Annotated in this window: 56 protein-coding genes and 3 tRNA genes (2 of these 59 only partly in view); 40 read left to right on the top strand and 19 right to left on the bottom strand. The window is 73.0% G+C overall.

The window, feature by feature from the left end:
* From ACWCXH_RS18095 to era, 11 genes are all read left to right on the top strand, one after another.
* Positions 1 to 422, top strand: the 3' portion of a protein-coding gene (locus tag ACWCXH_RS18095) for an RDD family protein (protein ID WP_449802398.1). The gene continues 364 nt to the left of window position 1, outside the view; the window shows 422 of its 786 coding nt (coding positions 365-786); its start codon lies off the left edge, out of view; it ends in the stop codon at positions 420 to 422.
* Between the two features lie 57 nt (positions 423 to 479).
* Complete coding sequence (locus tag ACWCXH_RS18090) at positions 480 to 833, top strand: histidine triad nucleotide-binding protein (RefSeq protein WP_449802397.1); 354 nt, start codon at positions 480 to 482, stop codon at positions 831 to 833.
* A 4-nt stretch (positions 834 to 837) separates the two neighbouring features.
* Positions 838 to 1,761, top strand: a complete 924-nt coding sequence (locus tag ACWCXH_RS18085; protein ID WP_449802396.1) for a ribonuclease Z — start codon at positions 838 to 840, stop codon at positions 1,759 to 1,761.
* A gap of 308 nt (positions 1,762 to 2,069) precedes the next feature.
* Positions 2,070 to 3,110, top strand: coding sequence for a PhoH family protein (locus ACWCXH_RS18080; RefSeq protein ID WP_449802421.1), 1,041 nt, complete (start codon positions 2,070 to 2,072; stop codon positions 3,108 to 3,110).
* Positions 3,111 to 3,124: 14 nt separating this feature from the next.
* Positions 3,125 to 3,619, top strand: a complete 495-nt coding sequence (ybeY, locus tag ACWCXH_RS18075) for an rRNA maturation RNase YbeY (protein WP_363649003.1) — start codon at positions 3,125 to 3,127, stop codon at positions 3,617 to 3,619.
* Positions 3,620 to 3,638: 19 nt separating this feature from the next.
* On the top strand, positions 3,639 to 4,964 hold the full coding sequence (locus ACWCXH_RS18070) for a hemolysin family protein (protein WP_449802395.1): 1,326 nt from the start codon (positions 3,639 to 3,641) through the stop codon (positions 4,962 to 4,964).
* Between the two features lie 41 nt (positions 4,965 to 5,005).
* Positions 5,006 to 5,242, top strand: a complete 237-nt coding sequence (locus ACWCXH_RS18065; protein WP_449802394.1) for a hypothetical protein — start codon at positions 5,006 to 5,008, stop codon at positions 5,240 to 5,242.
* A gap of 38 nt (positions 5,243 to 5,280) precedes the next feature.
* Entirely contained in the window at positions 5,281 to 5,826 is a 546-nt protein-coding gene (locus tag ACWCXH_RS18060) for a DUF4383 domain-containing protein (protein ID WP_449802393.1), read from the top strand.
* 31 nt (positions 5,827 to 5,857) lie between these two features.
* Positions 5,858 to 6,211 (top strand): cytidine deaminase, encoded by a 354-nt coding sequence (locus ACWCXH_RS18055; protein WP_329931100.1) that lies wholly within the window; start codon positions 5,858 to 5,860, stop codon positions 6,209 to 6,211.
* A gap of 101 nt (positions 6,212 to 6,312) precedes the next feature.
* Positions 6,313 to 6,474: a hypothetical protein gene (locus ACWCXH_RS18050; protein WP_449802392.1), complete on the top strand. Its 162-nt coding sequence runs from the start codon at positions 6,313 to 6,315 to the stop codon at positions 6,472 to 6,474.
* Between the two features lie 49 nt (positions 6,475 to 6,523).
* On the top strand, positions 6,524 to 7,453 hold the full coding sequence (gene era / locus ACWCXH_RS18045) for a GTPase Era (protein ID WP_449802391.1): 930 nt from the start codon (positions 6,524 to 6,526) through the stop codon (positions 7,451 to 7,453).
* Between the two features lie 37 nt (positions 7,454 to 7,490).
* Here the strand turns inward: era and ACWCXH_RS18040 are convergent, their stop codons facing one another.
* Both ACWCXH_RS18040 and ACWCXH_RS18035 read right to left on the bottom strand, forming a co-directional pair.
* The gene (locus tag ACWCXH_RS18040) at positions 7,491 to 7,757 is read right to left on the bottom strand and encodes a protealysin inhibitor emfourin (protein WP_218197854.1); all 267 of its coding nucleotides are present in this window, start codon (positions 7,755 to 7,757) and stop codon (positions 7,491 to 7,493) included.
* Positions 7,758 to 7,929: 172 nt separating this feature from the next.
* Complete coding sequence (locus tag ACWCXH_RS18035) at positions 7,930 to 8,952, bottom strand: M4 family metallopeptidase (RefSeq protein ID WP_449802390.1); 1,023 nt, start codon at positions 8,950 to 8,952, stop codon at positions 7,930 to 7,932.
* 350 nt (positions 8,953 to 9,302) lie between these two features.
* Between ACWCXH_RS18035 and leuA the strand changes: the two genes are divergently transcribed.
* The 4 genes from leuA (at position 9,303) to ACWCXH_RS18015 (ending at position 13,825) form a co-directional block, all read left to right on the top strand.
* A complete protein-coding gene (leuA, locus tag ACWCXH_RS18030; RefSeq protein ID WP_449802389.1) occupies positions 9,303 to 11,099 on the top strand; it encodes a 2-isopropylmalate synthase in 1,797 nt (598 codons plus the stop codon).
* A 240-nt stretch (positions 11,100 to 11,339) separates the two neighbouring features.
* Positions 11,340 to 12,032, top strand: coding sequence for a TerB family tellurite resistance protein (locus ACWCXH_RS18025; RefSeq protein ID WP_449802388.1), 693 nt, complete (start codon positions 11,340 to 11,342; stop codon positions 12,030 to 12,032).
* 205 nt (positions 12,033 to 12,237) lie between these two features.
* Entirely contained in the window at positions 12,238 to 12,984 is a 747-nt protein-coding gene (recO, locus tag ACWCXH_RS18020; RefSeq protein ID WP_449802387.1) for a DNA repair protein RecO, read from the top strand.
* Between the two features lie 4 nt (positions 12,985 to 12,988).
* The gene (locus tag ACWCXH_RS18015; protein WP_449802386.1) at positions 12,989 to 13,825 is read left to right on the top strand and encodes an isoprenyl transferase; all 837 of its coding nucleotides are present in this window, start codon (positions 12,989 to 12,991) and stop codon (positions 13,823 to 13,825) included.
* 69 nt (positions 13,826 to 13,894) lie between these two features.
* Here the strand turns inward: ACWCXH_RS18015 and ACWCXH_RS18010 are convergent, their stop codons facing one another.
* The 4 genes from ACWCXH_RS18010 to ACWCXH_RS17995 are packed head-to-tail and all read right to left on the bottom strand — an operon-like array spanning position 13,895 to position 17,034.
* Complete coding sequence (locus ACWCXH_RS18010) at positions 13,895 to 14,305, bottom strand: Fur family transcriptional regulator (RefSeq protein ID WP_329487566.1); 411 nt, start codon at positions 14,303 to 14,305, stop codon at positions 13,895 to 13,897.
* A 35-nt stretch (positions 14,306 to 14,340) separates the two neighbouring features.
* A complete protein-coding gene (locus tag ACWCXH_RS18005) occupies positions 14,341 to 15,270 on the bottom strand; it encodes a metal ABC transporter permease (RefSeq protein WP_449802385.1) in 930 nt (309 codons plus the stop codon).
* Positions 15,267 to 16,031, bottom strand: coding sequence for a metal ABC transporter ATP-binding protein (locus ACWCXH_RS18000; RefSeq protein WP_449802384.1), 765 nt, complete (start codon positions 16,029 to 16,031; stop codon positions 15,267 to 15,269). Before ACWCXH_RS18000 ends, ACWCXH_RS18005 begins: the two co-directional genes overlap by 4 nt.
* Before the next feature lie 10 nt (positions 16,032 to 16,041).
* On the bottom strand, positions 16,042 to 17,034 hold the full coding sequence (locus ACWCXH_RS17995) for a metal ABC transporter substrate-binding protein (RefSeq protein WP_449802383.1): 993 nt from the start codon (positions 17,032 to 17,034) through the stop codon (positions 16,042 to 16,044).
* 212 nt (positions 17,035 to 17,246) lie between these two features.
* Between ACWCXH_RS17995 and ACWCXH_RS17990 the strand changes: the two genes are divergently transcribed.
* Complete coding sequence (locus ACWCXH_RS17990; RefSeq protein WP_449802382.1) at positions 17,247 to 18,629, top strand: glycine--tRNA ligase; 1,383 nt, start codon at positions 17,247 to 17,249, stop codon at positions 18,627 to 18,629.
* A gap of 73 nt (positions 18,630 to 18,702) precedes the next feature.
* Here the strand turns inward: ACWCXH_RS17990 and ACWCXH_RS17985 are convergent, their stop codons facing one another.
* The gene (locus tag ACWCXH_RS17985; RefSeq protein ID WP_449802381.1) at positions 18,703 to 19,758 is read right to left on the bottom strand and encodes a hypothetical protein; all 1,056 of its coding nucleotides are present in this window, start codon (positions 19,756 to 19,758) and stop codon (positions 18,703 to 18,705) included.
* A 215-nt stretch (positions 19,759 to 19,973) separates the two neighbouring features.
* Complete coding sequence (locus tag ACWCXH_RS17980) at positions 19,974 to 20,552, bottom strand: NADAR family protein (RefSeq protein ID WP_449802380.1); 579 nt, start codon at positions 20,550 to 20,552, stop codon at positions 19,974 to 19,976.
* 143 nt (positions 20,553 to 20,695) lie between these two features.
* Between ACWCXH_RS17980 and ACWCXH_RS17975 the strand changes: the two genes are divergently transcribed.
* Positions 20,696 to 21,205, top strand: a complete 510-nt coding sequence (locus ACWCXH_RS17975; RefSeq protein WP_449802379.1) for a F0F1 ATP synthase subunit B family protein — start codon at positions 20,696 to 20,698, stop codon at positions 21,203 to 21,205.
* Positions 21,206 to 21,352: 147 nt separating this feature from the next.
* On the opposite strand, the gene ACWCXH_RS17970 is transcribed toward ACWCXH_RS17975, so the two are convergent.
* A complete protein-coding gene (locus ACWCXH_RS17970; protein WP_449802378.1) occupies positions 21,353 to 22,813 on the bottom strand; it encodes an MFS transporter in 1,461 nt (486 codons plus the stop codon).
* Between the two features lie 102 nt (positions 22,814 to 22,915).
* Between ACWCXH_RS17970 and ACWCXH_RS17965 the strand changes: the two genes are divergently transcribed.
* Positions 22,916 to 23,860 (top strand): helix-turn-helix transcriptional regulator, encoded by a 945-nt coding sequence (locus ACWCXH_RS17965; RefSeq protein ID WP_449802377.1) that lies wholly within the window; start codon positions 22,916 to 22,918, stop codon positions 23,858 to 23,860.
* Here the strand turns inward: ACWCXH_RS17965 and ACWCXH_RS17960 are convergent.
* Positions 23,857 to 24,270, bottom strand: a complete 414-nt coding sequence (locus ACWCXH_RS17960) for a hypothetical protein (RefSeq protein ID WP_449802376.1) — start codon at positions 24,268 to 24,270, stop codon at positions 23,857 to 23,859. The two genes, ACWCXH_RS17965 and ACWCXH_RS17960, sit on opposite strands and share 4 nt — an antisense overlap.
* Positions 24,267 to 24,830, bottom strand: coding sequence for a hypothetical protein (locus ACWCXH_RS17955; RefSeq protein WP_449802375.1), 564 nt, complete (start codon positions 24,828 to 24,830; stop codon positions 24,267 to 24,269). The genes ACWCXH_RS17960 and ACWCXH_RS17955 overlap by 4 nt, the downstream gene beginning before the upstream one ends.
* A gap of 135 nt (positions 24,831 to 24,965) precedes the next feature.
* Here ACWCXH_RS17955 and ACWCXH_RS17950 point away from each other — a divergent pair, with 135 nt between their 5' ends.
* The 8 genes from ACWCXH_RS17950 (at position 24,966) to ACWCXH_RS17915 (ending at position 33,799) form a co-directional block, all read left to right on the top strand.
* Positions 24,966 to 26,195, top strand: a complete 1,230-nt coding sequence (locus ACWCXH_RS17950) for a sensor histidine kinase (protein ID WP_449802374.1) — start codon at positions 24,966 to 24,968, stop codon at positions 26,193 to 26,195.
* Positions 26,183 to 26,827, top strand: a complete 645-nt coding sequence (locus ACWCXH_RS17945; protein WP_449802373.1) for a response regulator — start codon at positions 26,183 to 26,185, stop codon at positions 26,825 to 26,827. The genes ACWCXH_RS17950 and ACWCXH_RS17945 overlap by 13 nt, the downstream gene beginning before the upstream one ends.
* A gap of 2 nt (positions 26,828 to 26,829) precedes the next feature.
* Positions 26,830 to 27,657 carry a DUF4097 family beta strand repeat-containing protein gene (locus ACWCXH_RS17940; RefSeq protein WP_449802372.1) on the top strand — a complete coding sequence of 276 codons (828 nt, stop codon included), beginning with the start codon at positions 26,830 to 26,832 and terminating at the stop codon, positions 27,655 to 27,657.
* Positions 27,658 to 27,725: 68 nt separating this feature from the next.
* Positions 27,726 to 28,895, top strand: a complete 1,170-nt coding sequence (gene dusB, locus ACWCXH_RS17935; protein ID WP_449802371.1) for a tRNA dihydrouridine synthase DusB — start codon at positions 27,726 to 27,728, stop codon at positions 28,893 to 28,895.
* A 564-nt stretch (positions 28,896 to 29,459) separates the two neighbouring features.
* Complete coding sequence (gene ppdK, locus ACWCXH_RS17930; RefSeq protein WP_449802370.1) at positions 29,460 to 32,168, top strand: pyruvate, phosphate dikinase; 2,709 nt, start codon at positions 29,460 to 29,462, stop codon at positions 32,166 to 32,168.
* Between the two features lie 237 nt (positions 32,169 to 32,405).
* On the top strand, positions 32,406 to 32,921 hold the full coding sequence (locus ACWCXH_RS17925; RefSeq protein ID WP_449802369.1) for a ribonuclease: 516 nt from the start codon (positions 32,406 to 32,408) through the stop codon (positions 32,919 to 32,921).
* A 66-nt stretch (positions 32,922 to 32,987) separates the two neighbouring features.
* On the top strand, positions 32,988 to 33,467 hold the full coding sequence (locus ACWCXH_RS17920) for a hypothetical protein (protein WP_449802368.1): 480 nt from the start codon (positions 32,988 to 32,990) through the stop codon (positions 33,465 to 33,467).
* Positions 33,467 to 33,799 carry a transcriptional regulator gene (locus ACWCXH_RS17915; protein ID WP_449802367.1) on the top strand — a complete coding sequence of 111 codons (333 nt, stop codon included), beginning with the start codon at positions 33,467 to 33,469 and terminating at the stop codon, positions 33,797 to 33,799. The genes ACWCXH_RS17920 and ACWCXH_RS17915 overlap by 1 nt, the downstream gene beginning before the upstream one ends.
* Positions 33,800 to 33,804: 5 nt before the next feature.
* Here ACWCXH_RS17915 and ACWCXH_RS17910 read toward each other — a convergent pair whose 3' ends face one another.
* Positions 33,805 to 34,800, bottom strand: coding sequence for a hypothetical protein (locus tag ACWCXH_RS17910; protein ID WP_449802366.1), 996 nt, complete (start codon positions 34,798 to 34,800; stop codon positions 33,805 to 33,807).
* A gap of 109 nt (positions 34,801 to 34,909) precedes the next feature.
* Between ACWCXH_RS17910 and ACWCXH_RS17905 the strand changes: the two genes are divergently transcribed.
* Positions 34,910 to 36,136, top strand: a complete 1,227-nt coding sequence (locus ACWCXH_RS17905) for an ADP-ribosylglycohydrolase family protein (protein WP_449802365.1) — start codon at positions 34,910 to 34,912, stop codon at positions 36,134 to 36,136.
* Here ACWCXH_RS17905 and ACWCXH_RS17900 read toward each other — a convergent pair.
* Complete coding sequence (locus ACWCXH_RS17900) at positions 36,126 to 36,857, bottom strand: GNAT family N-acetyltransferase (protein ID WP_449802364.1); 732 nt, start codon at positions 36,855 to 36,857, stop codon at positions 36,126 to 36,128. The genes ACWCXH_RS17905 and ACWCXH_RS17900 overlap by 11 nt on opposite strands.
* A gap of 672 nt (positions 36,858 to 37,529) precedes the next feature.
* Between ACWCXH_RS17900 and ACWCXH_RS17895 the strand changes: the two genes are divergently transcribed.
* From ACWCXH_RS17895 to ACWCXH_RS17875, 5 genes are all read left to right on the top strand, one after another.
* Positions 37,530 to 38,474 (top strand): PAC2 family protein, encoded by a 945-nt coding sequence (locus ACWCXH_RS17895; RefSeq protein ID WP_449802363.1) that lies wholly within the window; start codon positions 37,530 to 37,532, stop codon positions 38,472 to 38,474.
* A gap of 117 nt (positions 38,475 to 38,591) precedes the next feature.
* A complete protein-coding gene (locus tag ACWCXH_RS17890) occupies positions 38,592 to 39,596 on the top strand; it encodes an SGNH/GDSL hydrolase family protein (protein ID WP_449802362.1) in 1,005 nt (334 codons plus the stop codon).
* Positions 39,597 to 39,700: 104 nt separating this feature from the next.
* Positions 39,701 to 41,014: a deoxyguanosinetriphosphate triphosphohydrolase gene (locus ACWCXH_RS17885; protein ID WP_449802361.1), complete on the top strand. Its 1,314-nt coding sequence runs from the start codon at positions 39,701 to 39,703 to the stop codon at positions 41,012 to 41,014.
* 61 nt (positions 41,015 to 41,075) lie between these two features.
* Positions 41,076 to 42,977 (top strand): DNA primase, encoded by a 1,902-nt coding sequence (gene dnaG, locus ACWCXH_RS17880; RefSeq protein WP_449802360.1) that lies wholly within the window; start codon positions 41,076 to 41,078, stop codon positions 42,975 to 42,977.
* 131 nt (positions 42,978 to 43,108) lie between these two features.
* Positions 43,109 to 44,308: an RNA polymerase sigma factor gene (locus ACWCXH_RS17875; RefSeq protein WP_449802359.1), complete on the top strand. Its 1,200-nt coding sequence runs from the start codon at positions 43,109 to 43,111 to the stop codon at positions 44,306 to 44,308.
* A 9-nt stretch (positions 44,309 to 44,317) separates the two neighbouring features.
* Here ACWCXH_RS17875 and ACWCXH_RS17870 read toward each other — a convergent pair whose 3' ends face one another.
* The 4 genes from ACWCXH_RS17870 to ACWCXH_RS17855 all read right to left on the bottom strand — a co-directional run bounded on the left by ACWCXH_RS17870 (position 44,318) and on the right by ACWCXH_RS17855 (position 49,161).
* Positions 44,318 to 45,400, bottom strand: coding sequence for a helix-turn-helix domain-containing protein (locus ACWCXH_RS17870; RefSeq protein WP_449802358.1), 1,083 nt, complete (start codon positions 45,398 to 45,400; stop codon positions 44,318 to 44,320).
* 409 nt (positions 45,401 to 45,809) lie between these two features.
* On the bottom strand, positions 45,810 to 47,213 hold the full coding sequence (locus ACWCXH_RS17865) for a glutamate decarboxylase (protein ID WP_449802357.1): 1,404 nt from the start codon (positions 47,211 to 47,213) through the stop codon (positions 45,810 to 45,812).
* Between the two features lie 120 nt (positions 47,214 to 47,333).
* Complete coding sequence (locus tag ACWCXH_RS17860; RefSeq protein WP_449802356.1) at positions 47,334 to 48,767, bottom strand: FGGY family carbohydrate kinase; 1,434 nt, start codon at positions 48,765 to 48,767, stop codon at positions 47,334 to 47,336.
* Positions 48,768 to 48,867: 100 nt separating this feature from the next.
* Positions 48,868 to 49,161, bottom strand: a complete 294-nt coding sequence (locus ACWCXH_RS17855) for a hypothetical protein (RefSeq protein WP_449802355.1) — start codon at positions 49,159 to 49,161, stop codon at positions 48,868 to 48,870.
* 243 nt (positions 49,162 to 49,404) lie between these two features.
* On the opposite strand from ACWCXH_RS17855, the gene ACWCXH_RS17850 reads away from it, so the two are divergent.
* Positions 49,405 to 49,477: transfer RNA gene (locus tag ACWCXH_RS17850), tRNA-Asn, on the top strand.
* A gap of 61 nt (positions 49,478 to 49,538) precedes the next feature.
* Positions 49,539 to 49,611, top strand: a tRNA-Asn gene (locus tag ACWCXH_RS17845).
* Between the two features lie 92 nt (positions 49,612 to 49,703).
* Here the strand turns inward: ACWCXH_RS17845 and ACWCXH_RS17840 are convergent.
* A complete protein-coding gene (locus ACWCXH_RS17840) occupies positions 49,704 to 50,450 on the bottom strand; it encodes a trypsin-like serine peptidase (RefSeq protein WP_449802354.1) in 747 nt (248 codons plus the stop codon).
* Positions 50,451 to 50,623: 173 nt separating this feature from the next.
* Positions 50,624 to 51,475 (bottom strand): trypsin-like serine peptidase, encoded by an 852-nt coding sequence (locus ACWCXH_RS17835; RefSeq protein WP_449802353.1) that lies wholly within the window; start codon positions 51,473 to 51,475, stop codon positions 50,624 to 50,626.
* A gap of 190 nt (positions 51,476 to 51,665) precedes the next feature.
* Here ACWCXH_RS17835 and ACWCXH_RS17830 point away from each other — a divergent pair.
* The 6 genes from ACWCXH_RS17830 to ACWCXH_RS17805 all read left to right on the top strand — a co-directional run.
* A tRNA-Ile gene (locus ACWCXH_RS17830) sits at positions 51,666 to 51,739 on the top strand.
* Between the two features lie 312 nt (positions 51,740 to 52,051).
* Positions 52,052 to 53,005, top strand: coding sequence for an SPFH domain-containing protein (locus tag ACWCXH_RS17825; RefSeq protein ID WP_449802352.1), 954 nt, complete (start codon positions 52,052 to 52,054; stop codon positions 53,003 to 53,005).
* A gap of 14 nt (positions 53,006 to 53,019) precedes the next feature.
* Complete coding sequence (locus ACWCXH_RS17820; RefSeq protein ID WP_449802351.1) at positions 53,020 to 53,247, top strand: hypothetical protein; 228 nt, start codon at positions 53,020 to 53,022, stop codon at positions 53,245 to 53,247.
* Between the two features lie 43 nt (positions 53,248 to 53,290).
* A complete protein-coding gene (locus tag ACWCXH_RS17815; protein WP_449802350.1) occupies positions 53,291 to 53,938 on the top strand; it encodes a GOLPH3/VPS74 family protein in 648 nt (215 codons plus the stop codon).
* 214 nt (positions 53,939 to 54,152) lie between these two features.
* Positions 54,153 to 55,055 carry an ABC transporter ATP-binding protein gene (locus tag ACWCXH_RS17810; RefSeq protein ID WP_449802349.1) on the top strand — a complete coding sequence of 301 codons (903 nt, stop codon included), beginning with the start codon at positions 54,153 to 54,155 and terminating at the stop codon, positions 55,053 to 55,055.
* Positions 55,056 to 55,085: 30 nt separating this feature from the next.
* A protein-coding gene (locus tag ACWCXH_RS17805; RefSeq protein ID WP_449802348.1) for an ABC transporter permease crosses the window boundary here: on the top strand, positions 55,086 to 55,120 show its beginning. Its footprint extends 715 nt past the window's final position; 35 of the gene's 750 nt are visible here — the first part of the coding sequence; its start codon is at positions 55,086 to 55,088; its stop codon lies beyond the right edge, outside the window.

Here is a 55,120-nt window from a genome sequence, read left to right as displayed (position 1 = left end):
CCAGCAACTACCGGCGCTTCCCCGCCATCCTGATCGACTTCCTGGTCGCCGTCGGTCCGGCCCTCGCCGTCGCCGACAAGGCCGGCAACCCGGGCAAGCACGGCGCACCGGCCGCCGTGCCGTGGATCGTGGCACTGGTGGCCACCGGTCTCGTCCTCTCCTTCGTCAACCAGGTGCTGCTCGCCCGCCTCACCGGCTTCAGCGTCGGCAAGGGCGTCATGGCGCTGCGGGTGATCCGCCGCAAGCGCGTCATGCACCCCAACACCTGGCGGCTCACCCGGCGTTGGCTGCTCGGCTTCGTCGTCCTGCTGGTCAGCTGGCTCAGCGAGGAGTTCGAGGGCGAAGGGGACATCGTCGGCGTGCGGATCGTCCGCTGGAAGCACCTGCGGGAGTACGAGCAGGCCACCGGGCGGCTCGGCTAGGCTGCCGCCGTACGAGCCCCCGCACGAGAACCCGCACGAGAACCCGAGGAGAACCCGATGGCCGGCGAGCCGCAGCCCGACTGCCTGTTCTGCAAGATCGCGGCGGGCGAGATCCCGGCGACGGTGGTGCGCAAGACCGAGCGCGTCCTCGCCTTCCGCGACATCGCCCCGAAGGCGCCGGTGCACGTCCTCGTCATCCCGCACGTCCACTACCCGAACGCCGCCGCGCTGGCCGCCGCCGAGCCGGAGATCGCGGGTGAACTCCTCGCCGAGGCGGGCCTGGTGGCCGAGGACGAGGGCATCCGGGACTACCGTCTGATCTTCAACACCGGTGCCGGTGCGGGACAGACCATCTTCCACGCGCACGTGCACGTGCTCGGCGGCATGCCGATGACCGAGCGCATGGTCTGACCACGTGTCGCAGCGCGAACTCGTCGTCCTCGGCACCGCCAGCCAGGTGCCCACCCGGCACCGCAACCACAACGGCTACCTCCTGCGCTGGGACGGCGAGGGCCTGCTGTTCGACCCCGGCGAGGGCACCCAGCGGCAGATGCTGCACGCCGGGGTCTCGGCCACCCAGATCACCCGGATCGCCGTGACCCACTTCCACGGCGACCACTGCCTGGGCCTCGCCGGGGTGATCCAGCGGATCAACCTGGACCGCGTCCCGCACCCGGTCGACGTCTACTTCCCGGCCTCCGGCGAGGTCTACTTCGAGCGACTGCGGCACGCCACCGCCTACCACGAGACGGCGGTGCTGCGCCCGCGCCCGATCGACGAGCCCGGCCCGCTGCCCGCGCCCGGCGCGCGCTTCGCGCTGGACGCCGTCCGCCTCTCGCACCCGGTGGAGTCCTTCGGCTACCGGCTGTCCGAGCCGGACGGCCGCCGGCTGGTGCCCGAACGGCTCGCCGCCCTCGGCGTCTTCGGCCCGGCGGTCGGCCGGCTGCAGCACGAGGGCGCGATCGAGGCGGCCGGCCGGCGGGTCACCCTGGACGAGGTCAGCGAGCCCCGGCCGGGGCAGCGGTTCGCGTTCGTGATGGACACCCGGCTCTGCGACGGCGTCCACGAACTGGCCGAGGGCGCCGACCTGCTGGTCGTCGAGTCCACCTTCACCGACGCCGACGCCCACCTCGCCGAGGACCACGGCCACCTCACCGCCGGGCAGGCCGCCAAGGCCGCCGCCGAGGCCGGTGTGCGCACCCTGGTGCTGACCCACTTCTCCCAGCGCTACCCCGACCTCGGCCAGCACCTGGCCGACGCCCGCAAGCACTTCGACGGCGAGCTGGTGCTCGCCGCCGACCTCGCCCGGGTGCCGGTCCCGCCGCGGCGGCAGCCCTGAGCGCGCCCCGAGCGCACCCGAGCGCACCCGGGCGCGCCAGGGCGCGCCGAAAAGGGCTCGCGCCGTCCGCCGATCTGCCGCAGCATCGTCGGGTGCGGCCCCGCCGCCCGCCGCGGCGATCACGCTCGCGGCGTACGCTGGTGCCCCGGAGACACCGAGCGGCACACGACACCACGGATGGGATGAGGCAGGCCCAGCGCCGACCTATGAGTGACACATCGCAGACCCGTACCAACGGACAGTCGCGCCCCGAAACGGCCGACGACGGCCGCGTCAGCGCCCGGATCGTCATCCCCGAGAAGCATCCGATGGTCACCCTGCTCGGCACGGCGGACTCGCTGCTGCGTGTGATCGAGAAGGGCTTCCCCGCCGCCGACATCCACGTCCGCGGCAACGAGGTGACCGCCACCGGGGCGCGCGCCGAGGTCGCCCTCGTGCAGAAGCTCTTCAACGAGATGATGCTGGTGCTGCGCACCGGCCAGCCCCTCACGGAGGACGCCGTGGAGCGTTCCATCGCCATGCTCCGCAGCCAGGAGGAGAACCCGGACAGCCCGGCGCCGTCCCAGGTGTTCACCGCGAACATCCTGTCCAACCGGGGCCGCACGATCCGCCCCAAGACCCTCAACCAGCAGCGCTACGTCGACGCGATCGACAAGCACACGATCGTCTTCGGCCTCGGCCCGGCCGGCACCGGCAAGACCTACCTCGCGATGGCCAAGGCCGTCCAGGCCCTCCAGGCCAAGGAGGTCAACCGGATCATCCTGACCCGCCCGGCCGTCGAGGCGGGGGAGCGGCTGGGCTTCCTGCCCGGCACCCTCTACGAGAAGATCGACCCGTACCTGCGCCCGCTGTACGACGCCCTGCACGACATGATGGACCCGGACTCCATCCCGCGCCTGATGGCGGCCGGCACCATCGAGGTCGCCCCGCTCGCCTACATGCGCGGCCGCACCCTCAACGACGCCTTCATCATCCTGGACGAGGCCCAGAACACCTCGCCCGAGCAGATGAAGATGTTCCTCACCCGCCTCGGTTTCAACTCCCGCGTGGTGGTCACCGGCGACACCAGCCAGATCGACCTCCCGGGCGGCACCCGCAGCGGCCTCAAGGTCGTCCAGGAGATCCTGGCCGACGTTCCCGACATCCACTTCTCCGTCCTCACCAGCACCGACGTGGTCCGCCACAAGCTGGTCGGCCGGATCGTGGACGCGTACGAACGCTGGGACGCCCGGCAGGAGGCCGAGGAGAACGGCCCGGCCGCCCGCAAGCCCGCCCAGCGGCGCCCCGGCAAGACCACGGCGCCCCGCGCACCCCGCGCACCCCGCCAGTCCCATCGCACCGAAAGCTGAGTAAGCAGCCCGTCATGTCGATCGACATCGCCAATGAGTCCGGCTGGGACGCCGACGAGGAAGCAATCCTCGACGTCGCCCGCTTCGCCCTGGAGAAGATGCGGATCCACCCGCAGTCCGAACTGTCCGTGATCCTGGTGGACGGTGCGGCGATGGAGGAGCTGCACATCCAGTGGATGGACCTCCCCGGACCCACCGACGTGATGTCCTTCCCGATGGACGAGCTGCGCCCCGGCAAGGAGGGCGAGGAGCTGCCGCAGGGCCTGCTCGGCGACATCGTGCTCTGCCCCGAGGTCGCCGAGCAGCAGGGCAAGGCGGCCCCGTCCAAGCACTCGATGGACGAGGAGCTCCAGCTGCTCACCGTCCACGGCGTGCTGCACGTGCTCGGCTACGACCACGAGGAGCCCGAGGAGGAGGAAGAGATGTTCGCCCTCCAGAAGCGGATCCTCGACGACTGGCGGGCCGGTCGCGGGCTCGGCGGCATCTCGCCGGCCCCCACCACCCACTGAGCGCGGAGCCCGAACCCCTGTGAGTGGTGAGAGTACGAGCTTCATCCTCGGCGTCGTGCTGCTCGTCGTCCTCGGCTGGCTGGCCGCGTGCGCCGAGGCGGGCATCTCCCGGGTCTCCCGGTTCCGGGCCGAGGAGGCCGTCCGCTCCGGGCGGCGCGGCGCGGCGCGGCTGCTGACCGTCGCCTCCGACCCGATCCGCTACCTCAACCTGGCCACCCTGATCCGGGTGGCCAGCGAGATGGCGGCGGCCGTCCTGGTCACCGTGGTGTGCGTGCGCAACGTGGCCCCGACCTGGCAGGCCGTGCTGCTGGCGTTCGGTGTGATGGTGCTGGTGTCGTTCGTCGCGGTGGGCGTCTCACCGCGCACGATCGGGCGCCAGCACCCGCTGACCACGGCGACCGCGGCCTCCTTCGTGCTGCTGCCGCTGGCCGCCGTGCTCGGCCCGATCCCGCGGCTGCTGATCCTGCTCGGCAACGCGCTGACCCCGGGCAAGGGCTACCGCGAGGGGCCGTTCGCCTCCGAGGCGGAACTGCGCGCCCTGGTCGACCTGGCCGAGAAGGACGACCTGATCGAGGACGAGGAGCGCCGCATGGTGCACTCGGTGTTCGAGCTGGGCGACACCATCGTCCGCGAGGTGATGGTGCCGCGCACCGATCTGGTGATGATCGAGCGGCACAAGACCGTCCGGCAGGCGCTGACGCTGGCGCTGCGCTCGGGCTTCTCGCGCATCCCGGTGGTCGGCGACAACGAGGACGACGTGGTCGGCATCGTCTACCTCAAGGACCTCGTCCGGCGCACCCACATCAACCGGGAGGCCGAGTCGGAGGAGGTCGGCGCGGTGATGCGCCCGGCCGTCTTCGTCCCGGACTCCAAGCCGGCCGGCGACCTGCTGCGCGAGATGCAGCAGCGCCGCTCGCACGTGGCGATCGTGATCGACGAGTACGGCGGCACGGCCGGCCTGGTCACCATCGAGGACATCCTGGAGGAGATCGTCGGCGAGATCACCGACGAGTACGACCGGGAGATCGCGCCGGTGGAGGACCTCGGCGACGGCTCGTACCGGATCACCGCCCGTCTCCTGGTCGAGGACCTGGGCGACCTGTTCGGCATCGAGCTGGAGGACGAGGACGTCGAGACCGTCGGCGGCCTGCTCGCCAAGCACCTCGGCCGCGTGCCGATCCCCGGCTCGGCCTGCGAGATCCCGCTGCCCGAGCCCACCGACACCGGCCTGACCGGCATCCTGCTGACCGCCGAGTCCTCCGCCGGCCGCCGCAACCGCATCGGCTCGATGGTGGCCACCCCGGTCCGCAAGACCGGGGGGCCGGATTCCGAGCACGGCGAGTAGCGCGAGTAGCGGGCGGGCGGCCGCGGAGCGACCATGTTGGCATGACGCATCAACTTCGCGCCGAGTACGGCCCGCAGGGAGCGGCCGGTGGGGTCAAGGTCTGGCACGTGGTGCGGGACGGCGACCTCGCGGTGGCGCTCTGCGGCCGCACGATGGCCGACGACGCCGAGACGCGGCCCGAGCAGGAGTGGGGCACCGGACTGCGCTGCTGCCAGCAGTGCGGCTCGCTCTACATGCACGAGGTCCCGCACATGCAGGGGAGCCATCCCTACAGCTAGGCCGGGTTTCACCCGGCCGACCCATGGTGGAGGTCGCCATGAAGCTGCATGACGAACTGCCCGTCGACTCGAAGCTCGCCACGGTGTGGCGGATCGGGGCGGGGCTCGGGGGGATCTTCCTGATCGTGTTCGGGGGCTTCGGGCTGGCCGACCACCCGGGCTTCCTCGCGACGCACGGTGACCGGATCAGCGGGCTGTCGACCAACGGGGCGCTGAGCATCCTGTCCGTCGTGGTGGGCGCGATCCTGGTGCTGGGGGCGGTGATCGGCGGGAACTTCGCGTCCAACCTGAACATGGTGGTCGGCGTGCTGTTCGTCCTGTCCGGCTTCTACGGGCTGGCGGTGCTCGGCCGGCCGGAGGCGAACATCCTCAACTTCCGGATGACGAACGTGCTGTTCGCGTTCGTCTTCGGGATCGTCGTGACGACGTTCGGGATGTACGGACGGGTCAGCAGTCACCTGCCGCACGACAACCCGTTCTGGCGCAGGCGCATCTCGCGCGAGGCGGGGCTGCCGTCCGGTCCGAAGACCTTCGTCAAGATCCTCAACCCGAACCCGGGGCCGACCCACCCGGTCGGCCACTGAGTCCCGGCGAGGGGAGGCCTATGCTCGGCGCATGAGTGACATCGTCGAGCTCGACCCCGAAGACAAGAAGATCATCACCCTGGCCCGCTCGGCCCGCGCCCGCAACGGCGTTCCCGAGGGGGCCGCGGTGCGTGACGAGACCGGGCGGACGTACGTGGCGGGGACGGTCGCGCTGGAGTCGCTGCGGCTGAGCGCGCTGCAGACGGCGGTCGCGATGGCGGTGGCCAGCGGTGCGAAGTCGCTGGAGGCCGCAGCCGTGGTGAGCGAGGCGGAGCAGCCGGCCGAGGCCGATCTGGCGGCCGTCCGGGACCTCGGCGGGGCCGGGACGCCGCTGCTGCTGGCCGGTCCGGACGGGGCGCTGCGGGTGGCGGTCAAGGCCTCCTGAGGGCCGTTTCGCGCGCTCTCCACGCGTCGGTGGCCCGGCGGAAGGTCCCCGTGTTAAGCGGATAATCTCACCGGAGGGGTTTCGGTGAGGGGGCTGGGGACATGGGGGCGATGGCGTTCTTCGCCGGGCTGCTGCTGTTCGTGATGGGGATGGGCAAGTGGCAGGAGACCGGCTCGCCCTGGTGGCTCGGGGGCTCGCTCGCCTTCCTCCTGCTGCTGATCGTCGCCGCGCTGACCTCGCGCGGCGGCGGCTCGAAGGGCTGACCGCGCGGCCGGGTCGGCCCGCTCCCGGTGATCAGGGAGAATGGACCGCATGAATGCCCCTTCCTCCCCGTACCGATCCGGATTCGCGTGCTTCGTCGGCCGGCCCAACGCGGGCAAGTCGACCCTGACCAACGCCCTGGTGGGGACGAAGGTCGCGATCACCTCCGACCGCCCGCAGACCACCCGGCACACCGTGCGCGGCATCGTCCACCGCCCGGACGCCCAGCTCGTCCTGGTGGACACCCCCGGTCTGCACAAGCCCCGCACCCTGCTCGGCGAGCGCCTCAACGACCTGGTCCGCACCACCTGGGCCGAGGTCGACGTGATCGGCTTCTGCCTGCCCGCCGACCAGAAGCTCGGCCCCGGCGACCGGTTCATCGCCAAGGAGCTCGCCGAGATCAAGAAGACCCCCAAGGTCGCCATCGTCACCAAGACCGACCTGGTGGACTCCAAGCGGCTGGCCGAGCAGCTGATCGCCGTCCATCAGCTCGGCGTCGAGCTGGGCATCGAGTGGGCCGAGATCATCCCGGTCTCGGCGGTCGGTGACAAGCAGGTGGATCTCGTCGCCGACCTGATCACCAAGCTGCTGCCGGAGGGCATGCCGCTGTACCCGGACGGCGACCTCACCGACGAGCCCGAGCAGATCATGGTCGCCGAGCTGATCCGCGAGGCCGCCCTGGAGGGCGTCCGGGACGAGCTGCCGCACTCGCTGGCCGTCGTGGTCGAGGAGATGCTGCCGCGCGAGGGCCGCCCGGCGGACCGTCCGCTGCTGGACATCCACGCGAACGTCTACATCGAGCGGCAGAGCCAGAAGGCGATCGTGATCGGCGCCAAGGGCGCGCGGCTCAAGCACGTCGGCACGACGGCGCGCAAGCACATCGAGGCGCTGCTCGGCACGCCGGTCTTCCTCGACCTGCACGTCAAGGTGGCCAAGGACTGGCAGCGCGACCCGAAGCAGCTGCGCAAGCTGGGCTTCTGACGGACCCCAGGGCCGAGTGCCGCGCGAGGGCGGGTGGTTACGCGCCCTCGCGCAGCACCAGCGACACCAGCTCGCGCTGCGAGTCGGTGAGCTTCGGGTCGGCGCAGTGGACCGTCCGGCCGTCGACGGTGATCTCGTAGTGGAAGCCGTCCGGCACCCCGTACGACGGGGCGCGCAGCCCGCCCGCGACGGCCTCGCGGGCGAGCGCGTGGACGTGCGGGGCGTCCGTACGTTCGGTGGTGTCGAGCTCCGCGCGGCGGACGATTCCCGCGAGGCCGCCGGTCCGGGTCACCTGGATGCGCATGGTGTCCATGGTGCTACGTAGGGATGGGTTTTGCCGGGCTTTTCCCGGACCGTGACCTCAAGCCCGGCTCAACCGGGCCTCAACCGAGCCTCAGCCGGTGCCGGAAGCCCGGCCCCCGGGCCCCGGGCCCGGGTTGGCGTCAGCCGGGGCTTGCGCCCGATGGGAGCCGACCTCACCCGGGGCTCACCCCGACCCGCGCCCAGGAGGTCGTCACGGTGTCCGCGATCGATCCCTGGTCGGGGTAGCGGGCCTTGGCGGCGGCCACGGTGGCCCGGGCGAAGGCGGTGAAGTCGGCGTCGGGGGGCAGCCGCCGGCCGGTCAGCGCGTCGTACCAGATCCGCCCCGCGCACGCCCAGGCCGAGCCGCCGAGCGCGGTGGCCAGCAGGTAGAACGCGTGGTTGGGGATGCCGGAGTTGATGTGCACGCCGCCGTTGTCCTCGGAGGTCTGCACGTAGTCCCGCATGTGCGCGGGCTGCGGGTCCTTGCCGAGGCGCGGGTCGTCGTACGCCGTGCCGGGCGCCTTCATCGAGCGCAGCGCGACGCCCTGCACGCCGGGGGCGAGCAGCCCGGCGCCGATCAGCCAGTCGGCGTCGGCCGCGCCCTGGCGCAGCGCGTACTGCTTGACCAGTGAGCCGAAGACGTCGGAGACCGACTCGTTGAGCGCCCCGGGCTGGTCCTGGTACTCCAGGCCGGCCGTGAACTGGGTGACGCCGTGGGTGAGTTCGTGGCCGATGACGTCGACGCAGGCGGTGAAGTCGCCGAAGATCTCGCCGTCGCCGTCGCCGAAGACCATCCGCCGGCCGTTCCAGAACGCGTTGTCGTAGTCCTGGCCGTAGTGCACCGTCGCGTCCAGCCGCAGCCCCTGGTCGTCGATGGAGTGGCGGCCGAAGGCGTCGGCGTACAGCGCGAAGGTGGCGCCGAGGCCGTCGTAAGCGTGGTTGACGGACCGGTCGGCGACCGGGCCCTGGCCCTCGGTGCGGACGGTCCGGCCGGGCAGTCGCTCGCTGTGGCCGGTGTCGGCGATCACCCGGTTGACCCCGGTGGCGCTCGGGGCCGGCGGGGAAGCGGTGAGGCGGGTCGAGCGGTGGGCGGCGTCGAGGAGGAGGGAGCGGACGGCGGGCTCGTGACCGGCCTCGGCGAGGCGGTCCAGGATGTGCGGCGGGACGATGGCGCAGAACGGCGGCGCAGCAGTCATGTAGCCCAGAGTGAGGCTTCGATGACCAATTGTCACCGGCGCGGACGCAAGCGCGGGCGCCGGTGCTGCCGTCTCAAGGAGTGGGAAGGTTGCCCGGATCACTTCGGGGGCGCGCGACCCTCGGTTACGCTGGGCGTCATCATGCGCAACGGGCTGCTTCTTCTTAGCTGCCGCGTCGAGGGCCTGTAGTCCACTGGGGCCGGCTCCCTCGCCGCGGGGATCGAGCTGTGCGCGTCATCCGGCGGTCCAACGGCGGATCGTGAGCGGCAGCAGGCCGGCCAGTCGGTGTGTACCTCGTTTTCACGGGAACCGACCAGCCCCGCATCCACAGGAAGCCGAGAGTCACTTCCATGACCGAGCAGACCTCCGCCGCGTCCATCCCCGCCGGCCAGGCGTTCGTCGACCGCCCCACCCCGATCACCGCCGCGAGCGTGCGCCAGCGGCCGTCCGGCATGCGGTACGGGCGCTACCTGCCGTTCGGCACGGTCGACCTGCCCGACCGCACCTGGCCGAGCAAGGTGATCACCAAGGCGCCGCGCTGGCTCTCCACCGACCTGCGGGACGGCAACCAGGCGCTGATCGACCCGATGTCGCCGGCCCGCAAGCGCAAGATGTTCGACCTGCTGGTCGCGATGGGCTACAAGGAGATCGAGGTCGGATTCCCGTCCTCCGGGGCCACCGACCACGCCTTCGTGCGGTCGCTGATCGAGGAGGGGGCGATCCCCGAGGACGTCACCATCTCGGTGCTGACGCAGGCCCGCGAGGAGCTGATCGAGAAGACGGTGGAGTCGCTGGTCGGTGCCCCGCGCGCGACCGTCCACCTGTACAACGCGACGGCGCCGCTGTTCCGCCGGGTGGTGTTCCGCAACGACAGGGCGGCCACCAGGGCGATCGCCACCGAGGGCACCCGGCTGGTGATGGAGTACGCGGAGAAGCTGCTGGGCGAGGACACCGTCTTCGGCTACCAGTACTCGCCGGAGATCTTCGTCGACACCGAGCTGGACTTCGCGCTGGAGGTCTGCGAGGCGGTCATGGACGTCTGGCAGCCCGGCGAGGGCCGCGAGATCATCCTGAACCTGCCGGCCACCATCGAGCGGGCCACGCCGAACGTCCAGGCCGACCAGTTCGAGTGGATGTCGCGCAACCTGTCGCGCCGTGAGTTCGTCTGCCTGTCGGTGCACCCGCACAACGACCGCGGCACCGCCGTCGCCTCCGCCGAACTGGCCTACATGGCCGGTGCGGACCGCATCGAGGGCTGCCTGTTCGGCCAGGGCGAGCGGACCGGCAACGTCGACCTGGTGACCCTGGGCATGAACCTGTTCTCGCAGGGCATCGACCCCCAGATCGACTTCTCCGACATCGACGAGGTGCGCCGCACCGCCGAGTACTGCAACCAGATGGAGGTGCACCCGCGCCATCCGTACGCCGGCGACCTGGTCTACACCTCCTTCTCGGGCTCCCACCAGGACGCCATCAAGAAGGGCTTCGACGTCCTGGAGGCTGACGCGAAGGCGGCGGGCGTACCGGTGGAGGAGTACACCTGGGGCGTGCCGTACCTGCCGATCGACCCGAAGGACGTCGGCCGCACCTACGAGGCGGTCATCCGGGTCAACAGCCAGTCCGGCAAGGGCGGCGTGGCGTACGTCCTGAAGAACGACCACAAGCTGGACCTGCCGCGCCGCATGCAGATCGAGTTCTCCCGGATCATCCAGGCCAAGACCGACGCCGAGGGCGGCGAGGTCACCCCGGCCGAGATCTGGCGGGTCTTCGAGGACGAGTACCTGCCGACGGCGGACAACCCGTGGGGTCGGATCTCGCTGAGCGGTTCGCGGACCCTGACCACCGAGGACGGCCGGGACGCGCTGATCGCGGGCGCGCTGGTGGACGGCGTGCCGGTCACCCTGACCGGTGTGGGCAACGGCCCGGTCTCCGCGTTCGCCGACGCGCTGGGCCGGATCGACGTGGACGTGCGCGTCCTGGACTACTCCGAGCACGCGCTGAGCGAGGGCGGCGACGCCCAGGCCGCCGCGTACGTGGAGTGCGCGGTGGACGGCAAGGTGCTGTGGGGCGTGGGCGTCGACGGCAACACCGTGCTGGCGTCGCTGAAGGCGATGACCAGCGCCGTCAACCGGGCGCGGCGCGGGTAGTTCGTACGAGTGGTATGCGTCGGGGGCCGTCCTGCGGGGCGGCCCTCGCCGTTGCCCGCCCCGACTGTGTCCTGGGCCACATTTTTTCGCCCCGGAAGCCGTTCGAGGTACTGACACGTGCCTTCAACCATGGCAACATCGATCCACCGGAAAGCCGGGTCGGTGGGACGGCCTCGGTGTCCGGTCGCGTGACCTGCCCATAGTTGTGCAGGCCGCCTGCCATGTCTGGGGAGTGGCGCCGTGACCAGGTTGTGGGGTGTTCGCCCGAGGTGGCGCACTGACGTTCTCGGTGACTTCTTCTGTCCGGGCTGCGGCGGGGACCGCAACTACCGTCGGCAGCACGGCCGGCGGTGGCTGCGGCTGCTGGGCACCCCGGTGCTCCCGCTGGGGCCGGTGATCGGCAGCGTGCAGTGCACCAGCTGCGACGGCCGGTACGGGGTGGAGAGCCTCGAACAGCCCACCTGCGTCCGGCTCGGCGGGATGCTGCGGGACGCCCAGTACACGATCGCGCTGGCCCTGCTCGCGGCCGGCGGCACCGCTCACCGCGCGGCTCGCGAGGCCGCCTGCGCGGCGGTGCGCGAGGCCGGGTTCGAGGACTGCGGCGAGGCCCAGGTGCTGGCCGCGCTCGCCGCCCTGTCCGGGCTCGGCGGCGAACTCTACGACGCGCACGAACTGGGGACACCTCCCAGCCGGAGGCTGGGGGAGGTCGGCGGCCTCGCGGTGGAACTGCACGCGGTGCTCGAACCGCTCGCCCCCCACCTGGCCCACCAGGGCCGTGAGCGGCTGCTGCTCCAGGGCGCGGCGATCGCGCTCGCCGACGGGCGCTACCTGCCGCAGGAGCGGGAGGCACTGGCCGCGGTCGGGCGCTGCCTGGACCTGCCCCAGACCCGGGTCTCGGCGCTGCTGGAGGCGGCCACCAGGGCGCCGTACTAGACCGTGCCGCGACTCCGTCGAGTTCCCGGAGCCACCACCATCCCCCACAAACGGGCCCGTCTCGCCCTCAGCCCGGCGGCTGGGAGGTGCCCCCTCCGGGCCCGCCGTGACCCGCACCGCACAGGTCCTCCCCCACGGCCTGGGTGCGGGCACACGGCTTGGGCACGGGCACGCGGCCGCACCCGAGTGGGCGACAATGGTGGGCATGAGTTTGTTCCGGGACGACGGCGTGGTGCTGCGCGCGCAGAAGCTCGGCGAGGCCGACCGGATCATCACCCTGCTGACCCGCCAGCACGGCAAGGTGCGCGCGGTGGCGCGCGGGGTGCGCAAGACCAAGTCCAAGTTCGGCGCCCGCCTGGAGCCGTTCTCGCACGTGGACGTGCAGTTCTTCAGCCGGGGGAGCGAGCTGGTCGGCCGCGGGTTGCCGCTGTGCACCCAGGTCGAGACGATCGCGCCGTACGGCGGTCCGATCGTCACCGACTACGGCCGGTACACCGCCGGGACGGCGATGCTGGAGACGGCCGAGCGCTTCGCCGAGAACGAGGGCGAGCCTGCCGTCCAGCAGTACCTGCTGCTCGTGGGTGGTCTGCGCACCCTCGCGGCCGGGCTGCACGAGTCGCACCTGGTGCTGGACGCCTTCCTGCTCCGCTCGCTCGCGGTGAACGGGTACGGCGCGAGCTTCACCGACTGCGCCAAGTGCGGGCTGGAGGGGCCGAACCGTTTCTTCTCGCTCCCGGCGGGCGGCGTCCTCTGCGCGGACTGCCGAGTGCCCGGATGTGCCGTACCCTCCCCTGAGACACTGGTACTGCTCGGGGCGCTGCTGTCAGGGGACTGGCAGACGGCCGATTCCTGCGAGCCGCGGTACTGGCGGGAGGGCAGCGGCCTGGTCGCGGCCTATCTGCAGTGGCACCTGGAGCGGGGCATCCGCTCGATGAGATACGTGGAGAAGTGAGCACATGGCAGCGCGACGGCTCTTCGGCGGCGGCAAGCACAGGGAGTACCTCCCTCCGACCCCGCACCCCAGCGGCGCCCGGCCCCCGAAGATCCCCGGCGAGCTGGTGCCCAACCACGTCGCGATCGTGATGGACGGCAACGGCCGCTGGGCCAAGGAGCGCGGGCTGCCGCGCACCGAGGGCCACAAGGTCGGCGAGGCGGTCGTGCTGGACGTGCTCAGGGGTGCGATCGAGCTCGGCGTGAAGAACATCTCGCTGTACGCGTTCTCCACCGAGAACTGGAAGCGCTCGCCCGACGAGGTGAAGTTCCTGATGAACTTCAACCGGGACGTCATCCACCGCCGCCGGGACGAGATGGACGCGATGGGCGTGCGGGTGCGCTGGGCCGGCCGGATGCCCAAGCTGTGGAAGAGCGTCGTCCAGGAGCTCAAGGTCGCCGAGGAGCAGACCAAGGGCAACGACGCCGTCACGCTCTACATGTGCGTCAACTACGGTGGCCGGGCCGAACTGGCGGACGCGGCGCAGGCGATCGCGGCCGACGTGGCGGCCGGCAGGCTCGACCCGAAGAAGGTCAACGAGAAGACCATCGCCAAGTACCTCTACCACCCGGACATGCCGGACGTGGACCTGTTCCTGCGCCCCAGCGGCGAGCAGCGCACCTCCAACTTCCTGCTCTGGCAGTCCGCTTACGCCGAGTTCGTGTTCCAGGACGTGCTCTGGCCGGACTTCGACCGCCGCGACCTGTGGCGCGCCTGCGAGCAGTACGCGATGCGCGACCGCCGCTTCGGCGGGGCGATCCCGAACGAGGTGGCCGCGCCGGGGGTCCCCGCGCAGCGCTGAGGCGTCCCGGCTGACGGCGAAGGGCCCGTGGGATCGATCCCACGGGCCCTTCGCCGTCATGTCGTCACGTCAGGCCTTCTTGGCACACTCCGCGCAGGTGCCGAAGATCTCCAGGGTGTGCGCGATGTCGCTGAACCCGTGCTCCGCGGCGACGGAGTTGGCCCACCGCTCCACCGCCGGGCCCTCGACCTCGACGGTCGCGCCGCAGTGCCGGCAGACCAGGTGGTGGTGGTGCCCGCTGCTGCACCGCCGGTACACCGCCTCGCCGTCGGCGGTGCGCAGGACGTCGACCTCGCCCGCGTCGGCGAGGGACTGGAGGGTGCGGTACACCGTGGTCAGTCCGACGGAGTCTCCGCGGTGCTTGAGCATGTCGTGGAGCTCCTGCGCGCTGCGGAAGTCCTCGATCTCGTCCAGGGCCGCCGAGACGGCGGCACGCTGCCGGGTCGATCGGGCGCGCGGCGACGGGCCTGCGGTGGTCACCGTGGGTCCTCCTGGGGTGGTGGGCGTCTCGCACCTCATTGTGCCAGCCCCGCCCGCCGCTCCGGCGTGCCCGCGTCAGAGGTGTTCGAAGAACCCCGGTCGGGCAGTTGGACGTCGCACTCGCGCGGCCCGGGGTCGGCGCCCGCCCGGTGGCGCCGTCGGGCCAGCGGCGCGGCGATCACGCTGAACACCGCGAAGACCGCGATGGCGAGCAGCACGATGGCCGGGCCGGAGGGCACGTTGAGGTGGTACGAGCCGGTGACGCCGGCCAGCGAGACGACCACGCCGAGCGCGATCGAGGCCGCCTGGGTGGCGGCGAACGAGCGGGTGAGCTGCTGGGCGGCCACCACGGGAACCACCATCAGGGCGCTGACGAGCAGCAGGCCGACCACCCGCATGGCGACGGTGACGGTGACCGCGGCCATGACCGCGAGCAGCAGGTTGAGCGTGCGCACCGGCAGGCCGGTGACGCGGGCGAAGTCCTCGTCCTGGCAGATCGCGAAGAGCTGGCGGCGCAGGCCGACGGTGACGGCGATGACCACCGCGCCGAGCACCGCGATGGCGGTGAGGTCCGCGGGGGCGACGGTGAGGATCGAGCCCCACAGGTAGCTCTCCAGCGAGCCGGCCCCGGCCTGGGCGGAGAGCGAGACGAGCAGCTTGCCGCAGGCCATGCCGCCGTAGAAGAGCATCGCGAGGGCGATGTCGCCGCGCTGGTTGCCGCGCGAGCGGACGAGCTCCATGGTGACGGCGCCGAGCACGCAGACCAGGACGGCCATCCAGACCGGGCTGGTCTGGAAGATGAAGCCGAGGCCGACGCCGGTCATCGCGACGTGGCCCATGCCGTCGCCCATCAGGGCCTGGCGGCGCTGTACCAGGTAGATGCCGACGGCGGGGGCGGTGATCCCGACCAGGACGGCGGCGAGCAGGGCGCGCTGCATGAAGTCGTAGGAGAGCATCTCGGTCATGCCAGCAGCCTCGGCGGGGTGTGGTCGGCGTGCGGGTGGACGTGGTCGTGGCCGGGCAGCGCGTGCAGGCCGGTGCCCGGGACGGGCGGGCCGTCGTGCGCGACGCAGCCGTCGCGCAGCACCACGGCGCGGTCGATCAGCGGCTCCAGCGGCCCGAGTTCGTGCAGCACGAGGAGCACGGACGCGCCGCGGTGGACCTCGGCGCGGAGGGTGTCGGCGAGCACCTGCTGGCTGGCGGCGTCGACGCCGGCCATCGGCTCGTCCATGATCAGCAGGTCGGGGGTGCCGACCAGGGCGCGGGCGATGAGCACGCGCTGCTGCTGGCCGCCGGACAGGTCGGCGACGCCGTCCTTGGCCCGGTCGAGCATGCCGACGGCGGCGAGCGTGCGGTCCACCGCCTGCCGGTCCCTGCGGCGCAGCGGCAGCAGGCGGTGCTGCGGGAGCCGTCCGGTGGAGACGACCTCGCGCACCGTCGCCGGGACGCCGGAGGCGGCGGTGGTGCGCTGCGGGACGTACCCGATCCGGTGCCAGGCGCGGAACTTGGCGAACGGGATGCCGAACAGCTCCAGCGCGCCCTGCTCCAGGGGCACGGAGCCGATCACGGTCTTGACGGTGGTCGACTTGCCGGAGCCGTTCGCGCCGAGCAGGGCGACGACCTCGCCGGGCTCGACCGTGAGGTCGATCCCGCGCAGCACCGGCCGGCCGCCGCGCGAGGCGACGGCGCCGCTGAGGCGGACGGCCGGGGGTATCGGGTGGTTCATCGGGCTCCCGTCAGCTGGCGGTGGGCACGGGGGTCGGGGTGGCGGCGGCCGGGGCGCCCAGGGCGGCCTGGAGGTTGGCCAGGTTCTGCCGCATGACGCTCAGGTAGTCGTCCTTGGAAGGGTCCTTGACGCCCTCCAGCGGGTCCAGGACGGCGGTCCTGAGGCCGAGGTCCTTGGCGACGGTGTCGGCGAGCTTGGGGCTGACCAGGGTCTCGAAGAAGATCGTGGTGACGCCGTTGTCCCTGGCGGCCTTCTGCACCTCGGCGAGGCGGGCCGGGGTGGGCTCGGACTCCGGGTCGACGCCGTTGATGGCGACCTGGGTGAGGCCGTAGTGGTCGGCGAGGTAGCCGAAGGCGGCGTGGCTGGTGACGAAGGTCTTGGTCTTCGCGCCCTGCAGCCCGGTCTGGAACTCCTTGTCCAGGGCGCCGAGGCGGTTCACGAGGTCGTCGGTGTTCTTCCGGTAGTCGTCCGCGTGGGCCGGGTCGGCCTTGGCGAACGAGTCGCCGACGCTCTTGGCGATCGCCGCGTAGCGGGCCGGGTCGAGCCAGATGTGCGGGTCGCCGGCCGGGCCGTCGTGCTGGTGGCCGTCGCCCGCGGAGGCGTCCTCGTCGAGGTGGTGGTCGACCAGCGGGCTGGCTGCGGTGGCGTCGATCCTGGCCTTGGCGGAGGACTGGCCGACGGCCTGGTCGACGGTGGGCTGCAGGCCCTTGAGGTAGAGGATCGCGTCGGCCTTCTGGACGCTCGCGACCTGCTTGGCGGTGAGCTCCAGGTCGTGCGGCTCGACGCCGGGGGCGGTGAGGTCGGTGACCGCGACGTGCTCCTTGCCGATCTGCTGGGCGAGGAACTCCATCGGGTAGAAGGACGCGACGACGTTCAGCTTGCCGGCCGCGTCCTTGGCGCTGCTGCTGCCGCCGCACGCGGTGAGCGTGAGCGAGGCGGCGATCGCGGTGGCGGCCAGGGCTATGGAGGTGCGAGTGCGTCGTCCGAGCGGTCCGATCATCATGACAATCATTCTCATCTTTAGTGGAAACGATTGTCAAACCACCCGGCCGGGTGAACGGCGGGTGGCGGGCTCGGGTGGCGCGATGGGGATCAGTGGGGTCGGCCCGACGGGACCGATGTGAACCCCGTACCCATGGGGCCGGTAACCTGAGGTATTCGGGTACGAGCAACCAGCCGTGCCCTGACCGTGCCGTACGTACTGAAGAGAGCACTGTGGCCGCCGACAAGATCGACACGATCGTCAGCCTGAGCAAGCGCCGTGGCTTCGTCTACCCCTGCAGCGAGATCTACGGCGGCACGCGTGCCGCCTGGGATTACGGACCGCTGGGTGTGGAGCTCAAGGAGAACATCAAGCGCCAGTGGTGGCGCGCGATGGTCCAGGCCCGTGAGGACGTCGTCGGACTCGACTCGTCGGTGATCCTCGCCCGCGAGGTGTGGGAGGCCTCCGGCCACGTCGCCACCTTCAACGACCCGCTGACCGAGTGCCTCTCCTGCCACAAGCGCCACCGGGCCGACCACCTGGAGGAGAAGTACGAGGCCAAGCACGGCTTCCCGCCGCCGAACGGCCTCAAGGACGTCAACTGCCCCGACTGCGGCACCAAGGGCCAGTTCACCGAGCCCAAGGACTTCTCGGGCATGCTGAAGACCCACCTCGGTGTCACCGAGGAGGCCGGCGGCCTGGCGTACCTGCGCCCCGAGACCGCCCAGGGCATCTTCACCAACTTCAAGGCCGTCCAGACCACCTCGCGCAAGAAGCCGCCGTTCGGCATCGCCCAGGTCGGCAAGAGCTTCCGCAACGAGATCACCCCCGGCAACTTCATCTTCCGCACCCGCGAGTTCGAGCAGATGGAGATGGAGTTCTTCGTCAAGCCGGGCGAGGACGACCAGTGGCACGAGTACTGGCTCCAGCAGCGCTGGGACTGGTACGTCGGCCTCGGCCTGCGCACCGAGAACATGCGTCTCTTCGAGCACCCGAAGGAGAAGCTGTCCCACTACGCCAAGCGCACGGTGGACATCGAGTACCGCTTCAACTTCGGCGGCAGCGAGTTCTCCGAGCTGGAGGGCATCGCCAACCGCACCGACTACGACCTGACGGTGCACAGCAACGCCTCCGGCCAGGACCTCAAGTACTTCGACCAGGAGTCCGGCGAGCGCTACTTCCCGTACGTCATCGAGCCGGCGGCCGGCCTCAACCGTGCCATGCTGGCCTTCCTGATCGACGCCTACTTCGAGGACGAGGCGCCGAACGCCAAGGGCGTCATGGAGAAGCGCGTCGGCATGCGGCTCGACCCGCGCCTGGCCCCGGTCAAGGTCGCCGTCCTGCCGCTGTCGCGCAACGCCGAGCTGTCCCCGAAGGCCCGCGGCCTCGCCGCCGACCTGCGCACCGCGTGGAACGTCGAGTTCGACGACGCCGGCGCCATCGGCAAGCGCTACCGCCGCCAGGACGAGATCGGCACGCCGTTCTGCGTCACCGTCGACTTCGACACTCTCGAGGACAACGCGGTGACCGTGCGCGAGCGCGACACCATGGCGCAGGAGCGCGTCTCGCTCGACCAGGTCAAGTCGTACCTGGCGGCGCGGCTGATCGGCTGCTGAGGCCGCTCGTCGTTTCGGGGAGCCCTCGTTCGCCCTTCGGGGCGGGCGGGGGCTCCCTCGTCTTCCGGCGTCGTCAGCGTCGTCCCCAGCGGGGGCGGGTGGGCGCGGCGGGTTCGGTCGGCAGGCCGGCCGCGCGGAGGGCGGCCAGGGTCGCGCGATGCCTGGCCGCGTCGCTGTGCAGGGCGGCGAGGAGCAGGTCGTACAGCCCGCGGTGGTGGTCCAAGGAGGCCGCCAGCCGGACGAGTTCGACGGGCGGGCGGAGGGCCGCGAGCTCGTGCAGCAGCACGGCGGGCAGGGGCGTCGGGAGGTCCGTCGCGAGGGCCGCGAGGTCGGCCGTCGGGCGGCCGGCGGCCTGGCGCAGCAGCGTCCGCACGTCGGTGTGGCGGCCCGCCTGCTGGAGGCCGTCGGCGAGGGCGGTCAGCTCGGGGGTGGGGGCCGAGCCCCATTCCCAGAGAAGCGTTGCCCCGTCGGCGAGTTGGCCGGCGCGCTCCAGGGCGGCGAGGAGGGCGGGGAGGGCGGTGGCCGGGTAGCTCCAGAAGGCGTGGAACAGTTCCGCGGCCTCGTCGGCGAGCCCCGCCTCGCGCAGTTCGGCGAGCACGGCGACGGCGTGCTCGGGGGCCGTGTGCGCTGCGCTGCGGGCCAGTTGCCGGGACGCACCGCCCGGGCCTCTTCGCGCCAGGATGCCGGCCAGCTGCGCGGTGTCGTCCGGGGTGAGCCGGGCGGCGGCCTGCGCCAGCAGATCGGCCGCCTCGGCGAGGGCGCCGCTGCGGTGGAGCGCGGTCACCCGTCCCGCGAGCGCCCCGGTGTCGGGGCGCAGCGGCGGGGGTTCGTGGGTGGCGAACCGCGGTGCCTCCGGCGGCCGTTGGCGCATGTCGTGCTCCAACTCCTGCAGCTGTTCGCTCAGTTGTATGCATCTGGCGCCGAGCCCCTCGCGCAGCGTCCGCGCCTGGGCCAGCTGCCGCAGGAGGTCCCCGTCCGGCCGCTGCCGGTTCGGCGAGGCCTGTATCGCCTCGGTGAGCCGCCGCTCGCGCTGTCCGGCGTACCGGCTCGCGCGGAGTAACTCGTCCAGCTCCGCACGAAGTTCGTGAGCCTGCTGCTCGCTCGCTCGCGCGCTCGACCGCATGCGCATGATCGCCCCACCCTGTCCATCTCGACCCTGACTGCGGGACATCCTGGTGTCGGAATGTGGCGGGGTGGTTAAGGGCGCACGTCCAGTCGTGCCCGACTGGTGTCAAGGAGCGCGCAGACGGCGGTCGCGGCGAGAAGTGCGCCGGTCGCGCTCCGGAGGCGGTCCGCCGATGGAGCCCGCCGGCGCGACTGCCGTCGGGGCGGGTGTCGGGAGCCTCATGCGGCGAGGCGGGCGCGGGCTTCCATGAGGGCGAAGCCGAGGAGATTGTCCCCGCGCCACCGGTGCGGGTCCTCCGCCCGCTCGTCGTCGGCGGCGAGGCCGATGCCCCAGACGCGGTCGACCGGGCTGGCCTCGACGAGGACACGGTTCGCCGTGCCGAGCAGGTACGTGCGCAGGGCCGGGTCCTGCCCGAACTTCGCGACGTTGCCCGCCACGACGAGCTCGAAGCGCCCGGCGGTCCAGGCGGCCTCGTCGAAGCCGGAGACCAGCCGCCCCAGCTTCTTGGCCTCGGCGGGCGTACGGGCCGTCAGCACCCGCTGCTCGATCGCGGCGTCCCCGAACATGCGGGCCTTGCCGGCCATCATCCAGTGCTCGGCGCTCGCGTAGTCGACACCGTCCACGGTGAACCGGCACGGCCACCACTGGCTCAGCGCGCCCTGCCCGGTCGTCCCGTCCTTCCGTGCCCGATGCCCCCAGAACATCAGCCACTTCGGCCGGGCGCCGGCGTCGACGAGCGCCGCCAGTTCCTCCCGGGTCCGGGCGTCGACAGGGTCCCCCACGTGCTCGTTGCTCATATCGTCAGTCTGACATGAAGTCCGGGTGGTGATGCAACGGCATTTTCGACCGAGCCCGGAACGGCGAGGCGGGAGGGAGCTGACGGGAGATCACCACGGGGGCGCCGCTCCGGCTGTGGAAAGCTCCACTACCATGCCCTCGCATGGGACCTTTGCAGCCAGACCCTGCTGAACTCGTCGTCGGCCTCATCTGTTTCTTCCTGATATTCGGCGTTCTCGGTGCGGTGCTGCTGCCGCGCATCGAGAAGAACCTCGCCGTCCGTGCGGACGCCATCGAGGGCGGCGCCGAGCGTGCGGAGGCGGCTCGCGCCGAGGCGCAGGCCGTCTACGAGCAGCTCCAGGCCGAGCTCGGCGCCGCCCGGCACGAGGCCGCGCAGATCCGGCAGGACGCCGCCGAGGAGGGCGCCGCCCTGATCGCGGCCGTGCGCGCCGAGGGGCAGGCGCAGCGGGACAGCCTGGTCGCGGCGGCCAAGGTGCAGCTTGAGGCCGACCGGGTCGTCGCCGAGGCGGAGCTGAAGGAGGACGTCATCGCCGTCGCCGTCGAGCTCGCCGGCCGCGTGGTGGGTGAGCCGCTGGGTGACCTGCCGCGGACGCGGGCGATCGCCGACGCGTTCTTCGCCGGACTGGACGCCGAGCCGGCCGCCACGGCCTGAGCCCGACCACTCGACTTCCCGAGGGCCCGGATCCCCGCGATCCGGGCCCTCGGCCGTTTCCGCCCCTCCGGCCGGGGGGACGACGGAGGCCCCGCGGTCGGCGGGTGCCGATCGCGGGGCCTCCGTCAGCAGGCGTGACCCGGGGGCTCAGCCGATGGAGCGGGGGAGCCGGGTGGTCAGGTACAGGATGGTGAACGAGCCCAGGAGCTGGATCCCGAGGCACAGGGCGAGCGCCCGGTCCATGCCCAGGGAGGGCGAGAGCGACAGGTAGAGGGTGCCGAGGGTCGCGACGCCGAGGGCGAGGCTGGACTGCTGGCTGGTGGCGAGGACGCCGCTGCCGACGCCGGCTCGGGCGGCGGGCACCTTGGAGAGGACGACCCGGAAGAGCGGGGTGCCGATCAGGCCCTGCCCGATGCCGGCGAGCGCGACCCCGGGGGCCATCCGCAGCGGCGAGAAGTCCGCCCAGTCGGTGAGGACGGTGACGGCGAGGGTGGCGAGGCCGACGGCCTGGATGACGGCGCCGGCGGTGAGCACCCGGCTGCCGAACCGGCCGATCAGGCGCGGGCCGCAGAGCGAGGCGGTGAAGTAGCCGACGGCCATCGGGACGAGTGCCCAGCCCGACGCGACCGGGCCGAGCTCGAGCCCCTGCTGGAGGGCGACGGCGATGACGAACATGAAGCCGCCGAACCCCGCGAAGTAGGGCAGCGCGATGCCGAGGCCACGCCGCATCTCCGGGATGCGCACCAGGGTCGGCGGCACGAGCGGGGTGTCCCCACGCCGCTCGGCGCGGCGCTCGACGAGCGCGAACGCGGCGGCGAAGACCGGGAACAGGGCGAGCAGCACCCAGGACCACACCGGCCAGCCGGCCGCGCGGCCCTCCATCAGCGGGACGAGCAGGGACAGCAGGGTCGCGGTGAGCAGGACCGTACCGGGCACGTCGACCCGGGCGGCCTGGGCGGCCCGGCTCTCCGGGACGTAGCGGACGGCCAGGACCATGGCGAGCAGTGCGAACGGCACGTTGAGCAGGAAGACGGAGCGCCAGCCGGTGCCGAAGACGTCGGCCGCGATCAGCATGCCGCCGAGCACCTGCCCGATGACGACCGAGATGCCGCCGACCGCACCGTAGATGCTGAGCGCGCGGCCGCGCCGGGCGCCGTCGGTGGCGGCGGTGATGGTACCGAGCACCTGCGGGATCAGCAGCGCGGCCGAGGCGCCCTGGGCGGCGCGGGCGGCGACCAGGGACCACGCGCCGGGGGCGAGGCCGCAGGCGAGCGAGGTGAGGGCGAAGGCGCCGGCGCCCGCGACGAACAGCTTGCGGCGGCCGAAGATGTCGCCGAGCCGCCCGCCGAGCACGAGCAGGACGGCGAAGGCGATGCCGTAGCCGGCGGCGACGAGTTCGAGGACGGCGGGGCCGGCGGCGAGGTCGTGGTCGATGGTCGGCAGGGCGACGTTGACGATGAAGAAGTCGAGCATCGGCAGGAACGCGCCGAGCAGGACGGTGATCAGCCCGGAGGTGCCGAGGGACGGGGTGCGGGGAGCGGCTGCCGCGGTGCCGGGGGTGGTGGCGGTGCGGGCGGGAGCGGGAGCGACGGCGAGTTGTTGGGTCACGGGTCATACGATCCACCCGGCCGTAGCCTGGTACCAGAGTGTGGTTATCCAGGTATAAGAAGTACCTGGCAACAGGATCCGCGTTGTCGCATCCTAGGACACATGAGCCTGACGACCGCCGCCGCACAAGCGCCGACCACCCGGGCCGCGCAAGCGCCCACCGCTCAAGCCTCCTCCGTGCACGCCCGGACCACGGCGGCGGCTGCCACCCCCGCCGCCACCCCCGCCGACGCCCGCCGCCACGACCTCGCCGCCTTCCTGCGCAGCCGCCGCGAGCGCCTCGCACCCGAGCAGGTCGGCCTCCCGCCGACCGGCCGCCGCCGCACGCCGGGGCTGCGCCGCGAGGAGGTCGCGCAGCTCGCCGCCGTCGGCGTCACCTGGTACACGTGGCTGGAGCAGGGGCGGGACATCCAGGTCTCCACCCAGGTGCTGGACGCCGTCTCCCGCGCACTACTGCTGGACCCGAGCGAGCGCGCGCACTTGTTCACGCTGGCCGGCGCGGACGACCCGGCGCCGGTGTACGAGTGCCCGTCCGTGACGCCGAGCGTGCGCCTGGTGCTGGACCAGATGGCGCCGTACCCGGCCGGGGTGGTCAACACCCGTTACGACGTCCTCGCGTACAACGCCCAGTACACCGCGATCGTCGGTGACCTCGACGCGCTGCCGCCCGAGGACCGCAACCTCATGTGGCTGGCGTTCACGCCCTCGCGCTTTCGCGAGGTGCTCGTCGACCACGAGACCGAACGCCACACGATGGTGGCCCGGTTCCGGGCGGCGATGGCCGACCACGGAGCGGAGCCGGGCTGGAAGTCGCTGGTCGCGCGGCTGCGCAAGGCCTCGCCCGACTTCGAGGCGGCCTGGCAGCGGCACGACGTGGCCCGGCCGGGCAACGGGGTCAAGCGGTTCCTGGTGCCGGGCGTCGGGATGCTGTGCTGCGAGTACACCAACTTCTGGCTGGGTCCCCGGATGGGTTCGCGGATGATCACGTACACCCCGCGCGACGAGCGGACCCGTGAGCTGATGAACCTCCTGCCGGACAAGCTCTAGCGTCCGGCCGCGCGCCGCCCGAGCAGCAGGCACACGGCGGCGAGCGGCAGTTCGACGCAGCCCGCCATGACCACCGCCGCGAGCACCGCGTGCCCCGGCCCGGCGCACGTGACGTCCACCAGCGCGTCCCCGGCGAGCAGCAGCGCGACCGCCCCGCCCGCCCAGCGGGCGGCGTTGCTGCGCCGCCGCACCGCCGCGTCGAGCGCGAGCAGGGCGGCGAACTCCAGCAGGTCGAGGACGGCCCACGGTGTCTCGTGGCAGACCGCGAGCACGGCGAGCCACGGCAGCAGCGCGACGGCGGCCAGCGCGGGCACCCGCTCGAAGCGGGCCGGACGGACCAGGCGGTCCAGGTGCTCCAGCGCCGGGAGGGCGACCGGACGGCCGATCGGGCCCGAGATCGCGATGCTCACGCCGCACCCCCGGCGACCGCCCGGGCCCGCCCCCGCACCCGCTCCAGTGCCAGCCGCTCGACCGCGCCCGCGGCCGGGCCTGGGGCCGGACACGTGACCACGACCCCGTCGAACGGCCCCTCGGCCCAGGCGAGCCAGAACCGCCCGGCCACCGCGACGACCTCACCCGCCACGGCGGTCCGCGGCCCGCGGAGCGCCCGCAGCCACCGCCCGCCGGTGAACACCACCGCCGGCGCCGTGCCGTCCGCCGCCAGCCGCCCCCACGCGAGCACGTGGGACGCACGGCCACCGGCCGCCGACCGCCGCGCCCCGCGCAGCAGCTGCGGCGTGAGCCGGGCGGCCACCAGGACGTCGGCCAACTCGCCGTGCTCGTACACCTCCAGCGCGGCCCGGCCGCGCCCGGTGCCCACGCTGCGCACCGACCAGGGCCCGGGCCCGGCCGGCAGCGTCCCGTCCGCCTCCGGCGCGTGGCGCAGCGCGTCCCCGGGAACACCCCCGTGGTCCCCGGGGACGGGCCGCCCGTGTGGCGGAGTGGCGGAGTGCGATGCGGTGCTCGTCATGTCCCCAAGCCTTCCGCCGGGACCACCCTGCTGTCGGTAGTGCACCGCCCCGAACCGGGGGTGTACCTAGCTACACCCCCGTTCTGGAGACCCCTTCATGGCACTCGATGATCACGGGCCTCTACGCTGTCCGCCATGCCCTCCACCACGTTGCGCCGAGCGCTCGTCAGGAGCCTGCGGCGGCCCCCGTGGTCGGCGGACGCCTGGCGGGACACCCGTCTCATAGCCGCCGGGATCCCCCTGGCCGCACCGGTCTGGCTGGCCGTCATCGAGCCGACGCTGCTGTTCCCGGTCACCGGCCTGGTCCTGCTCCTCGCCCGCCCGCTCACCGCCGCCCAGCGCGGCCGGCTGCGCGCCCTCGCCGGGGTGGACGTGCCGCCCCCGTCGGGCACGACCGGAGCCGCGGGCGGCCCGGTGGCCTTCCTGTGGGCCGGGGTGAACTGGCGTCAGGTCGGCTACCACCTGCTGGTCGGTCCGGTCCTCGCGCTCGTCTCGCTGTGCGTCGTCTGGTGCTGGGGCGCCGCCCTGGTGCTGGCCACCCTGTACGGCTGGGTGTGGCTGATGCCGGCCGACACCCCGCTGCGCTGGGAACTGGCCGCAACGGACGTGGGCCTCACGGCCGCCGGCGTGCTGCTGCTGGTCGCGATGCCCTGGCTGGCCGGGCTGGCCGCCTGGCTGGAGGCGGGCGCCGCGCAGAAGCTGCTCGGCCCGAACCGGGCGGAGGCGCTGGAGCGCCGCGTCGAGGAGATCGCCGAGAGCCGGGCCGGTCTGGTCGACGCGGTCGACGCCGAGCGCCGCCGGATCGAGCGCGACCTGCACGACGGCGCCCAGCAGCGCCTCACCTCCCTCGCGATGAACCTCGGCCTGGCCCGGCGCACCCTCAAGGACGTCCCGCCCGAGGCCATGGCGGTGATCGTCGCCGCGCACGAGGAGGCCCAGGCGGCCATCGACGAGCTGCGCGACCTGGTCCGCGGCCTGCACCCGGCGGTCCTGGAGGACCGCGGCCTGGACGCGGCGCTGTCCGGCATCGCCGCCCGCGCCCCGCTGCCGGTGCGCCTGGACGTCGAGCTGACCGAGCGGATCGTCCCGACGGTCGAGGCGGTCGCCTACTTCACCGTCGCCGAGGCGCTCACCAACGTGGCCAAGCACGCCCGCGCCAGGAGCGTCGACGTGTCGGTGCGGACGACCGGGGGCAGGCTGCGCCTGGTCATCAGCGACGACGGCGTCGGCGGCGCCGACCCGACGCGCGGCACCGGGCTCACCGGTCTGCGCAAGCGCGCCGCCTCCGTCGACGGCACGCTGTCCGTTCTCAGCCCCCTCGGGGGTCCCACCACACTCACCGTGGAGTTGCCGTGCGCGCTGTGATCGCCGAGGACTCGGTCCTGCTGAGGGTCGGTCTGGTCAAGCTCCTGGAGGCCGTGGGCTTCGAGGTCGTGGCCGAAGTCGGCGACGCCGAAGCCCTGCTGGTCGCCGTCGAGGAGCACCGCCCGAACGTGGTGGTCGCGGACGTACGGATGCCGCCCGGCTTCCACGACGAGGGCGTGAAGGCCGCCATGATCATCCGCCGGCAGTGGCCGGAGGTGGCCGTCCTGCTGCTCTCCCAGTTCGTGGAGGAGCGCTACGCCGCCGACCTGCTGGCCACCAACACCAGCGGCGTCGGCTACCTGCTCAAGCAGCGGGTGGCCAACGTCGACGACTTCCTCGACGCGCTCCAGCGGGTCGCCGAGGGCGGCACCGCGCTGGACCCGGAGGTCGTCGCGCAGCTGCTGGTGCGCCGCCACCGGGACCCGCTGGAGAAGCTGACCCCGCGCGAGCGGGACGTCCTCGCCCTGATGGCGGAGGGCCGCTCGAACGCCGCGATCGCCGCGTCCCTGGTGGTCAGCGACAGCGCGGTGGCCAAGCACATCAACTCGATCTTCACCAAGCTCGACCTCCCGCCGGCCGACGACAGCCACCGCCGGGTGATGGCCGTGCTGCGCTTCCTGGAGGTCGGGTAGCCATGGCGGAGCGGATCACGGGGGAGGACCGGCCCGGGGCGGCGCGCCAAGCGCCCGGGAGGACGGCGCTCTGGCGGATCACCGGGGCGCTCGCCGCCGCGTTCGTGGTGATCATGGGCGCGTCGCAGACCTGGGGCACGGTGGCGCGCCGGGAGACGACCACGCAGAAGGCGTACGACCACGTCGTCGTCCACAAGCTCCAGCTGGCCACGGGCAGCGCGGCCGTGCAGGTCAGGGCGGGCCGGGAGGGCCGGGTCGTGGTCCGCAAGAGTCTGAACTACACCTTCCGCGAGCCGCAGGTCTCGACCGCGTTCGAGGGCGACGTCCTGGTCGTCGGGGTGTCGTGCCGGCGGCCGCTGCCCTTCTCCGGCTGCGGAGCCGAGATCGAGCTGGAGGTGCCGAGCGGCACCGAGGTGGCCGGATCGGTGGACTCGGGCAGCGTCGACGTGGCGGACCTGAGCGGCGAGGTCCGGCTGGACGCCACCTCCGGGGCGCTGTACCTGCGCCGCCTCTCCGGCGAGGTCCACACCCGGACCACCTCCGGGATGGTGCAGGGCACGGAGCTCACCTCGGCCCGGGTGGAGGCGAGCACCGACTCGGGCTCGGTGGACCTGGACTTCGCCCGGGCCCCGCACGCCGTGGACGTGAGCACCACCTCCGGCTCGGCGTCGATGGCGCTCCCGAAGGGCAGCCAGTACGCCTTCAGCGGGCAGGCCGGCTCGGGCAGCCGCAGCGTGGACCCGAACCTGGCCAACGCCGCCAGCCCCGACAGCATCCGGGCCTCGGTCGCATCGGGCTCGCTGCGGATCGGCTACCGCGCGGAAGGGTAGGCCGGGCGGGTGACCGGGGTGGGGGACAATGGAGAGTCCCGTTCCCCCGCTCCCGAGGTCAGCCGCGCATGACAGCCACGCCCGCACCCACCGCGACCAGCCCCGAATTCGCGCCGCTGGACATCGGCCCGATCCAGGTGTGGCCGCCCGTCGTGCTGGCGCCGATGGCCGGCATCACCAACGCGCCCTTCCGCACCCTGTGCCGGGAGCAGAGCGGGGGCAAGGGCCTGTACGTCTCGGAGATGATCACCACCCGGGCGCTGGTCGAGCGCAACGCCAAGACCATGCAGCTGATCAAGTTCGACCCGAGCGAGAAGCCGCGCTCGATCCAGCTGTACGGCGTGGACCCGGTGACCGTCGGCAAGGCCGCCCGGATGATCTCGGACGAGGGCCTGGCCGACCACATCGACCTCAACTTCGGCTGCCCCGTCCCCAAGGTGACCCGCAAGGGCGGCGGCTCGGCCCTGCCGTACAAGCGCAACCTGCTGCGCGAGATCCTGCGCGAGGCCGTCGCCAACGCGGGCGACCTGCCGGTGACCATGAAGATGCGCAAGGGCATCGACGACGACCACCTCACCTACCTGGACGCCGGCCGGATCGGCGCCGAGGAGGGCGTGGCCGCGATCGCCCTGCACGGGCGCACCGCCGCCCAGCACTACGGCGGGACGGCCGACTGGTCGGCCGTCGCCCGGCTGCGCGAGTCCGTCCCGGCGCACGTTCCGGTGCTGGGCAACGGCGACATCTGGTCGGCGGACGACGCGCTGCGCATGATGCGGGAGACCGGCTGCGACGGCGTCGTGGTGGGACGCGGCTGCCTGGGCCGGCCGTGGCTGTTCCGGGACCTCGTCTCGATCTTCGAGGGCGACGTCCACTACGCCCGCCCGGACTTCGCCTACGTGGCCGAGGCGATGGTGCGGCACGCGCAGCTGCTCGGCGAGTGGCTGGGCGACGAGGCGCGCGGTGTGATCGACTTCCGCAAGCACGTCGCCTGGTACACCAAGGGCTTCTCGGTCGGCTCCGAGCTGCGGGTGCGGCTGGCCGGTTCCTCCTCCCTCGCCGAACTGGCCGAAACCCTGGCCCTGGTGGAGCAGTCCCAGGCCTGGCCGGCCGGCGCCGACGGCCCGCGCGGGCGGACCACCGGCAACAACCGGGTGGTCCTGCCGGACGGCTGGTTGGACGATCCGTACGACTGCGCCCGGCCGGGTGCGGACGCCGAATCGGACACCTCCGGCGGATGATCTGTCCGTAGCGTCGAAATGACTCCCCTCGAAGGGTTCGGCGTTCGAGCTCAGCCCTCTTGTCCAATCTGGACAGGAGGGCTCCCTTTTGGCAGTCGATCATGACGGAGTGGGCACGTTTCTGGACAGAGTGCGACGATCGTCGGAGTTGGACTACGTCCGACCGGCGGGATGCGCTGGTGACGCTTGCCACATACGGTGGGGGCTGATGGCGGGTCAGTGGACGAAATGGCCAGATCGGCCGTGGATCGCTTCCCGAAGCCGTCCGGCCGGGGATCGGCCGATCCGGGTGCAGGAAATCAAGCCGGGGCAACGCGGTGGACCGCCGCCCGCTACCGTGCGTTCGGATCGTGTGATCTTCACGTTTCCATGTCTTCAAGACTTGAAGGCTGGCTAGCGTCAGCCGGACGATTTCAGCAACAGAGGTGAACGCCTTTATGTGCTTTCGATCTAGCGGGTTACCCCTGGGTACCGGCCTCGTACGGCCTATTGGGGGCAGAGAAAGACCTTCGAAATGGGTATGTTCTCCGGCGTCAGGGCAACCGCGTACGAGGAGACCGACCCGTGCCGTCCCAGCAGAAGTTTGTTTACTCCTTCACCGAAGGAAACAAGGACCTCAAGGATCTTCTTGGCGGCAAGGGCGCGAACCTGGCCGAGATGACCAACCTGGGTCTCCCCGTCCCTCCGGGGTTCACCATCACCACCGAGGCCTGCAAGGTCTTCCTGGAGACCGGTAGCGAGCCGTCCTCGCTGCACGAGGAGATCAGCGCCCACCTGGCCGCCCTCGAGGAGGAGATGGGCAAGAAGCTCGGCCAGGCCGACAACCCGCTGCTGGTCTCCGTCCGCTCCGGTGCCAAGTTCTCCATGCCCGGCATGATGGACACCGTCCTCAACATCGGCCTCTCCGACACCTCGGTGGCCGGCCTCGCCGCCCAGTCCGGCAACGAGCGCTTCGCCTGGGACTCCTACCGCCGCCTGGTCCAGATGTTCGGCAAGACCGTGCTGGGCGTCGACGGCGAGCTGTTCGAGGACGCCCTGGACGAGGCCAAGCACGCCAAGGGCACCGTCAACGACCTGGACCTGGACGCTTCCGACCTGCGGGAGCTCGTCGACGTGTTCAAGGGCATCGTCGAGCGCGAGACCGGCCGGGCCTTCCCGCAGGACCCGCGTGAGCAGATGGACCTCGCCATCCACGCCGTCTTCCACTCCTGGAACGGCGACCGCGCCCGGCTGTACCGCCGCCAGGAGCGCATCCCGAACGACCTCGGCACCGCGGTCAACGTCTGCACCATGGTCTTCGGCAACCTCGGCGAGGACTCCGGCACCGGCGTCGCCTTCACCCGCGACCCCTCCACCGGCACCCAGGGCGTCTACGGCGACTACCTGTCCAACGCCCAGGGCGAGGACGTCGTCGCCGGCATCCGCAACACCCTGCCGCTGGCCGAGCTGGAGAAGCTCGACAAGAAGTCGTACGACGAGCTGATGGCGATCATGCAGAAGCTCGAGAACCACTACCGCGACCTCTGCGACATCGAGTTCACCATCGAGCGCGGCAAGCTCTGGATGCTCCAGACCCGCGTCGGCAAGCGCACCGCCGCGGCCGCCTTCCGGATCGCCGTCCAGCTGGTCGACCAGGGCCTGATCGACCTGGACGAGGCCCTGATGCGCGTCACCGGCGGCCAGCTGGCCCAGCTGATGTTCCCGCGCTTCGCCCCGACCCCGGAGTCCAGGCAGATCGCCTGGGGCCTCGCCGCCTCGCCCGGCGCCGCGATCGGCAAGGTCGTCTTCGACTCCTACACCGCCGTCAAGTGGTCCCGCTCCGGCGAGAAGGTCATCCTGGTCCGCCGCGAGACCAACCCGGACGACCTGGACGGCATGATCGCCGCCGAGGGCATCCTCACCTCGCGCGGCGGCAAGACCTCGCACGCCGCCGTCGTCGCCCGCGGCATGGGCAAGACCTGCGTCTGCGGCGCCGAGGAGCTGGAGGTCGACACCAAGGCCCGCCGCTTCACCACCGCCGACGGGCTGGTCGTGGAGGAGGGCGACGTCGTCTCCATCGACGGCGCCACCGGCAAGGTCTACCTCGGCGAGGTGCCCGTGCTGCCGTCCCCCGTCGTCGAGTACTTCGAGGGCACCCTGCACGCCGGCGCCGACGTCCAGGGCGGGCTCGTCCAGGCCGTCCACCGGCTGATGTCGCACGCCGACGGCCGCCGCCGCCTGGCCGTGCGCGCCAACGCCGACAACGCCGAGGACGGCTCGCGCGCCCGCCGCTACGGCGCCCAGGGCATCGGCCTGTGCCGCACCGAGCACATGTTCCTCGGCGAGGAGCGGCGCAAGGAGGTCGAGCGCCTGATCCTGGCCGACAACGACAAGGACCGCGAGCTCGCCCTCTCCACCCTCCTGCCGCTGCAGAAGGGCGACTTCGTCGAGCTGTTCCAGGCGATGGACGGCCTGCCGGTCACCGTCCGCCTGCTCGACCCGCCGCTGCACGAGTTCCTGCCGGACATCACCGAGCTGTCGGTGCGCGTCGCCCTCGCCGAGGCCCGCAAGGACCCGAACGAGAACGACCTGCGCCTGCTCCAGGCGGTCCACCGGCTGCACGAGCAGAACCCGATGCTCGGCCTGCGCGGCGTGCGCCTCGGCCTGGTCATCCCCGGCCTGTTCGGCATGCAGGTCCGCGCCATCGCCGAGGCCGCCGCCGAGCGCAGGCTGGCCGGCGGGGACCCGCGCCCCGAGGTGATGATCCCGCTGGTCGGCACCGTCCAGGAGCTGGAGCTGGTCCGCGACGAGTGCGAGCGCGTGCTCGCCGAGGTCGCCCAGTCCACCGGCGTCAAGCTGGACATCAAGCTCGGCACCATGATCGAGCTGCCGCGTGCCGCGGTGACCGCCGGTCAGATCGCCGAGGCCGCCGAGTTCTTCTCCTTCGGCACCAACGACCTCACCCAGACGGTGTGGGGCTTCTCCCGGGACGACGTCGAGGCCTCGTTCTTCACCGCCTACCTGGAGAAGGGCATCTTCGGGGTCTCCCCGTTCGAGACCATCGACCGCGACGGCGTCGGCTCGCTCGTCAAGCACGCCGTCGAGGCCGGCCGGGCCACCCGCCCCGACCTCAAGCTCGGCGTCTGCGGCGAGCACGGCGGTGACCCGGAGTCGGTCCACTTCTTCCACGAGGTGGGGCTGGACTACGTGTCCTGCTCCCCCTTCCGGATCCCGGTGGCGCGCCTGGAGGCAGGCCGCGCCGCCATCGAGTCGGCGGGCAGCGACTCGCGCTGAGGCAGGGAGGCATCCCCTCCTCACGCGCGTGGTCGACTGACCGCTCTCCCTCCCGTCGGGAGGGCGTGCACCGGAGCTCGGCGCAGGAGAACCGGCGTACGTAACACGGCCGGGCGGGGACGGACAACGGCGTCCGTCCCCGCCCGGCCGTACGTCTGTGTGGCGGCACGTCTGTGTGGCGGCGGCCACACGTGTGACACGTCGGCCCCCGCGCGCGGGCCTGCCAAGCTGGAGCGCATGACCAGACGCAAAAGCCCGCTCGTAGTCGTGGCCGTCCTGATCCTGGCCGTCCTCGGCGCGGTCGGGTACCTGCTCGCCGGCAAGGGCGGCAGCAGCCACTCCAAGGCCTCCGGCGCCTCCACCGCGACGGCCGCGGGCTCCTCGGCCGTCAAGTCCCAGGCCCCGAAGCCGTCCCCGCCCGCCGGCCGCACCCCCGCCCCGGGCGGCACCTGGGTGCCCGCCGACCCCGCGCTGGCCGACGTCTGCCGCAGCAAGCTCCCCAGTCAGGCCCAGGACACCCTCGGCCTGATCGCCAAGGGCGGCCCCTACCCGTACAACCGCGACGGCATCGTCTTCGAGAACCGCGAGAGCCGCCTCCCGAAGAAGTCCGACAGCTACTACCACGAGTACACCGTCGTCACCCCGGGCTCCAACGACCGCGGCACCCGACGCGTCGTCACCGGCGGCGCCGGCGAACAGTACTGGTCCCCCGACCACTACGCGACCTTCCAGGAGATCGACCCGCGCTGCTGAAAGTACTTTCCAGTTGGGAAAGTAGATGCCATAGTGGAATCACCGTCGCCGTCCGAGGGGGATTCCATGAGCGACTCCGTTTCCGTTCCCGCCGACCTCTCCGCCGCCGAGGCGCTGCGCCTGGCTCGCCGCGCCGGGGCGGCCGCCCGGCTGCCGGTTCCACTGCCCCGCTGGTACGGCCCGGCGTTCGCGGCCGGCTTCACCGTCTACGGGACGGTGGTCGGCTACGCCATCGACGCGCATCGGATCTGGCTGGTCGGAGTGACCAGCGGTGCCTGGAGCGTGCTCACCGGCCTCGCCGCCCGGGCCGCCATGCGCGGCAGCGGTGTCGTCCAGCGGGGGATCGCGCCCGGTACCGGTGGCCCGGTCCTCCTGGGCCTCCTCTGGGTGACAGTGGCGGGGCTGGCCGCGGCGGCGCTCACCTGGCTGGCGGGCGGCGGGCCGCAGTGGATCTGCGCGGCCGCCGGAGTCGCCGCGGGCGCGGCCTTCTGGGCGTCGAACAACGCCCTCAACCGCCGGATCCGACGGCTGCGGGCGGCCCGCTGATGCCCCCCGTCCTCGACCCGCTGCTCCAGCACCCCACCCGGCTCACCGTGCTCGCCTTCCTCGGCGCCTGCCAGGAAGCCGAGTTCGGCGCCGTCCGCGACCACTGCGAGGTCTCCGACTCCGTCCTCAGCAAGGCCGCGACCGCCCTCGAAGAGGCGGGCTACGTGGCCGTGAAGAAGGGCTACGTCGGCAAGCGCCCCCGCACCTGGCTCGCCGCCACCCACTCCGGCCGGGCCGCCCTCGCCGCCCACCTCGCCGAACTCCAGCGCCTGGTCGCCGCCGCCGAGGCCGCCGGTGCGCGGCACGCGCCCCTGGAGCGCCAAGGGGGTTGACGTCCTCACTGCGCCCGGCGCCAGGTGATCCTGGCGTGCGGGCCGTGGGGGCCGGTGGTGAGGAGGGCGGTCAGTTCGTGGAGCACCGGGGCCGGGTCGCGGCGCAGCTGGAGCGGCGTGGCGCGGACGACCGGGAGGCCCGCGGCGGTGAGGCGGTTGGCGCGGACGAGGCTGCGCTCGTGGTCGGCCGGTCGCAGGTGCCAGGCCCGGGAGTCGATCTCCAGCGCCACGCAGGCGTGCGGCCAGTAGGCGTCGGGGACGGCGAGGAAACGGCCGCCCAGGAAGAGCACCGGGTTCCACAGCGGCTCCGGCAGGCCGGAGTCCCGCAGCAGATCGCGTGCCTCGCCCTCGACCACCGACCGCACCCCGGCCGTCAGGTCCTCCACCACCCGGGCGACCTGCGGCTGCCCGAGCGCGCCCGGCCGGGCGAGCAAGTGGTCCAGCAGCTCGCCGAGTTCGCAGTGCCGCCGCTGGACCGCCTCCGCGCACAGCGCCCGGAAGCGCCGCAGCCCGGTCTCGCGAGGGGCGAGATCCGCCAACGCCCGTGCGACGGTGGCGCTCCACAGTCCGTCGTCCCGCTCGTACCCGCTCGGCATCGGCCCGGCCGCCCGGTGGATCCGGACGAACCCGCGGTCGCCGACCCGGCGTTGCCCCGGGATCAGCACGTCGACGTCGGCGACGTCGGCCGGGTGTCCGGCGCTCGGCAGGCCCGCGTCCGCGAGCACCGCGAACCCGGTCAGCAGCACCTCCCCGGTCTGCGGCACCCGCCCCTTCGGCGCCGCGTACGCCAGTGCGGCGCGCAGCCGTTGATGTGCGGTCAGCCGCCCGGTCTGCAGGCAGATCACCCGAGGCAGTACCTGCTGCCACGGCCCGCCGGGCCGCAGCCGGTGGGCGATCGTGCTGGACGGCACCCCGAGGCGGCGCAGCTGCGCCCGGGTGACGATGTGCTGCTGGTCGGCGCCGAGCAGCCCGACGGGGTCGAGGGGGTTCACGCGGGTCATGCCCGGGGGCTTCCCGCCAGGATCGGATGTATGCGAAACGTCGCCCGTGGGAGGTGTTCCGGCAAAACGGGTTGACGCAACGTCGGCCCGGCCGCTGAGCTGGGGCCATATGACCACTCCACACCAGGGTCCCGCGTTCGACGCGCTCGTCGGCCTCTCCGTGGCCGACGCCCTCGGCGCCCAGTTCTTCGTCCCCGGGGTCGCCGCCGCGCACCTCGCCGCCCGCACCCTCCCGCCCGCCTCCTGGCCATGGACGGACGACACCGAGATGGCCTGCTCGGTATACGCCGCCCACATCGAACGCGGCACGGTCGACACCTTCGACCTGACCTACGCCTTCGCCCTGCGCCACGACTTCGACCGCGGCTACGGCCCGGCCGCCAACCGGATGCTCCGGCTGATCCGTGAGGGCGGCGACGCGCAGCAGCTGGCCGCCGAACTCTTCGACGGCCAGGGCTCGTACGGCAACGGCGCGGCCATGCGGGTCGCCCCGCTCGGCGCCGCGCTCGCCGACGACGTGGACGAGGCCGTCCGGCTGGCCGCCCGGACGGCGGTCATCACGCACACCCACCCGCAGGCCGTCGACGGTGCCATCGCCGTCGCGGTGGCCGCCGCGTACGCCGTCCGGGCCCGGACCGAGCCGCTGACGCCGGACGGCCTCCTGCGGAAGGTCCTGCACCACACCCCGGACGGCGCCGTGCGCGACGGCCTCGCCGAGGCGCTCCACCTGCTCGCGGAGCCGGACCTGCGGGTCGCCGCGAGGATGCTCGGCAACGGCAGCCGGACGTCCGCCGCCGACACCGTCCCGTACGCGCTGTGGTGCGCCGCCCGCCGGCTCGCCGACTACCCGGCCGCCGTGTGGGAGGCGATCGCGGCCGGCGGCGACATGGACACCGTCGCCGCGATCACCGGGGGAGTGGTCGCCGCGCACACCGGCGCCGCCGGCATTCCGGACGCCTGGACGGCGGCCCGCGAGCCGCTGCCCGCCTGGGCGTTCCCGGAGCCGGGGTCCGTCACGGCCGGCCGGGGCCGCGCCGACATGCTGGTCCCGCGGCCGCACCCCGTCCCCGACGTGGTGTGGACCGACGAGCAGTGGCGGCGCGTACGGGCCGGGCTCGACGGCTGGGCCGTCCACACCCGTGAGGGCGCGGTCCGGATCTGCGACGCCGCGAGCGGCCACCCCGTGTGGGAGGTGGCGGTCACGCGCGTCCGCGGCGGCTGGCGCCCGGTCTCGGCGGTCGTCGAGGCCGGACGCGGCCACCGGCCCGTGCCGCCCGGCCTCGCCCACGTCCTGGCGGCCGCCGCCACCGGCGAGGGTGCCCCGCTCAGGCCGTGATCAGGTGGCCGGAGCCGCTGCCGCCGTGTCTAAGGCACTCCTGGTTGATCTCCGGATCCGGGGCGCTCGGCGAGGTGGCGTTGGCGATCCGCAGCTCGATGATGTCCCGGACGGCCGGCCACTCGGAGTCCAGGATCGAGTAGAACGCGGTGGACCGGACCACCCCGTCCAGCCCGCGCGAGTGTGCCCGGCGGACGCCCTCGGAGGTCGCGCCCAGCCGCTCGATCGCCGCGCGCGAGCGCAGGTTGCGGGCGTCGGCGCGCAGCGAGATCCGCTGCACCCCCCAGGTCTCGAAGGCGTGGCGCAGCATCAGCAGCTTGGCCTCGGTGTTGATGCCGGTGCCCTGGGCCCGCGGCGAGAGCCAGGTGTTGCCGATCTCGGCCGCGTCCGGGACGGCCGTGGCCGGGTCGCCGAAGGGCACGCCGGGCACCGGCGGCCAGACCAGCGGGCCCTGCCAGTAGTCGAGTTCCAGGAAGCGGGTGGAGCCGACCACCCGGCCGTCCGCGACGTTCACCGTCGCGAACGGCAGCGACCGGCCCGCAGCCTGGTCGGCGAGGGCGCGCGCGATGTAGTCGCGGGCCGCTTCCAGGCCGTGCGGGACGGGGGTGAAGGCGTAGGTCGTACGGTCCTCGGCGCCGGCCTCGGCGATGGCCTCGGCGTGGTGCGCGGCGAGGGGCTCCAGCCGCACGGTGCGGCCGGTGAGGATGACAGGTACGGGCACGGAACCTTCGGTCCTTCATCGGTCGTAGGGTGCCTCCCGCGCCGGGGTGCGGCACGGGGTGCGATTGACTGGCTTCGCCCCGGTCCGGAGTCCGCCCACCAGGTACCCAGTGTGCACGCCGGAGAGGCCGGGCGGGCGGGGTGGGGGGCGGCGGCCCGGAGCGGGCGGCGCTGTGCCGGAACGGACACGGATCCACGGACCGGTCCGGCGGGATGAGCGAGGGGACAGTGTGCGTCCGCGAGATGGCCGAGGAGGAAACGAGAGCGCGAAGGGAAGCAGGCGGCCAGGTGAAGGCAAGATGCGTCGTGGGTGGCTGGCCAGCACCGATCCGGGACGTGATCGACGGCGTTACGGACGACGTGATGACGACGCGACGATGCGAGGCAGCGAGAGGACGATACCCGCCAGAAGGCGGTGCGTCACTTCGCGGCACACGAATGGGGGCTCGGGTCGGCGCGGCGCGTTCCGGATCTTCCCGCTGAACCCCCTTGGCGGTACCCCTGACCAGCGGTTTTTCGATCGGGTGCGATCATGGTGCGCAGCGGCCGGCGACGGCCGCCGGCGATGTCGCCCGGGCGGGCGGGAATTCCGGCGGGGCGACGCACGCTGGAGAACGAGAAGGGCGAACAGCCGGGTCCGCCGGGACGAGCAGAGAACGGGGTTGGGTGCGCGGTGCGTGACTTCCAGGCGCTGTACGAGCTGGATCAGCAGGGCGTGGCCGCCGTGGCCGCGGCCAACGCCGAGTTGCGCGACACCGGCGCGGGCCTCGTGCTGCTCCACCACTTCGAGGGCTTCATGGACGCCGGGGAGGCCGGCGGCCAGGTGGTGGCCCACCTGCTGGAGACGGGCTCGCCGCAGGTCGTCGCCCGCTTCGACCACGACCGCCTGGTGGACTACCGGGCGCGCCGCCCGTCGATGCTCTTCGACCGCGACCACTGGACGTCGTACGACCCGCCGGAGATCCTGCTCCAGCTGGTGCGCGACGCCGCCGGCGCGCCGTTCCTGCTGCTCAGCGGCCCCGAGCCGGACGTCGAGTGGGAGCGTTTCGCCGCCGCCGTCCGCGAGCTCGTGGAGCGCTTCGAGGTCCGGCTGAGCCTGGACTTCCACGGCATCCCGATGGGCGTGCCGCACACCCGTCCGGTCGGCCTGACCCCGCACGGCAACCGGCTCGACCTCGCCGCCGACTACCCGCAGTGGTTCGAGCAGGCGCAGGTCCCGGGCAGCGCGCAGGCGTTGCTGGAGTACCGGCTCGCCGAGTCCGGGCACGACGTCCTGGGCTTCGCCGTGCACGTGCCGCACTACGTGGCGCGCTCGGCCTACCCGGCGGCCGCCGTGCTGATCCTGGAGGCCGTGCAGTCCGCCACCGGCCTGGTGCTCCCGGGCACCGGGCTGCGCCGCCGGGTCGACGAGGTCCACGCCGACATCGAGGAGCAGCTGTCCCAGGGGGACGGCGAGTTGCGCTCGGCGATCCGCGGCATGGAGGGCCAGTACGACGCCGTGGCGGGCGCGGAGGGCCGCGAGAGCCTGCTGGCCGAGCCGGCCGACCTGCCCTCGGCGGACGAGCTGGGCCGCCGCTTCGAGCAGTTCCTGGCCGAGCACGAGCGCGGCGCGGAGTAGTTCTTCCCGGGCGGGAGTCATCCGCGGCCGCCGTTCGTTGGCCCCTGCGGTGCCCGGGGGACGGGCTGCCGCAGCGAGACGCCCGTGACTCCTGCCCCCCGGGGGGATGCCATGCCGATGACCACACGCCCGGCCGCCGCCGTGACGGCCGCCGGGCTGGCCGCGGTGCTGCTCGCCGCCTGCAGCGCCGGGAGCGGCTCGGACGGCGGGTCCGGGAAGGGTTTCGCGGGCGCGCTGCCCGCCCGGGCCTCGGCGACCCCGACCTCCACGCCGACGCCGACACCCGCCCCGACCCCGACGCCCGCCGGCCCGTACGTGGCGCTCGGGGACTCGTACACCGCCGGCATCAAGATCGCCCCGCAGGTGGGCGACCCGAGGGGCTGCGCCCGCTCCGCGGTCAACTACCCGTCCCTGGTGGCGAAGGCGCTCGGGCTGGCGCCCGGCCAGTTCCAGGACGTCAGCTGCAGCGGCGCCCGCACCGGCGACCTCACCCGCCCCCAGCAGACCGATGCCGGCGCCAACCCGCCCCAGCTGGACGCGCTCACCCCGGCCACCAGGCTGGTCACGGTCGGGATCGGCGGCAACGACGCGGGCTTCACGGACGTCGTCACCCAGTGCGCCAAGGAGAACCTGGTGGACGCGGTGAAGGGCCTCGTCGGCGGCGAGCGCGCGGCCTCGCCCTGCCGCGACCACTACGCCGCCGACGGCACCGACCAGGTGCAGCGCGGCGTCGACGCGGCCGGTGAACGGCTCGGCCAGGCCCTGCGGGAGATCAAACGCCGTTCCCCGCAGGCCCGGGTGTACGTGGTCGGCTACCCGGCCCTGCTGCCCGCCGACCCGGCGAGCTGCCTGCCGGTGCTCGGCAGCACCCTCGCCCCCGCCGACCTCGGGTTCCTGGTCGAGAAGGAACAGCAGCTCAATGGCATGCTCCGCAGCCGCGCGGAGAGCGCCGGCGCGGTCTTCGTGGACGCCGCCACCCCGTCCGCAGGGCACGACATGTGCGCCGGCGGGTCCCGCTGGATCGAGCCGCCCCTCCCGGCCCCGGGCCTGGCGGCGATCCACCCGAATGCCAAGGGCCAGGAGGCGGTCGCTGCAGCCGTCCTCCAAGCTGTCAAGGGCTGAACGGCGGGAAACGGCGCGTACGCAAAGGATTCACGCCCCGGCCCGCGCCCCTTAGCGCGCGGCACACCCCGCGTGTCGGAGGCGCGGCGTACGGTGACTCATATATGGACGACACCGCGCACCGCCCCGCCGCCGCCCCGATCCCGTACGACCACGCCGCGGAGGCCCGCTGGGTCCCCGAACCCGATAAGCGCCCCGGTCGCACGGCGTTCCAGCGCGACCGCGCCCGGGTGCTGCACTCGGCCGCGCTGCGCCGCCTGGCCGGCACCACGCAGGTGGTCGCCCCGATGCGCAGTGACTTCCCCCGCACCCGCCTCACCCACTCCCTCGAATGCGCCCAGGTCGGGCGGGAGTTGGGCGCGGCCCTGGGCTGCGACCCGGACCTCGTGGAGGCCGGCTGCCTGGCCCACGACATCGGCCACCCGCCCTTCGGCCACACCGGCGAGGAGGCCCTCGACCAGGCCGCCGAGGCCTGCGGCGGCTTCGAGGGCAACGCGCAGTCCCTGCGCATCCTCACCCGGCTCGAACCCAAGCGCTTCGCCCCGCAGGGCGAGCCGCCCGCCGCCCGGCTCGCCCCCTGGCCCGGCCGCAGCGTCGGCCTCAACCTGACCCGCGCCGCCCTCGACGCCGCCACCAAGTACCCGTGGACCCGTGGTGCCCACCCCGCCGACCCGGACTCGCCCAAGTACGGCGTCTACGCCGAAGACCTGCCGGTCTTCCGCTGGCTGCGGGCCGGCTCCCCGGCCGGGCGCAAGTGCTTCGAGGCCACCGTCATGGACTGGTCCGACGACGTCGCCTACTCCACCCACGACGTCGAGGACGGCCTCCAGGCCGGCCACATCGACCCGGCCGCACTGCGCGCGCCGAGCGAGCGCGCCGAACTCTTCAAGGTCGCCGAGCGCTACGCCTCCGACGCCGCGCCGCAGGAGCTCGCCGCCGCCCTCGACCGGCTGCTCGCCCAGGAGTGGTGGCCCCGCTCGTACGACGGCACCGCGCGCGCCCGGGCCGGGCTCAAGGACCTCACCAGCCAGCTGATCGGCCGCTTCTGCCTGGCCGCCGAACAGGCCACCCGGGCCCGCTACGGCCCCGGCCGGCTCACCCGGTACGCGGCCGAGCTGGTGGTGCCGCGGGACGTCCGGCTGGAGTGCGCGGTGCTCAAGGCGGTCGCGGTGCGCTACGTGATGCAGCGCGACGAGCAGGCCCAGCTGCGGGCCCGCCAGCGGATCGTGATCGCGGAGCTGGCGTACGTGCTGACCCAGCGCGCCCCCGAGGGCCTCGACCCGGTCTTCGCCGCCCTCTACCGCGAGGCCGAGGACGACCGCGCGGCCCTGCGAACGGTCATCGACCAGATCGCCACCCTGACCGACGCCTCGGCCCTGGCCCTCCACGCCAAACTCGTCGGTGCCGCCTGGACGTAGGGGGAAGGAGGCGGGCAAGCACTCCCGCCGGAAACCTCGGCCACCCCAGTAGACTTCCGGGGTGGCCGGGCGGATCAGGGACGAAGACGTGCAGGCGGTGCGAGGCGCACTGCCGATCGATGCGGTGGTCGGCGACTACGTACAGCTGACCAACGGTGGCGGCGGCGAGTACAAGGGCGTGTGCCCCTTCCACGACGAGAAGTCCGCCTCCTTCTACGTGAACCCCTCCAAGGGCGTCTTCCACTGCTTCGGCTGCCAGGAGAACGGCGACACGATCGCCTTCCTGATGAAGATCGAGCACTTCACCTTCGCTGAGGCAGTCGAGCGGATGGCCGCCCAGGCCGGCATCACCCTGCGCTACGAGGAGGGCGGGTACAGCCCCCGCCACCAGCAGGGCGAGCGCACCCGCCTGGTCGAGGCGCACAAGGTGGCCGCCGCGTTCTACCAGGAGCAGCTGGCCTCGCCGGAGGCGGAGATCGGCCGCCGCTTCCTGGCCGAGCGCGGCTTCGACGAGGAGGCCGCCCGGACCTTCGGCGTCGGCTACGCCCCGGCCGGCTGGGAGCACCTCGTCCGCTACCTGCGCGGCAAGGGCTTCACGGACAAGGAGATCCTGCTCGGCGGCCTCGCCTCGCAGGGTCAGCGCGGTGGTCTGATCGACCGCTTCCGGGGCCGGCTGGTCTGGCCGATCCGGGACATCGCGGGCGAGGTCGTGGGCTTCGGCGCCCGACGCCTGCGCGAGGACGACAACGGTCCGAAGTACCTCAACACCCCCGAGACGCCGGTCTACAAGAAGTCCCACGTGCTGTACGGCATCGACCTGGCGAAGAAGGAGATCGCCAAGTCCGGCCGCGCGGTGGTGGTCGAGGGCTACACCGACGTGATGGCCTGCCACCTCGCGGGCGTCACCTCGGCGGTGGCCACCTGCGGCACGGCCTTCGCCGAGGACCACATCAAGATCATCCGCCGGCTGCTGATGGACACCTCGCAGTACCGCGGCGAGACGGTCTTCACCTTCGACGGCGACGCGGCAGGCCAGAAGGCCGCCCTGCGCGCCTTCGAGGACGACCAGAAGTTCGCCGCCAAGACCTCCATCGCGGTCAGCCCGGGCGGCATGGACCCGTGCGAGCTGCGGCTGGCCAAGGGCGACGACGCGGTCCGCGAGCTGATCGACAACCCGGTCCCGCTGTTCGAGTTCGCGCTGACCTCGGTCGTGGCCCGGCACCGGGTGGACACCCCGGAGGGGAGGTCGGCGGCGCTGGAGGAGGCGGCCCCGATCGTCGCCAAGATCAAGGACCGCTCGATCCAGCACGAGTACGCCGTCCGCCTGGCCGGCATGCTCGGCATCCTGGACGAGCCCTTCGTCGTCCGCCGGGTCTCCCAGCTCGCCCGCTGGGACCGCGAGCGCCAGCAGAACCCGCGCGGCGCCGCGCAGCGCCGCCCGGAGCCCGAGCCCGCCCGCCCGGCCCGGCCCGCCTTCGTGCTGAACCCGCGCGACCCGGCCCAGTTCGTGGAGCGCGAGCTGCTCAAGCTGGCCCTCCAGCACCCGGACCTGGTCAGCCCGGCCTTCGACCACTACGGCGAGGACGAGTTCCCGACCCCGCCGTACGCGGCCGTGCGGCAGGCGATCGCCAAGGCCGGCGGCGCCGCGTACGGGGCGGGCCTGCCGGACTTCACGAGCGCGGTGCGCGAGGCGTCCCCGGACGACCGGGTGCGCTCGCTGGTGACCGAGCTGACCGTGGAGCCGGTGCGCTCGCGCCGCAAGGCGGACGCCGTCTACGCGGGGGAGTTCCTGGTCAAACTGCGCCTGCTGGCCGTCGACCGGCGGATCGCCGAGGTCCGGGCGTACCTCCAGCGGCTCGGTCCGCGGGCCGACGCGGAGCAGCAGCACGCGGTGCAGACCGAGCTGTGGCAGCTCCAGCAGTACGGGCAGCAGCTGCGCAGCCGGGGCGCCGCGGCGCTCTGACGCGGCCCCGGACGGTGCGCCCAGAAAGTCGGCGCACGAGTCTCGGCCACGGAGCGTGGCGTACCGCACACTGGAGGGCGTCCCACCTCCGTACAGCGCGGGTCCGCCAGAGTCGCGCCCGCCCCGAGGGGATGCCCGTGGACCAAGGCCTTGTCGCGACGTCCAACCCGACCGCCAGACCGAACCCCACCGCACCGACCGCCCCCGCACCGGCCGCCGACCCGGCGCCGCGCCCCTGCGAGGAGGCCGACCACGGCCGGGCCGGCGCCCCGCCCCCGGCCGGCGCCCGGGTCCCCGCCCAGGGCCTGCCGGAGGGCCACCCCGAATCCCCGGACGCCGAAACCGACCCCGACGGGCACGGGGCAGCGGACGAGAGCCCGGACGAGGAGCCCGACGTCCGCGCGGGACCCGACACCGCCGGCTCGGCCGCGGACCTGCTCCGCCAGTACCTCCGCGAGATCGGCCGGATCCGGCTCCTCAACGCCGCCGAGGAGGTGGAGCTGGCCCGCCGGATCGAGGCCGGTCTGTTCGCCGAGGAGCGGCTGGGCCGCGAACCCCGGCCGACCGACCCGCCGGCCGACGAGCTCGACGCCCTCGTGGTGATGGGCCGGATCGCCAAGCGCCGCCTGATCGAGGCGAACCTGCGCCTCGTCGTGTCCGTCGCCAAGCGCTACGTCGGCCGCGGGCTGACCCTGCTGGACCTGGTCCAGGAGGGCAACCTCGGCCTGATCCGGGCGGTGGAGAAGTTCGACTACGCGCGCGGCTACAAGTTCTCCACCTACGCGACCTGGTGGATCCGGCAGGCGATGAGCCGGGCGCTGGCCGACCAGGCCCGGACGATCCGGGTGCCGGTGCACGTGGTCGAGCTGATCAACCGGGTGGTCCGGGTGCAGCGGGCGCTGCTCCAGGAGCGCGGCGTCGAGCCGGGCTCGGCCGACATCGCGGCCGCGCTGGAGCTGACCGAGGAGCGGGTGCGCGAGCTGCTCCGGCTGGCCCAGGAGCCGATCTCGCTGCACACGCCGGTGGGGGAGGAGGACGACGTCGCGCTCGGGGACCTGATCGAGGACGCCGACGCCGCGTCGCCCGCCGAGTCCGCGGCCTTCCTCCTGCTGCGCCGGCACCTGGACGCGGTGCTGGCCACCCTCGGCGAGCGCGAGCGCCAGGTGGTCCAGCTGCGCTACGGGCTGGACGACGGGCGGCCGCGCACGCTGGAGGAGATCGGCGCGGTGTTCGGCGTGACGCGGGAGCGGATCCGCCAGATCGAGTCGAAGACGCTGGTCAAGCTCCGCGAGCACGCCTTCGCCGCGCAGCTGCGCGGGTACCTCGACTGAGTGCCCCGGCTACGAGGTGGCCGAGGCGGTGGCCGTGGCGGTGGACGGGCCGGCGGTGGTGGACGGGCCGGCGGTGGTGGACGGGCCGGCGGTGGCCCCTGGGGGCGGCGAGGCGGGCCCGGTCGGGATCGGCGTGGACGCGACCACGCCGGCCAGGTTGGAGATCGGCGCGATGCACCGGTTGCCCTCGGGCTGGTACCCGCAGACCTGGAAGGTGACGGTCGGGTCCGCGGCGTTCAGCATCAACGAGTAGTTGTCGTAGCCGTAGTGGATCAGCGCCTGCTCGCTCTCGCCGGTGCTGCTGGTGATGGTCGCGTAGTCCTGCGGCTGGCCCTCGTTGATCGCCGCCCAGGCGGCCTGGCACTTCTGGCTGTAGCGGAGGTAGATGACCACCTTGCCGATGACGTCGGTCTGCAGTGTGCGGGCGTCCTGGCCGCAGAGGTAGTCCTGGGGGTTCCGGTGCGCGCAGCCCATCGCCTGGCAGGTGAGGTTGGACGAGGCGGGCTTGATGGGCCCGGCCGCCGGGGCGGTGACGGTGCCCGGCCCGGCCGCTGGCGCCGACGGTTCGTCGTGCCGGGTGGCGCGCAGTCCCACCAGCACCAGCACGGTGGCCACGACGGCCGCGCAGGCCAGCAGCGGCGCGGGGCGCCGCCACCAGGCCGCGGCGGGCGCGGGCTCGCCGTCCGTCGCGGCCTCCACCGGCTCCGCGGCGTCCGGTCCGTCCGGATCGGCCGGAACCTCCGGCGTGTCCGCCGGGGACTCGGTGGACGCCTCGGCGTCCGTACCGTCCGCGCCGGTGTCCCCGTTCCCGTCCGCATTCCCGTCCGCAGGCCCGGTCACGGCCTGCTGCCACAGCGCCCGCAGGGCGGGCCCGTCGCACTCGACCGCCCCGATCAGCGCGTTCAGGGCCTGCTCGGTGATGACCCGTTTGCCGTTCAGCCACCGCTCCCAGGAGGCCCGGCTGTAGTGGGTCCGGGTGGCCAGCTCGGACAGCGAGAGTCCGGCGGCGTCCTTGAGCGTGCGCAGTTCCTCGGCCAGGCCCCGGGCGGGCCCGGTCAACTCCTCGGGCAGTTGCTTCCAGGCGGAACCCATGCGGCCCTTCCATGCATTCGAGACGGGGGATCGGGCCGATCGGTGGGAGCGCCAGGGGTGGAAGGGGTTCCGACCCCGGGCCGTTCGGGTGTCTCCGCTTCTCCAACTTCATCGTTCGGCCGTCCCAAACCCCAGGTCCTGGCGCTGAGACGGTCCGAAGTGTCTCACAACCGCCGGAGACACTCGAACATTCATGCCTCCGTCGTGCACAGTTCTCTCGCCGGTGCGGTTCGCCCGCCGGACGCTTCGTTCGGACACTGATCGTCTGTCGGTCGTCCGTCCGACACCCAGGTCCCGGTTCCCCCACGGTCCGGGGCAGCCTCGCGGGGGGAGGCTGCCCCGGACGCACCGGGACGCACGGCGGGGAGGGCGCTCCAGCGCGCCCTCCCCGCCGTGGCCGTTGTGCGGGTCAGTGGTGGAACCCCGTCCGGGCCGGCATCCCGAGCTCCTTCAGCGGGACGGGCTGGCGCCGCAGCTCGGGCAGCAGCCGGCCGAGGTCGGCCAGCAGCAGGTCGGCGAGGTCCCGGGAGAAGCCGTTGCGGCAGACGATCCGGAGCACCGACAGGTCCTCCCGGTTCGCCGGGAAGGTGTACGCGGGCACCTGCCAGCCGCGCTCGCGCAGCCGGCGCGAGACGTCGAACACGTCGAAGGGGACGCCGTCGTCCGTGGTGAAGGTGAACACCGGCAGCTGGTCGCCGCGGGTGAGCAGCCGGAAGCCGTCGAGCTTCCCGATCTCCCCGGACAGGTAGGTGGCGACCTCCCGGCAGGCGCGCTGGACGGCTCGGTAGCCGTTCCGGCCGAGCCGCAGGAAGGCGTAGTACTGCGCGACCACCTGGGCGCCGGGCCGGGAGAAGTTGAGCGCGAGGGTGGGCATCTCGCCGCCGAGGTAGTTGACCCGGAAGACCAGTTCCTCCGGCAGCGCCTCCCCGTCCCGCCACAGCGTCCAGCCGACACCGGGGTAGACCAGCCCGTACTTGTGGCCGGAGCAGTTGATCGAGGCGACCCGGGGCAGCCGGAAGTCCCACACCAGGTCGGGGTCCAGGAAGGGCGCCACCATGCCGCCGGAGGCGCCGTCCACGTGCACCGGGACGTCGAGGCCGGTGCGTCGCTGGAGCTCGTCCAGGGCCGCGCAGATGTCCGCGATCGGCTCGTAGGAGCCGTCGAAGGTGGAGCCGAGGACGCCGACCACGCCGATGGTGTCCTCGTCGCACAGCGCGACCGCCTGCGCGGCGTCGAGGTGGAAGCGCTCGCCTTCCATCGGGGCGGTGCGGGCCTCGACCTCCCAGAAGTTGCAGAACTTCTCCCAGCACACCTGGACGTTGATGCCCATCACCAGGTTGGGCCGGGCTCCGGCCGCGTAGCGTTCGGCGTTGCGGCGCATCCAGCGGCGCTTGAGCGCGAGGCCGGCCAGCATGCAGGCCTCGCTGGAGCCGGTGGTGGAGCAGCCGACGGCGCTGTCCGGGTCGGGGGTGTGCCACAGGTCGGCGAGGATCGCCACGCAGCGCCGTTCGAGTTCGGCGGTCTGCGGGTACTCGTCCTTGTCGATCATGTTCTTGTCCAGGCACTCGGTCATCAGCCGGGTGGCCTGCGCCTCCATCGAGGTGGTGACGAAGGTGGCCAGGTTGAGCCTGGCGTTGCCGTCCAGCATCAGCTCGTCGTGGATCAGCTGGTAGGCGGTTTCGGCCGGGACGGGGCCGTCCGCGAGGCGGTGCAGCGGCGGCGCCAGTTCCATCGAGCCGAGCGGGTCGGCGGTGCCCACGAACGGATTGATGCTCAGCCGGCGGTCGTCGCCGGCCCCCTTGTGCAGCGCCATGGGTGCCTGTCGCCCTTCGCTCGGGTGGCCGTGTCCCGTCCCACGCTGCCACCGGGGGCGGGCTGACGCACCTTCATCCGGCGAATGCCGGGTCCGGCCGGCTCGGGTGGCTCAGGCGGTTCAGGCGGCCGTCTCCGGGTGGGTCCGCTCGCGGGCGGCCCGGTACTGGCGGAGCACCGCGGAGCCGATCGCGAGGTCCTGGTCGCCCTCGGGCCCGACGGTCTCGGCCTCCGGCAGTTCCCAGACCGGCGGCTCGGGGGTGCCGGCCAGCGCCCAGGCGGCCTGCCGGGCGGCCCCGCGGGCGGCGTGGGCGCCCGGTGGAGGCACCACGACCGGGACGCCGAACACCAGCGGGGCCACGTGCCGGACGGCCGGCAGCCGCCCGGCGGCGCCGAGCAGGAACACCCGCTTGATCTCCACGCCCTGGGCGCGCAGGACGTCCAGGGCGTCCGCGATGTTGCAGAGCATGCCCTCGACGGCGGCCCGGGCCAGGTGCTGCGGAGCCATCGACTCGGCCCGCAGGCCGGTCAGCGTGCCGGCCGCGTGCGGCAGGGCGGGCGTCCGTTCGCCCTCCAGGTAGGGCAGCAGGACGAGTCCGTACGCGCCGGGGGAGGAGTGCAGGGCGAGGTCGCTGAGGCCGTCGAGGTCCTGGCCGAGCATCGCGGCGGTGGAGCGGAGCACCTGGGCGGCGTTCAGGGTGGCGACCATCGGCAGGTGCCGGCCGGTGGCGTCGGCGAAGGAGGAGAGCAGCCCGGTGGCGTCCACGACGGCCCGGTCGTGCACCGCGAAGATCGTCCCGGTGCTGCCCAGCGAGACCACCGCGTCGCCGGGGCCGAGGCCGAGGCCCAGCGCGGCGGCCATGTTGTCGCCGGTGCCGGCCGAGATCAGCAGGCCCTCGGGGGTGTGCCCGGCGGGCTCGGCGGGGCCGAGGACGTCGGGCAGCCTGAGCTCGTGGCCGAGTGCGAGTTTCACCAGGTCCTGCCGGTACTCGCCGGTGATCGGGGACCAGTAGCCGGTGCCGGACGCGTCGCCCCGGTCGGTGGTGCGGCGCTTGGGGCTGCCGAGCAGCTGGGAGACCAGCCAGTCGTGCGGCAGCAGCACCTCGGCCACCCGACGGGCGTTGGCGGGCTCGAACTCGGCCAGCCAGCGCAGCTTGGCGATGGTGTACGCCGGCCCCGGGACGGCGCCGATCGCGGCGGTCCAGGCGGCCGGGCCGCCGAGGGCGTCGAGCAGCTTGGCGGCGGCACCGCTGGAGCGCGGGTCGTTCCAGAGGAGCGCGGGCCGCACCAGCACGCCGCCCGCGTCGAGGCCGATCATGCCGTGCTGCTGCGCGCTGACGCCGATCGCGCGGACGCCCTCCAGCAGGCCGCCGGCGGCCGCGTCGCCGAGCGAGTGCAGCCAGAGCTGCGGGTCGGCCTCGCCGGCCCGGGTCTCGGCGTTCTCGGGTACGGGGTGGGGCGCCTTCCCGGAGCGCAGCACGGCACCGGTCTCGGTGTCGCACGCGACGATCCGGGTGCGACTGGTCGAGCTGTCTATCCCCGCGACGATGGCCATGTCGAGATCATGCCTCAGCCCGGCCCGGGGCGCGTTCGGACCGGGAGGGCTTTGCCCGTTCGGTACCTCGGGGCGCGGCCATCCGGGCTTCACCCTGGTGTCACGGCCGGAAGGTACCCCAGTCGTCGTCCTGCGAGCGGGCCCGGTTGAAGTACGGCACCCGGTCGGTCACGGCGTTCGGCAGCCGGTCGCCGACCTTGTCCGCGACCGCGCCGGCGGCCTTCCCGGCCACCGCGCCGGCCTGGTGCCTGGCCCGGTCGGCCGCCCCCTGGACCTTGGGGCTCCGGGCGATCTGCCGGGTGACCTTGGCGATCTGCTCGTAGCGCTGACGCCCGGCCCGGGAGCCCAGGACGTAGCCGGCCGCGAGTCCGACGGCCAACGACAGCTTCCACATGATCGGATTCCACCCTCTCCTGGCGGCCTTCTGCCGCATTGCCCTACCCGTCCGTCGGGACGGTGAACCGTCTGTGTCCCCAGCATCCCCGGGGGGTGTGCCGGGCGCGCGCGGGGCGCGCCGGGCGGGGGCCCGGGGCGGCCGGGGAAAGCGATTGGCGGACCACCCCCCCGAGTGCGCTAATGTATGTCCCGCAGCGAACGCCGAGGAGCCGGGGAAACCGGGAGCCGAAGCGGAAGCCGATCCCCCATAGCTCAATTGGCAGAGCAGCCGACTGTTAATCGGCAGGTTATTGGTTCGAGTCCAATTGGGGGAGCTCGGGAAGCACCCCTCGGGGTGCGTTTTCCCGTCCGTGGTACGGGAGTTGAGTACCGCGATCCCGCATAGCTCAATTGGCAGAGCAGCCGGCTGTTAACCGGCAGGTTTTTGGTTCGAGTCCAAATGCGGGAGCTGCGCCGGGTGCGCCCGGTGACTGCTCAGAGCGAAGGCCCCTCGGATGACCGGGGGGCCTTCGTGTTGTTGCGTCCGTCACACCCGGGCGCTCAGGCGGTCGCCTGCCGGTACAGCTCGGCGACCCGGCCGTCGAAGGTGACGCTGTACGACGTGTCGGGGGTGTCCCCGCCCTCCTGGTAGCCGCCGATGACGCCGACGACCGTCCCGGCCGGGGTGACCCACGGGCTGCCGCTGGTGCCGTCGGTGTAGCCGCCGCAGTCGAAGCGCTCCTGGGTGGGGCTCTGCGAGCGGGTCCGGACCGAGCAGGTGATCGGCTCGTCGCGTTCGTTGGGGTAGCCGGTCACCGAGACGTCCAGCCCGAAGCCCTGGTCGGTGCCGACCGGGTTGCCGCCGACGGCGTCCTCGACCTGCCGGCCGTCGACCGGGCGGACGGTGATGAACGCCACGTCGTACTCGGGGTTGTCGTCGTCCGCCCAGCGTGGGTCGACGGTGATCGACTGCACCGGCCAACTCCCGTACGGGGAGTAGCCGTTGCGGTAGCCGGGGGTGAACACCAGGCCGTCCAGCAGGCCGATCCGGCGGTTCTGCACGCAGTGTGCCGCGGTCACCAGCAGGTTGCGCCCGGGGCTCTGCACGACGCTCGCCGTGCAGGCCCGCGGGCCCTGCGGGGTGCGGACCGAGAGGGTGCCGATCCGGTCGCGGGCCGTGCTCGGCTGCGCGACCTCGGCGGTGGGCTCCTGGCCCGTCCCGGTGCAGGCGGTGCCGGCGGCGAGCAGCAGGGCCGTCAGCAGGGCCGTCCGTGCGGCGCGCGCAGACCGTGCCGGGCGGGGGGCCATCGGGGCTCCGTCTCGTTCCTCGGGGCGGGTGCCGGGTCCTGCGATCCGCCGTTCGTGAGGAAGACATACCAGGCCGCGCGCGGCAGCGCCACTGCCGGTCGTTCGATCACACTGCGGCGGCGGTGTCCGCCCCGGCCGGGCCGCTGGGTCGCCACCGGACCGCCACCGGATCGCTACTGGGTCGCGCGGTCGTAGAGCGCCTGGATGCGGTCGCCGAAGTAGCTGCTGTACGAGGTGTCGGGGCTGTCGCCGCCCTCCTGGTAGCCGCCGATGACGCCGACCACGGTGCCGGTCCTGGTGCTCGGGTCGAAGTCGGTGACCCACGGGCTGCCGCTGGTGCCGCCGGTGTAGTCGGGGCAGTCGATCCGCAGCTGGGTGGGGCTCTGCTCGGTGGTGTTGTTGGCACACGTGATCGGGACGTCGCTGGTGCCGGGGTAGCCGGTGACCCGCACGGGGAGCCGGAAGCCGCGGTTGACGCCCAGTTTGTTGGCGCCGAGCACCTGCTGCACCTGCTGTCCGTTCTGCGCCTGGACGACCGCGAAGGCGACGTCCGCGTCCGGGTCGGCGTGGTCCTTCCAGCCGTCGTCGACGGTGACGGCCACCAGCGGCCAGATGCCGCTCGGGGTGTCGCCGTTGCGGTAGCCGGGGACGAAGACCAGGTCGCTGCGCCGGCCGAGCTTCGGGTCCCAGACGCAGTGCGCGGCGGTGACGATGAGGTTCAGCGCGGCGCTGTCGACCACGCTGGCGGTGCAGAAGTGGTCGCCGCTGGCGTTGCGCGTGAAGACGGCGCCGACCAGGCCGTTGAGCACGGTGGGCTTGGCGGTGCGGGTGACCCCGGTGTACTTGGCGATCGCGCCCTTGAGCCGTTGCCGGCTCCAGCCGTGGGTGTCGCCCGAGGCGGCGGGCGAGGCGGGGGCCGAGCTGGCGGTCGGGGTGCCGGCGCCGGGGCGCGCGGCGGTCGTGCAGCCCGCCGCCAGCAGCACCAGCACGGTGCCCGCCGCCACTCCCGCCTCGCGCGTCGTCACCCGCCCAGGCTGCCCGCCCGCCGCCGGGTGTGCCAACCCGGCCGGTCCGCCCGGAGAGGCGCGCACGCCCGCGCATCCCATGTGCGCCCCCGGCGCGCACCACGGGTGATCGACCGGCTATGCTGCCCGGGACGGCCTTGCGGGGCCGTCTGCTGCTGCCGTGGCCGACGACCGGCGCGCGCGGCGAACCGGGGCGGTAGCTCAGCCGGTTAGAGCAGGGGACTCATAATCCCTTGGTCGTGGGTTCGAGTCCCACCCGCCCCACTCCGATCGACCCGGCCATCGGGCTGTGGGGTCGCTGACCTGCGAGAACTGTAGGCGAACGGCGACCGTCCGGCGGTGATTACACGCCGAAGTTCACCCGCTTGGGAGCATCCGCGAACATCCGGCTGACGTGTGGAGCGCCTGAGCAGCGCTGATGACCGCCGACCCTGCCGACCCTGCCGACCCCGAAGACCGTGGGGCCGCCGAGGCCCGTCCGACTTCCCCGTTCCGTGTCGAGCCCTGGTCCTCGTGCGCTAAAAGTGATATCACTTTGATTGCTAGGCGGAATCACTCGCTGGAGGAGTCGGTCCGATGACCACATCGCACATTCCCGTCGACGACGAAGACGGCCCTGCCCTGGACCTGCCGGTCCCCAAGATCACCGAACGCCTCATCACCGCCCGCTCCGGCCTGCCGATGCTCGCGGGCGGCCTGCTCGGGCTGGTCGCGGGGGTCGGCACGGTCATCGCCGGCGGTGTGCAGATCGCCGGTGGCACCAGGGGCCTCGGCATCGCCCTGGTGATCGCCGGGCCGGTGCTCGCCCTGGCCGCCCTGCTGCTGCTCTGCGGCCTGACCGTGGTCTCGCCCGGCGAGGCCCGGGTGGTCCAGCTGCTCGGCAACTACCGCGGCACCGTCCGTGCCGAGGGCCTGAGCTGGCTGAACCCGTTCACCAGCCGCCGCCGGATCTCCACCCGGATCCGCAACCACGAGACCGAGACCAGCAAGGTCAACGACGCGGACGGCAACCCGATCGAGATGGCCGCCGTCGTGGTCTGGCAGGTCGAGGACACCGCCAAGGCCGTGTTCGAGGTCGACGACTACACCGACTTCGTCGCCATCCAGACCGAGACCGCCGTCCGGCACATCGCCAGCAGCTACCCCTACGACGCCCACCACGAGGGCCAGTTGTCGCTGCGCGACGGCGCCGACGAGATCACCCGCAAGCTCTCCGCCGAGATCGCCGCCCGGGTCGTGTCGGCCGGCGTCCGGGTCGTCGAGTCCCGGATCACCCGGCTCGCGTACGCGCCCGAGGTCGCCCAGGTGATGCTCCAGCGCCAGCAGGCCGGGGCCGTGGTGGCCGCGCGCCGCCTGATCGTCGAGGGCGCCGTCGGTATGGTCGAGGAGGCCCTGGACCGGCTGGCCGAGCGCGACGTCGTCGAACTGGACGAGGAGCGCAAGGCGGCCATGGTGAGCAACCTCCTCGTGGTGCTCTGCGGCGACCGCGGCACCCAGCCGGTCGTGAACACGGGCTCCCTCTACCAGTAAGGAGCGGCGCGGCGTTGGCGACCGAGCGGAAGAAGATCCTGCTGCGTCTGGACCCGGCGGTGCACGACGCGCTGGCCCGGTGGGCGGCGGACGAACTGCGCAGCGCGAATGCACAGATCGAGTTCCTGCTCCGCCGCGCCCTCACCGACGCGGGACGGATGCCCAGCGGTGCGGCAACGCTTCCCCGGCGCGGCCGACCGCCCAAGGAGAGCCCGGAGAACGGCGGTCCCGACGCCGATTGACCGGGCGGCACACCACCACACCGTCCTCAGCTTGGAGTCCACCATGGACGTGCCCACGGCCCTGCCGGAGAAGCTGTACCTGCTCGCCTACCACCCCGAGCGCGAGCGCCTGACCGCCACCGCGAGGCTCGATCTCGTGCTGCGGGCGGCGGCCCTCGTCGAACTGCTGCGGCGCGGGCTGATCCGCGACGACGGCCGGCACCCCGCCGCCGTCGAGGGCGCCGCGGCCGACGGCCTCGACCCGCTCTCCGCCGTGCTGCTGGAGCAGATCCGCGAAGGACGGCGGCGCAGCTGGCAGCACTGGATCGGCCGGCGCCTGGGCCCGGCCGGCCGCGCGACCCGCGTGGTCCGCGACGGGCTCGCCGAGGCCGGCCGGATCCGGGTCGAGGAGCACCGGATCCTCGGGATCTTCCCCGGCAGGCGCGTCACGCTGCGGGAGCCCGGCGCGCGCAAGGTACTGGCGGCGGCCGTCACGTCGGCGCTGAGCGCGCCGCTGAGCCGGGTCGACCCGGCGGACGCCGCCCTGGTCGCGCTGGTCTACGCGGCCCGGCTGAGCACGGCCCTGACGTGGCGCCGGAGCCGCGAGTACCGGGTCCGGATCCAGAAGCTGGCTCCTGCCGCCGGACCCGTCCCGCGCGCACTGCGCCGGGCCATCGCCGCCGCCCGCGGCGCGGACGGCGCCACGGCCTGATCCGACCGCACCCCGAGCCCGGTCGCCCACGACGGCGCCCGGGCTTCGTGCTGTCCGCCCGCACCGCCCATCCGGCATCCACCGATCGGTTGACCGGCGCTCCACCGCATCGACCGGCCGGTCCGACCGGCCGGTCGATCCGCCGCAAGGTCCCCGCGCGGGAAGCTCGTTGTGAGCCGGGGAGCACCCGGGACGAACGGGAGGGAGCGGCACGATGGCCGTGATCGAGGTGGCGGGCCTGCGGAAGGCGTACGGGCGGCGCCAGGTGCTGGAGGACGTGTCCTTCACCGTCGAGCGCGGCGAGGTGTTCGGCCTGCTGGGCCCGAACGGCGCCGGCAAGACCACCGCCGTCGAGTGCTGCGAGGGCCTGCGCCGGGCCGACGCCGGGACCGTCCGGGTGCTCGGCCTGGACCCGGTCCGGGACGCGCACCGGCTGCGTCCCCGGATCGGCATCCAGCTCCAGCAGGCCCAGCTGCAGGGCGCGTTGCGGGTCGGCGAGGCGCTGGAGCTGTACGCCGCCCTCTACCCGAAGCCGCGGGACCCGCGCGAGCTGCTCGACGAGTGGGGGCTGGCCGGCGAGGTCCGCACGCCCTTCGACAAGCTCTCCGGCGGCCAGCGCCAGCGGCTGTTCATCGCCCTCGCCCTGGTCGGCGACCCGGAGGTGGCGTTCCTGGACGAGCTGACCACCGCGCTCGACCCGCAGGGCCGCCGGGACACCTGGGAGCTGGTCCGCCGGATCCGCGACAACGGTGTGACGGTCGTGCTGGTCTCGCACTTCATGGACGAGGTCGAGGCGCTCTGCGACCGGGCCGCCGTCCTGGACGGCGGGCGGATCGTCGCCGCCGGCACCCCGGCCGAGCTGGTCGCCCGCTCCGGCACCGGAGGCACGCTGGGCTTTTGTCCCACCGCGCCGCTGGACACCGCCCGGCTGGCCGCCCTGCCCGGGGTCACCGCGGTCGAGGAGCGGGACGGCCGGATCGAGGTCACCGGCACCGGGGACTTCGCCGACGAGGTCACCGGCCTGCTCGCCCGCGAGGGCATCGTCGTCACCGGCCTGCGGATCCGCGAGCACAGCCTCGACGACGCCTACCTGGCCCTGACCCGCCACGAGTCCTGACCCGCCGACACCCCGTAAGGACACACCGCCATGAACCGCACCGTCCACGCCGTCCGCCGCCTGGC

The sequence above is a fragment of the Kitasatospora sp. NPDC001660 genome (assembly GCF_053596725.1).
This window is presented reverse-complemented; position numbering and strand designations above follow the sequence as displayed.

Bases quoted from the DNA above. Each gene is read 5' to 3' on its own strand.
- ACWCXH_RS17915 (WP_449802367.1), top strand. From the start codon at position 33,467: ATGCCCCCCGTCCTCGACCCGCTGCTCCAGCACCCCACCCGGCTCACC.
- ACWCXH_RS17910 (WP_449802366.1), bottom strand. From the start codon at position 34,800: ATGACCCGCGTGAACCCCCTCGACCCCGTCGGGCTGCTCGGCGCCGAC.
- ACWCXH_RS17810 (WP_449802349.1), top strand. From the start codon at position 54,153: ATGGCCGTGATCGAGGTGGCGGGCCTGCGGAAGGCGTACGGGCGGCGC.
- ACWCXH_RS18000 (WP_449802384.1), bottom strand. From the start codon at position 16,031: ATGAACCACCCGATACCCCCGGCCGTCCGCCTCAGCGGCGCCGTCGCC.
- recO (WP_449802387.1), top strand. From the start codon at position 12,238: ATGAGTTTGTTCCGGGACGACGGCGTGGTGCTGCGCGCGCAGAAGCTC.
- ACWCXH_RS17855 (WP_449802355.1), bottom strand. From the start codon at position 49,161: ATGTGGAAGCTGTCGTTGGCCGTCGGACTCGCGGCCGGCTACGTCCTG.
- era (WP_449802391.1), top strand. From the start codon at position 6,524: ATGAATGCCCCTTCCTCCCCGTACCGATCCGGATTCGCGTGCTTCGTC.
- ACWCXH_RS17920 (WP_449802368.1), top strand. From the start codon at position 32,988: ATGAGCGACTCCGTTTCCGTTCCCGCCGACCTCTCCGCCGCCGAGGCG.
- ACWCXH_RS17950 (WP_449802374.1), top strand. From the start codon at position 24,966: ATGCCCTCCACCACGTTGCGCCGAGCGCTCGTCAGGAGCCTGCGGCGG.
- ACWCXH_RS18090 (WP_449802397.1), top strand. From the start codon at position 480: ATGGCCGGCGAGCCGCAGCCCGACTGCCTGTTCTGCAAGATCGCGGCG.
- ACWCXH_RS17980 (WP_449802380.1), bottom strand. From the start codon at position 20,552: ATGAGCAACGAGCACGTGGGGGACCCTGTCGACGCCCGGACCCGGGAG.
- ACWCXH_RS17890 (WP_449802362.1), top strand. From the start codon at position 38,592: ATGACCACACGCCCGGCCGCCGCCGTGACGGCCGCCGGGCTGGCCGCG.
- ACWCXH_RS18065 (WP_449802394.1), top strand. From the start codon at position 5,006: ATGACGCATCAACTTCGCGCCGAGTACGGCCCGCAGGGAGCGGCCGGT.
- ACWCXH_RS17965 (WP_449802377.1), top strand. From the start codon at position 22,916: ATGAGCCTGACGACCGCCGCCGCACAAGCGCCGACCACCCGGGCCGCG.
- ybeY (WP_363649003.1), top strand. From the start codon at position 3,125: ATGTCGATCGACATCGCCAATGAGTCCGGCTGGGACGCCGACGAGGAA.
- ACWCXH_RS17885 (WP_449802361.1), top strand. From the start codon at position 39,701: ATGGACGACACCGCGCACCGCCCCGCCGCCGCCCCGATCCCGTACGAC.
- ACWCXH_RS17865 (WP_449802357.1), bottom strand. From the start codon at position 47,213: ATGGCGCTGCACAAGGGGGCCGGCGACGACCGCCGGCTGAGCATCAAT.
- ACWCXH_RS18050 (WP_449802392.1), top strand. From the start codon at position 6,313: ATGGGGGCGATGGCGTTCTTCGCCGGGCTGCTGCTGTTCGTGATGGGG.
- ACWCXH_RS17870 (WP_449802358.1), bottom strand. From the start codon at position 45,400: ATGGGTTCCGCCTGGAAGCAACTGCCCGAGGAGTTGACCGGGCCCGCC.
- ACWCXH_RS17840 (WP_449802354.1), bottom strand. From the start codon at position 50,450: ATGGCCCCCCGCCCGGCACGGTCTGCGCGCGCCGCACGGACGGCCCTG.
- ACWCXH_RS17975 (WP_449802379.1), top strand. From the start codon at position 20,696: ATGGGACCTTTGCAGCCAGACCCTGCTGAACTCGTCGTCGGCCTCATC.
- ACWCXH_RS18055 (WP_329931100.1), top strand. From the start codon at position 5,858: ATGAGTGACATCGTCGAGCTCGACCCCGAAGACAAGAAGATCATCACC.
- ACWCXH_RS17875 (WP_449802359.1), top strand. From the start codon at position 43,109: ATGCCCGTGGACCAAGGCCTTGTCGCGACGTCCAACCCGACCGCCAGA.
- ACWCXH_RS18005 (WP_449802385.1), bottom strand. From the start codon at position 15,270: ATGACCGAGATGCTCTCCTACGACTTCATGCAGCGCGCCCTGCTCGCC.
- ACWCXH_RS17995 (WP_449802383.1), bottom strand. From the start codon at position 17,034: ATGATGATCGGACCGCTCGGACGACGCACTCGCACCTCCATAGCCCTG.
- ACWCXH_RS17905 (WP_449802365.1), top strand. From the start codon at position 34,910: ATGACCACTCCACACCAGGGTCCCGCGTTCGACGCGCTCGTCGGCCTC.
- ACWCXH_RS17940 (WP_449802372.1), top strand. From the start codon at position 26,830: ATGGCGGAGCGGATCACGGGGGAGGACCGGCCCGGGGCGGCGCGCCAA.
- ACWCXH_RS17925 (WP_449802369.1), top strand. From the start codon at position 32,406: ATGACCAGACGCAAAAGCCCGCTCGTAGTCGTGGCCGTCCTGATCCTG.
- ACWCXH_RS18080 (WP_449802421.1), top strand. From the start codon at position 2,070: ATGGTCACCCTGCTCGGCACGGCGGACTCGCTGCTGCGTGTGATCGAG.
- ACWCXH_RS18040 (WP_218197854.1), bottom strand. From the start codon at position 7,757: ATGCGCATCCAGGTGACCCGGACCGGCGGCCTCGCGGGAATCGTCCGC.
- ACWCXH_RS17815 (WP_449802350.1), top strand. From the start codon at position 53,291: ATGGACGTGCCCACGGCCCTGCCGGAGAAGCTGTACCTGCTCGCCTAC.
- ACWCXH_RS17985 (WP_449802381.1), bottom strand. From the start codon at position 19,758: ATGCGCATGCGGTCGAGCGCGCGAGCGAGCGAGCAGCAGGCTCACGAA.
- dusB (WP_449802371.1), top strand. From the start codon at position 27,726: ATGACAGCCACGCCCGCACCCACCGCGACCAGCCCCGAATTCGCGCCG.
- ACWCXH_RS18035 (WP_449802390.1), bottom strand. From the start codon at position 8,952: ATGACTGCTGCGCCGCCGTTCTGCGCCATCGTCCCGCCGCACATCCTG.
- leuA (WP_449802389.1), top strand. From the start codon at position 9,303: ATGACCGAGCAGACCTCCGCCGCGTCCATCCCCGCCGGCCAGGCGTTC.
- ACWCXH_RS17860 (WP_449802356.1), bottom strand. From the start codon at position 48,767: ATGGCCATCGTCGCGGGGATAGACAGCTCGACCAGTCGCACCCGGATC.
- ACWCXH_RS17825 (WP_449802352.1), top strand. From the start codon at position 52,052: ATGACCACATCGCACATTCCCGTCGACGACGAAGACGGCCCTGCCCTG.
- ACWCXH_RS18060 (WP_449802393.1), top strand. From the start codon at position 5,281: ATGAAGCTGCATGACGAACTGCCCGTCGACTCGAAGCTCGCCACGGTG.
- ACWCXH_RS18015 (WP_449802386.1), top strand. From the start codon at position 12,989: ATGGCAGCGCGACGGCTCTTCGGCGGCGGCAAGCACAGGGAGTACCTC.
- ACWCXH_RS17955 (WP_449802375.1), bottom strand. From the start codon at position 24,830: ATGACGAGCACCGCATCGCACTCCGCCACTCCGCCACACGGGCGGCCC.